Raw genomic sequence first — 57671 nt, 5'->3', positions numbered from 1 at the left:
ATAAACGTGAAATTTAGCACAAAAGCCGAAACTTTGCAGGCTCAACAGGCAGGTGCGCAATTATTTGTCTGCGCCGAAGCATCGCAACTGAGCAACCCAACTGCCCTCGCCCTCTTCGCCTCCCTTGAAGAAGGTCAAAATTTCGCCGACACCAAAATCCCGACGGACAACGGTTTGCAAGCCATTGCCGTCGCCCGCCTCGAAAAAACCGACCGCGCCGCATTGAACAAAGCCGCAGCCGAAGCCGCCAAATGGGCGCAAAATCAAGAAACGGTCAATGTGGACGTTTATGCCTTTGAAGAAGCGCAAGCAGTAGCCGTTGCCGAAGCGTTTGCGATTGCGTTCGGCAATGCCGCCTACCGTTTCGACCGCTACAAAAAAGAAGCCAAACCGGCCAAATTTGCAGAAGCCGTGTTCCACAGCGCACACGAAGCCGCCGTCAAAGAAGCCCTGCGCGTTGCCGAAGCGCAAGTTTACGGACAAAGCCTCTGCCGCGACTTGGGCAATGCCGCACCCAACGAATGCACGCCTGAATTCCTCGCGCGTACCGCCAAAGCCGAAGCCGAAAAACTGGGCGCACACGCCAAAATCATTGAAAAAGACTACATCAAAGAAAACATGGGTTCGTTCTGGTCTGTCGCCAAAGGCAGCGTCGAAGACCCATATTTGGTCGAACTGAGCTATTTCGGTGCGGCCGACAAAGAAGCCGCGCCCGTGGTATTGGTCGGCAAAGGCATTACCTTCGACACCGGCGGCATTTCCCTCAAACCCGGCCTGAACATGGACGAAATGAAGTTTGACATGTGCGGCGCGGCAACCGTTATCAGCACCTTCTGCGCCGCCGTCAAACTACAACTGCCGATCAACCTCATCGCTGTCGTCGCCACTTGTGAAAACATGCCTTCCGGCGCGGCCAACAAACCGGGCGACGTCGTAAAAAGCATGAAAGGCTTGACCATCGAAGTGTTGAACACCGATGCCGAAGGCCGTCTGATTTTGTGCGACGCATTGACTTACGCCGAACAATTCAAACCCAAAGCCGTTATCGACGTCGCCACCCTGACCGGCGCGTGCATTATCGCCTTGGGCCATGACGTCAGCGGCGTGATGGGCAACAATCAAGATTTGGTCGACAGCCTGCTGGCCGCTTCCCGCAACGTGGACGATAAAGCATGGCAGCTGCCGCTCTTTGAGACTTACAAAGACCAACTCAAATCCAACTTTGCCGACATTCCAAACATCGGCACGCCCGGCGCAGGCACGATTACCGCCGCAACATTCCTGTCTTACTTCACCGAAGACTATCCATGGGCACACCTCGACATCGCAGGTACCGCATGGAAATCCGGCGGTGAAAAAGGCGCGACCGGCCGCCCTGTTCCTTTATTGTTGAACTATCTGCGCAATGTGAAATAAATCTTGGGGGAAGCCTGCGGGGTTACACATTTCAACCCCGCAGGCCGTCTGAAAACGGAATCCGCATTATCTGACTCAACCTGACAAACGGAGAACCACCATGAAACCACTATTTGCCGCATTATCTGTCGCCCTTCTGCTCGGCACATCCATAAGCGCTCAAGCTGCCGAACAAACCACCCCCACCGACCGCAGCATCCAAGTGTACAAAAAAGCCGACTTAGCTGAATGGAACCGCGAAAATGCAGCCGGAGGCCAAGGCTCCTTGCTCGGCAGCTTTGCCTTCACGCGCCATCAAACCGCCGACCAAGACGCATTCAAAGAAATCGGCTGGCTCACATTACCGCCGGGTGCCTCCATCGGCCAACACAAACATACCGGCAATGAAGACGTTTACATCATCGTATCCGGCAAAGGCCTGTTTACCGATAGCGAAGGCAAACAAACCGAAGTCGGCGCCGGCGACATTACCATCGCCCGCCCCGGCCAGTCCCACGCACTCAAAAACATCGGCAAAAAGCCGTTGGTATTCTTGGATTTGATTGCAGAGACCGCTGGCGCTAAAGCCGCCGAAACCAAGTAATACTTTCAATGAAAGCAAACAATCTGCCATAACTTTCTGCCTTACCCAAACCAGGCAGCAGAGTGATTGTTCCGTTTTCATTTAAATCCACATACAAGCTAAAGGCCGTCTGAAAACCACGCTATGTTTTCAGACGGCCTTTTTTCTCAAAAATCTTATCATATATAATGAAATGTTATATAATAACAGCCTTTCGAAATATGATGAGAAACTAAAATGACACAAACCACACTCAAACCCATTGTTTTATCTATTCTTTTAATCAGCACCCCCATTCTCTCCCAAGCGCATGAAACCGAGCAGTCGGTTGACTTGGATGAGGTTACCGTCGTCGGTAAAAGCCGTCCACGCGCCACTTCGGGGCTGTTGCACACTTCGACCGCCTCCGACAAAATCATCTCCGGCGATACCTTGCGCCAAAAAGCCGTCAACTTAGGCGATGCTTTGGACGGCGTACTGGGCATTCATGCCTCGCAATACGGCGGCGGCGCGTCTGCTCCCGTTATTCGCGGCCAAACTGGCAGACGGATTAAAGTGTTGAACCATCACGGCGAAACCGGCGACATGGCGGACTTCTCGCCCGACCATGCCTTGATGGTGGACAGCGCCTTGTCGCAACAAGTCGAAATCCTGCGCGGCCCGGTTACGCTCTTATACAGCTCGGGCAATGTAGCCGGTTTGGTCGATGTTGCCGATGGCAAAATTCCCGAAAAAATGCCTGAAAACGGCGTATCGGGCGAAGCCGGATTGCGTTTGAGCAGCGGCAATTTGGAAAAACTGACATCCGCAGGCATCAATATCGGTTTGGGCAACAACTTCGTCCTGCATACCGAAGGCTTGTACCGAAAATCGGGCGATTACGCCGTACCGCGCTATCAAAAAGAAGAAGGCCGTCTGAAACGACTGCCCGACAGCCATGCCGATTCAAAAACAGGCAGCATCGGCCTGTCTTGGGTTGGGGATAAAGGGTTCCTCGGCGTGGCGTACAGCGACCGTCGCGACCGCTACGGCCTGCCTGCGCACAGCCATCTCTACGATGACTGCCACGCCGACATCATCTGGCAGAAAAGTTTGATTAACAAACGCTATTTGCAGCTTTATCCGCATCTGTTGACCGAAGAAGACGTCGATTACGACAATCCGGGCTTGAGCTGCGGCTTCCACGACGACGATAATGCACACACCCATACCCACAACGGCAAACCGTGGATAGACCTGCGCAACAAACGCTACGAGCTCCGCGCCGAATGGAAGCAGCCGCTCCCCGGTTTTGAAGCCCTACGCGTACATCTGAACCGCAACGACTACCACCACGACGAAAAAGCAGGCGATGCAGTAGAAAACTTCTTCAACAACAAAACACACAACGCCCGTATCGAGTTGCGCCACCAACCCATAGGCCGTCTGAAAGGCAGCTGGGGCGTGCAATATTTGGGACAAAAATCCAGCGCGCTTTCCGCCATTCCTGAAACTGTCCAACAACCGATGCTGATTGACAATAATGTGCGCCATTACAGCTTTTTCGGTGTAGAACAGGCAAACTGGGACAACTTCACGCTTGAAGGCGGCGTACGCGTGGAAAAACAAAAAGCCTCCATCCAGTACGACAAAGCATTGATTGATCGGGAAAACTACTACAACCAACCCCTACCCGACCTCGGCGCGCACCGCCAAACCGCCCGCTCGTTCGCACTTTCGGGCAACTGGTATTTCACACCACACCACAAACTCAGCCTGACCGCCTCCCATCAGGAACGCCTGCCGTCAACGCAAGAGCTGTACGCACACGGCAAGCACGTCGCCACCAACACCTTTGAAGTCGGCAACAAACACCTCAACAAAGAACGTTCCAACAACATCGAACTCGCGCTGGGCTACGAAGGCGACCGCTGGCAATACAATCTGGCACTCTACCGCAACCGCTTCGGCAACTACATTTACGCCCAAACCTTAAACGACGGACGCGGCCCCAAATCCATCGAAGACGACAGCGAAATGAAGCTCGTGCGCTACAACCAATCCGGCGCCGATTTCTACGGCGCGGAAGGCGAAATCTACTTCAAACCGACACCGCGCTACCGCATCGGCGTTTCCGGCGACTATGTACGAGGCCGTCTGAAAAACCTACCGTCCCTACCCGGCAGGGAAGATGCCTACGGCAACCGTCCTTTCATCGCGCAGGACGACCAAAACGCACCCCGCGTTCCGGCTGCTCGCCTCGGCGTCCACCTGAAAGCCGCGCTGACCGACCGCATCGATGCCAATTTGGACTACTACCGCGTGTTCGCCCAAAACAAACTCGCCCGCTACGAAACACGCACACCCGGACACCATATGCTCAACCTCGGCGCAAACTACCGCCGCAATACACGCTATGGCGAGTGGAATTGGTACGTCAAAGCCGACAACCTGCTCAACCAATCCGTTTACGCCCACAGCAGCTTCCTCTCTGATACGCCGCAAATGGGGCGCAGCTTTACCGGCGGCGTGAACGTGAAGTTTTAAAATCGGACAGGCAAACAAAAAAGGTTTTCAGACGGCCGTCTGAAAACCTTTTTCTTGTTTTAACCAATCATTTAAAACTGACTATTAATCTTTCAACACATCTTGCGCAGCCGCTTGAATCTTAGCCGCCGCCGCTTCGATTTGCTGCTGTTCGGTAGATTGGTTTGCCACTGTTTCAGCCGGAGCCGCTTGAGAAGCAGACGCAGCTTGAGAAGCTGCGGCTTTAGGCTCAGATTCAGTTTGCGGCGCAGTCAGCGGCAAACGTGCCAATACAGTGCTGACGCCGGTTACTTTATCGCCAATCGCCACTTGCGCCTGCGCATCGACAGGCAGATACATATCCACGCGCGAACCAAAGCGGATAAAGCCATAGCGTTCGCCACGGGACAGTTTCGCACCGGCTTGGGTGTAGCACAAAATACGGCGCGCCACCAAACCGGCCACTTGAACAAAAGTAATTTCACGACCAGAAGCCGTAATCGCCAACACCGCGTTACGTTCATTTTCCGTGCTGGCTTTGTCCAAATCCGCATTCACGAATTTGCCTTTGTTATAAACCACTTTCGTTACCGTACAATCGGCAGGCGATTTTTGCGAATGCACGTTGAACACGTTCATAAAAATACTGATTTTCAAAGCATCGACATCACGATACGGATCGCGTGCGCGCTCGACCACCACGATACGGCCGTCAACCGGGCTCAACACCGCTTCAGGATTTTGCGGAATTTCACGCGCAGGGTCGCGGAAAAACTGCAAAGCAAATACGGTAAACACCCAAAACGGCAAAGACCACCAGCCGCAACACATCGACACCAGCAGGCTCAAAGCCAAACCGCCGCCGATAATCGGCCAGCCCTCACGGGCGATAATCGGGTGGGGATACAAACGGTTCATCACTTATCCTTCATTTAATAATTTCAAAATTGTCGCCATTATATCTGAAACTCCAAACATTGAGGCCGTCTGAAATGTTCAGACGGCCGGTGTCCTTTGTAAAAAATACTCAACATAGATAAAGTTTCAGTTCGGCAACACAATGACGCAGCGTCCTCAACAAGCGGCTCACACGCTCCAACAACTCTCCGCAAATATCATTTTGACCAAACCACTGCCCTCGATTATCTCGACAAACCCAGTATGACCGCCAATACCAGCCAAATCCAATGCCGACGGCGCGATGTAGAAAACAAAGCGCGTTGAGACAGCAAACGCGTTTGGCTCAACTGATACGCCACATCTGCGAGCTTAATCAACTGATTGCCCTGTCGTGTTTTGCTTTCTTCCGCTTTACGCAGTTTCAAATTTTCCGCTTCAATCCGCAGCCGCACCAGCTTAGCTTCTAAAAGCAGCAGCTCGCGCTCTTCTTCATACTCCTGTTGCTTCATCGTCCGCATCCTTATCTATCTCACCGCGCAAATACGCAATGTCCGATCGAATATCCTGCAAGGTTTCAGCCACGCGACTGCCCTGCTCCCGATAGTCCGCCGATACTTTGCGGAACAATACAGCAATAATCAGCAGACTTACAAAGAAAATGCCGAAAAATACCCACAAAGCGGCCACATCCGACAGCACGCGGTTCAATCCGAACAGCAAACCGACCAAGCCCACCATCAACAATGCGCCGGACAACACCAGCCAAATCGCCAACCGGAACACATTCTCCGCCTGACGCGTCAAATCCAAGCCCAATACCTGCAAACGCAGCAGCAGCAAATCCGCGCCCTGATTCAACAAAGCCTTGCCATGTTCAAAACGCTGGCGAATTCCCATCTCGATTATCCTTTTTTCTTAGGAAACATAAGGCTAAGGCCGTCTGCACGGCGCAATGAAATCCATGATTTCATATACACACCTGTTCAGACGGCCTTAACATATTCGCATTAACGGCGGTTCAACAACACACCGACAACCAAACCGGCCAATGCGGCAAAACCCATTGCATAATATGGTTTTTCATGCACCACTTCATCAGCTTGTTTGGCACCGCGTTTCAAGCGTGCACCAGCATCTGACTCTAATTCGGAAAAAAGCTCTTTACCATCTTTAAATCGTTCGCTAATTTCTTCTTCGAAGCTGCTAAAACGCTCTTTGGCTTCTGCCAATTTTGCTTCCAATTTAGCGCGAATTTTACTACCTTCTTCCGAACCGGCTTCAACACCATTGCGGTACAGTTCGTCCACATCATCCATTACTTCTCGGATATCTTCCAACAAAGCATCACGACGTTTTTCAAAATTATGTTTTTTCATACTACTCTCCTATAGATTGATATGATTACAGATTGTTTATCTGTTAATAGTATTATAACCATTTATTTCCAAATAAACGTTAATTTAAATTAAATTAAGTTCCTATAACGAAAACAACCCAATGAAATTAAAAAAGGCCGTCTGAAAACTTCAGACGGCCTTTTCAATTCAGCTTAAAGACTTAAGTCTTATGCCAAACCTTTTGCTTTCAACACTTCCAGCATGGTAGTGCCCAACTCGGCAGGGCTGCGGGTGTAAGCGATACCGGCTTTTTCGAAAGCGGCGAATTTTTCTTCGGCAGTACCTTTACCGCCAGAAATAATCGCACCGGCGTGGCCCATACGTTTGCCTTTAGGAGCAGTAACACCAGCGATGTAACCTACAACAGGTTTGGTTACGTTGGATTGGATGTATTCGGCTGCTTCTTCTTCCGCAGTACCGCCGATTTCACCGATCATGATGATGGCGTCGGTATCTGGGTCTTCTTGGAAGAGTTTCAGTGCGTCGATTTGGTTCATACCAGGAATCGGGTCGCCGCCGATACCGATACAGGTTGATTGACCCAAACCCAGTTTGGTGGTTTGTGCCACAGCTTCGTAAGTCAATGTACCGGAACGGGAAATAATACCGATGCGGCCCGGAGTGTGGATGTGGCCCGGCATAATACCGATTTTGCACTCACCCGGAGTAATCACGCCAGGGCAGTTAGGGCCGACCAAGCGGGTACCGTTGCCGTTGGTTTCCAAGTAACGTTTGGCTTTGAGCATGTCCAAAGTAGGCACGCCTTCGGTAATCACAACGACCAAGCCTACGCCTGAATCAACTGCTTCAACGATAGAATCCAAAACAAACGGAGCTGGAACGTAAATTACAGATGCGTCAGCGCCGGTTTCTTTAACGGCTTCTTTCATGGTGTTGAATACAGGCAGGTCCAGATGGGTTTGACCGCCTTTGCCTGGGGTAACGCCGCCGACAACTTTAGTGCCGTAAGCCAGAGCTTGTTCGGAGTGGAAAGTACCGTTTTTACCGGTGAAACCTTGAACCAATACTTTGGTGTCTTTATTAATCAATACGCTCATTCTTTTCTCCTTAGGCGTTTACGGCTGCAACAATTTTTTCGGCTGCGTCATTCAGGCCGTCTGCAGAAGTCAGTTTCAGACCTGATTCGTTCAGGATTTTCGCGCCGAGTTCGGCATTGTTACCTTCCAAACGAACAACGACAGGAACGTTGACGTTGATTTCTTTAACGGCTGCCACGATGGCTTCCGCAATCATGTCGCAACGTACGATACCGCCGAAGATGTTGATCAATACGCCTTTAACGGATTTGTCTTCCAAAATCAGTTTGAACGCTTCAACCACGCGATCTTTGGTTGCGCCGCCGCCAACGTCCAAGAAGTTGGCAGGTTGGCCGCCTTTGAGTTTGATGATATCCATAGTGGCCATCGCCAAACCGGCACCGTTAACCATACAGCCGATGTTGCCTTCCAGGGCAACATAGTTCAGGTCGAATTCAGAAGCTTTCAGCTCACGTTCGTTTTCTTGAGATTTGTCGCGCAATTCAGCGATTTTTGGCAGGCGGTAGAGCGCGTTGCTGTCGATACCGATTTTGCCGTCCACGCAAGCCAGCGCGCCGTTTTCGCGAACTGCCAATGGGTTTACTTCAAACAGGGCGAAGTCGTTTTCGATAAACGCTTTGTACGCGCCGGTCATCAGTTTGACGAACTCGTTGATTTGTTTGTCTTTCAAGCCCAGTTGGAAGGCAACTTCGCGAGCTTGGCAAGGTTGCAGGCCGACCAGCGGATCAACGGTTACTTTGAAGATTTTTTCTGGAGTTTCGGCAGCAACTTTTTCAATTTCCACGCCGCCTTCGGTAGAAGCCATGAATGTAACGCGGCGGGTAGAACGGTCAACCACTGCGCCCAAGTACAGCTCGGTTTGAACCGGATACATGTCTTCGCAAACCAAAACGCTGTTGACAGGTTGGCCGTTGGCATCGGTTTGGTAAGTTACCAAGTTGGTGCCAATCAGGCTTTCAGCCACTTCTTTAGCTTCTTCGCGGCTTTTAACGACTTTTACGCCGCCCGCTTTACCGCGGCCGCCGGCATGTACTTGTGCTTTGACAACAGCGAATTTGCCGCCCAATTTGTCGTAAGCTGCAGCGGCTTCTTCGCCGTTGTGTGCCAAAATACCGCCTTGTACGGGCAAACCGTAGCTAGCCAGCAGTTCTTTAGCCTGATACTCGTGTAAATTCATGGATTTCTCCTTAAGGTGAGTGGGTTTTAGGAATCGCCCTGCGGCCAATCCCATATTTTCAGACGGCCCTACTATTTACTGAAGGGCAACCACATCCGCGCCAGCAGATACATGGTTGCACCGCCTCCTCCGAGAATAAAAAAGACAATGCCTTTTTTACGCGAATTCGGGCAGAGCAGATAAACGGCAAGGCTGAAACTGATAAACAACAATGCCACGCGCCAAACCAATTCTTTATCTTTGAAACGGTTGAGCGTATAAGTTTCGGTCATCATCACATACATCTGCCACAATGCGGCCATACACATGCTGATGATGCCCATCGGTATAAAGAAAATACCGACTATTTCTTTGTTCATAACGAATGTAAATGCTGTTTGTTTGTCTGATGGAATTATAAATCAGAAAACGAAGCTCTCGAAACATTCAATTTGTCGGAGGCCTTAAGGCCGTCTGAAAAGTTTCAGACGGCCTTAATGTCTATCAACCGTGCAAAGCGCGTTTGTCAGCCGCCAATGCAGCTTCGTGAACCACTTCGGACAAGGTTGGGTGGGCATGGATAATGCGGGCGATGTCTTCGCTGCTGGCGAAGAATTCGAGCGCAGTCACGCCTTCGGTAACCAATTCGCTGACAACCGGGCCGATCATGTGTACGCCCAAGATACGGTCGGTTTTGGCATCTGCCAACACTTTAACCGTACCTTTGGCTTTGCCCATTGCCAATGCGCGACCGTTTGCACCGAAACCTGAAGTACCTTTTTTGTACTCCACGCCTTCGGCTTTGAGCTGCTCTTCGGTTTTACCCACCCAAGCGATTTCAGGGTCGGTGTAAATAACAAACGGTACGTTGTTGAAGTCGATATGCGGTTTTTGACCGGCAATGCGCTCAGCAACGGCAACGCCTTCGTCGCTGGCTTTGTGTGCCAACATTGGGCCGCGGACCACGTCGCCGATTGCCCATACGTTAGGCAGGTTGGTACGGCATTCGCCATCTACTTTGATAAAGCCGCGCTCGTCTTTTTCCAAGCCTACGGCTTCCGCGTTCAGGCCTTTGGTGTTTGGAATACGGCCGATGGCAACGATCAGTTTGTCGAATACTTCGGTTTTGGCTTCGCCGGCAGCAGTTTCGTAAGCAACGGAAACGCCTTTGCCTTCGGATTTGATGTCGCCGATTTTCACGCCCAATTCAATGCTCAGGCCTTGCTCTTTAGTGAAGTATTTGAAGGCTTCTTTGGCGATTTGTTGGTCGGCGGCAGCCAAGAAGGTCGGCGCAGCTTCAAGAATGGTAACTTCTGCACCCACGCGGTTCCATACGGAACCCATTTCCAAACCAATCACGCCGGAACCGATCACGCCGAGTTTGGCAGGTACTTCGGTCAGGTTCAATGCACCTTCGTTGTCCAATACGTTCACATTGTCGATAGCGACTTGTGGCAGCGGACGCGGTACGGAACCGGTGGCTACGATGACGTGTTTGGCTTCGATAACGGTTTTCTCGCCTTTGTTATCGACTTCGATTTGGTAAGCATCGCCATTTTTACCGGCAAAGGAAGCAGTACCGAACAGGCTGGTTACTTTGTTTTTTTGGAACAGGAATTTCACGCCGCCGGTCAGTTTGGTCACGATGGCATCTTTGCGCTCAATCATTTTGGCCGCGTCGAATTTTACGTCGCCGACAGTGATACCGTGTTCAGCAAAATCATGTTGCGCCGCGTGGAAATATTCGCTGGATTGCAACAGGGCTTTGGAAGGAATACAGCCTACGTTTAAGCAAGTACCGCCCAATGCAGGGGCATTGCCTGCTTTGTTAACGCCTGCGTCGACGCAAGCGGTTTTGAAACCCAGTTGCGCGGCACGGATGGCGGCAACGTATCCACCCGGGCCTGCACCAATCACTACTACATCATATTGAGACATCGTGTCATCCTTTGCTTTTGGCAGTATCTCAAAATAAAAACGATACTTTTTGTTTCTTTTTTATTTTGAATGACTGCGTTTTGATGGTTTTAAGAAAAGGCCGTCTGAAAGTCCATATCTGTCGATTCATTCGAATCAAATGTTTCAGACGGCCTCAATCGTTCGTTGAGCCTATTGTAGCACGATACTACATTACGCTACATCTAAATAAAAATTCAGACGGCCTTTTCATTAATAAATAAAAGGCCGTCTGAAACGATTAAAGATCCAACAACAGGCGAGCTGGGTCTTCCAACGCGTCTTTAATGGCTACCAAGGTCAATACAGCTTCTCGGCCGTCAATAATACGGTGGTCGTAAGACAGAGCCAGATACATCATTGGACGGACAACAACTTGACCGTTTTCAACCACAGCGCGCTCTTTAGTAGCGTGCATACCCAAAATCGCAGATTGAGGCGGGTTGATGATCGGGGTAGACATCATAGAACCGAAAGTACCACCGTTGGTAATACTGAATGTACCGCCGGTCAGATCTTCGATAGCGATTTTGCCGTCTTTGGCTTTTTTCGCGTAATCAACAATTGCTTGTTCGATGTCGGCAATGCTCATTTGGTCGGCATCACGCAGGATTGGCACAACCAAACCGCGTGGGCTGCCAATTGCGATACCAATGTCGAAGTAGCCGTGGTAAACGATGTCTTTGCCGTCAACAGAAGCATTCACAACCGGGTATTTTTTCAGGGCGGCAACAGCGGCTTTAACGAAGAAGGACATAAAGCCCAGTTTTACGCCGTGTTCTTTCTCGAATTTATCTTTGTACTTCGCACGTAAGTCCATGATCGGTTTCATGTTGACTTCGTTGAATGTAGTCAGAATGGCGTTTTCTTGTTGAGAAGCCAGGAGGCGTTCTGCAACACGGGCACGCAGGCGGCTCATTGGTACGCGTTCTTCAGGACGTGCGCCGGCAGGCAGCGCAACAGCAGGAGCAGCGGCTGCGGCAGGTTTGGCAGCAGCATTTTGTACGTCTTCTTTCAATATGCGACCGTCACGGCCGGAACCTTGCAATGCGTTTACGTCAACACCGGTCTCGGCAGCCAGTTTTGCAGCGGCAGGCATCGCGGCGTTGTTTTGTGCAGCAGCAGGAGCGGCGGCTGGGGCAGCTTCGGTAGGAGCAGCGGCTGCAGGTGCTTCAGCAGCAGTAGCAGCTGTATCGATGCGTGCCAAAACTTGATCGGCAACAACGGTTTCACCGTCTTGCGCTACGATTTCAACCAATACGCCGGCTTGTGGAGAAGGTACTTCCAAAACCACTTTGTCAGTTTCGATATCGATCAGGATTTCGTCACGGGCAACTGCTTCACCAACTTTTTTCTTCCATTCCAAGAGCGTGCCTTCAGATACGCTTTCAGACAGCATAGGTACTTTTACATCAATAATCATTTTGTGTCTCCAATGGCCCTTTCAGACGGCCTGTTGTGTGTTTTTAATTCTGCATATGGGCACTCCGCCTGAGCAACCTCAGACGGAATGCTACTTGGTTTACAACACCAAAGCGTCTTCAACCAATTGTTTCAATTGAGCAATGTGTTTGCTTGAGTAGCCCACTGCAGGCGATGCACTGCTTGGACGACCGGCATAAGACAGTTTTTGCTCTTCGCTGATAACGTCTTCGATGCGGTGGCGGATTTGATAGAACGCGCCTTGGTTTTTCGGCTCTTCTTGCGCCCAAACCACAGATTTTGCGTTCGGATATTTCGCCAGTTCAGCTTTAACTTCGTCGTATGGGAACGGATACAGCTGCTCAACGCGGACGATAGCAACATCATCTTCCAGTTTACGCTCGGTACGGCCAGCTTCCAAGTCATAGTAAACCTGACCGGCACACAATACCACGCGTTTCACGCTGTCGTTGCTTGCGCGTTCGGCGGTATCACCGATAACCGGACGGAAAGTCGAACCTTCGGTGAAGTTTTCCAGCGGGCTCATTGCACCTTTGAAGCGCAACAGGCGTTTGGACATGAAAATCACCAACGGTTTGCGGTATGAACCCAAGACTTGACGTTGCAAGAGATGGAACATTTGCGACGCTTCAGACGGCATGATGACTTGCATATTGTTCTCAGAACACAGTTGCAACCAACGTTCTACGCGTGCAGAAGAGTGCTCGGGGCCTTGACCGTCGTAGCCGTGCGGCAGGATGGTGGTCAGACCGCACAAACGACCCCATTTGGTTTCGCCTGAAGACAGGAATTGGTCGATAGTCACTTGCGCGCCGTTGGCGAAGTCACCGAATTGAGCTTCCCAAATGGTCAGCTTATCAGGAGCGGAGCAGGCAAAGCCGTACTCGAACGCCATCACGGCTTCTTCGTTCAAAATGGAGTCGATGACCAGGAACTCGCCCATGCCTTCGCCCATATGACGCAGAGGAACATAAGTACCGTCGTCCCATTTTTCACGGTTTTGATCATGCAATACTGCATGACGGTGTGAGAATGTACCGCGGCCGGAGTCCTCACCGGAGATACGTACGCCATGACCTTTAGTCAGCAGGCTTGCGTATGCCAAGGTTTCGGCCATACCCCAGTCGATGGCTTGTTTGCCGGATGCCATGGCTTTACGCGCTTCAATCACACGTTTCGCAGTCGGATGCAGGGCAAAGCCTTCCGGTACGGCGGTAAACTTCTCGGTAAGACGCTCAATATCTGCGGCAGGCAAACCGGTTTCGATGTGTTCACGCCAATCTTTACCTTGGTATTTACTCCAATCGATTTGTGTGCGTTGGAAATTGCTCAAAGTTGTTTGCTCAACATGTTCGCCTTTGTCCAAAGCATCACGGTAGGCTTGGATGTAACCGTCAGCCTCAGCTTGGGTTACCACGCCTTCGGCAATCAGTTGCTCGGTGTACAAAGCACGCGCACCTGGGTGTTGCGATACTTTTTTGTACATCATCGGTTGGGTTAAGGTCGGATCATCGCCCTCGTTGTGGCCCCATTTACGGTAGCAGACAACGTCGACCACGATGTCTTTATGGAATTTTTTGCGGTAATCCAAGGCAGCTTGGATGGCAAAGCAAACGCGTTCAGGATCATCGCCGTTCACATGGATAACCGGAGCGGAAACCATTTTCGCGATATCGGTACAGTATACGGTAGAACGGGTATCGCGGGTATCGGAAGTGGTAAAGCCGATTTGGTTGTTGATCACGATGTGAACAGTACCGCCGGTGGTATAACCGCGTGTTTTAGACAGGTTGAATGTTGCTTGGTTAACACCCAAACCGATAAATGCAGAGTCACCGTGAATCAATACCGGCAAAACTTTATCGCGGCCGTTTTCGCCCAAACGTTTTTGTTTGGCGCGCGCAGAACCTTCCACTACTGGGTTAACAATTTCCAAGTGTGACGGGTTAAATGCCAAAGAAACGTGCATTGGGCCATGCGGAGTGGCGATGTCGGAGCTGAAGCCCATGTGGTATTTCACGTCGCCGCTAGGCAATTTGATTTCGGCACGGCCTTCAAATTCGGCAAACAGATCAGCCGGTTTTTTGCCCAAAATGTTAACCAAAACATTCAGACGGCCACGGTGTGCCATACCGATAATGACTTCTTCCACTCCGTCTTTACCGGCGTTTTGAATCAGGTAGTTCAAACCGGCAATCGCGCTTTCACCGCCTTCTACACCAAAGCGTTTTTGGCCGACATATTTGGTATGCAGATAGCGTTCCAGAGTTTCGGCAGCAGTCATTTCTTTCAAGATACGGCGTTTTTGTTCAACGTTGTAGCTTGGTGTAGACAGTACGCTTTCAAAATAATTGCGAACCCAGCGACGCTCTTCGGTATTTGGAATGTAGATGTACTCTACCGCGATATGACCGCAGTAGGTTTGTTTGAGGTTGCTGATGATTTGGGACAGAGGCAGTTTGCTCTGACCGGAAAAATCGCCCTCGCCCATATTGAACTGAAGCGCCATATCGGCATCTGACAGACCGTGGAATTTAGGATCGAGAGCTTCAATATTTTGAGGAGGAATACGTTTGAGCGGATCAAGTTGGGCTGCACCCACGCCTTGGATACGATAGGCAGAAATCAGTCGCAAAACACTGACTTGCTTTTTCATCATTGCCTCATCCACACCGCCTGCGACGGCTGCGGCAATTTTCTTTTTAGCCAAAGTGGCAAATGATTCACGAATCGGTGTATGGGCAACATCGACAGCGACTGCGCCCGGCTGTTTACTCAAATCGGTAAAGTACTGTTTCCATTTTTCATCGACAGATTCCGGATTATCCAGAAACTTTTCATACAACTCCTCGATGTATGGCGCATTAGAACCAAACAGATAAGAGAAATTGAGTTTTTCGTCCATCATGGCGTGAGCTCTTTTCTTTAAAATATAAACAAAGGGTAGAATCCCGTGTTCTCCGAACGGAATTCAGGCCGTCTGAAATGACACTTTATTCTACCCTATTTCAAATCAAATTACCTGCTATCAACTTAATTAATTACGACCAACCTCATTGAAAACGGCAATTCGATTTTTTCAAACGACTTTTCAACAATATATTAATGTATTGTCTATTAGCGTTTATCTACCGGAACGTAATCACGACGTTCTGCACCGGTATACAGTTGACGTGGGCGACCGATTTTCAGTGCCGGATCGCTAATCATTTCATGCCAATGAGAAATCCAACCTACACTGCGCGACAATGCGAAGATAACGGTAAACATTTCAGTTGGAATGCCCAATGCGGACAAGACGATACCGGAGTAGAAATCGACGTTTGGATACAGCTTGCGCTCAACAAAGAATGGGTCTTTCAGTGCAATTTGTTCCAATTCCATCGCCAGCTTGAATTTAGGACTGTCTTCCAAGCCCAATTCTTTCAAGACTTCATAACAGGTTTCGCGCATGATGTTGGCTCGTGGATCCATATTGCGGTATACGCGGTGACCGAAGCCCATCAGACGGTATTTGCGTTGTTTCACACCTTCCATGTATGCGGCAACATTAGATACATCGCCGATTTCGTCCAGCATCTTCAACACAGCTTCGTTTGCACCGCCGTGTGAAGCACCCCACAGACAGGCGATACCGGCAGCGATACAGGCAAATGGATTTGCACCAGAAGAGCCGGCCAAACGTACAGTCGAAGTAGAAGCGTTTTGCTCGTGGTCGGCATGCAAAATAAAGATGCGGTCGAGCGCGCGAGCCAATACTGGATTAGGTTTGTATTCTTCACATGGTGTTGCAAACATCATGTGCAAGAAGTTTTCAGCATAGGAAAGGTTATTTTTTGGATAATTGAACGGCAGACCGTTGGAATAACGGTAACACATTGCTGCAATTGTCGGGATTTTGGAGATTAAGCGGTAAATCGCAATTTTGCGGTGTTCAGGATTGGCAATATCCAAGCTGTCTTGATAGAAAGCAGACAAAGCGCCAACCACGCCAACCATCATCGCCATCGGATGCGCATCGCGACGGAAACCGCGGAAGAACCAAGTCAGCTGCTCATGTAGCATAGTATGGCGACCGACTGTGGCATCAAATTCTTTTTTCTGTTCAGGGGTAGGCAGTTCGCCGTAAATCAACAGGTAGCAAACTTCCAAGTAATCGGATTTTTCGGCCAACTGCTCGATAGGATAACCACGGTAATACAACAGACCTTCATCGCCATCAATATAAGTGATTTTGGATTCGCAACTTGCAGTGGACACGAATCCGGGGTCGAAGGAAAACAGACCTGTATTTTTTGTCAAAGCACGAATATCAACCACATCATGGCCGATACTTGCTTCCAATACTGGCAGTTCCAAGGTCTCTTGATTTGGGGTGGTGAGCTTGACTGATTTAGACATTCTTAAACTCCTTTGTAAGTTGGGGCTTTCGTTGCCGCCCAAGCGGCACGGTCCTTTTTTTCAGACGGCCTCCGTATGGAAAGAGCTTGTTCGGATTGGCATCGCAAACAAGCTCTATAACACGTCATGCCTGTCTGATTTTTTCAAGCATGGGAATCAGGTGTTTCTTGTCCGTCGCCGAATGTCCGTTAATCAAGGCAAGCAACTCTTGGTCTTGAAATTCGAGGATTTCGGAAAATTCGGACAACTCCTGATCACTCAGGTGCTCGAATTCTTTTTCCATGAACCTGCCGAAGATTAAGTCTAATTCCAATAATCCCCGGCGGGTTTGAAAACGGATTTTCCGTTTGGCAATATCGTCAAAAACCATCATTTCTTAAACGGCTCGTTTCAACATAATCTCTTTAATCTTACCGATGGCTCGGGTCGGATTCAAGTGTTTAGGACATACGTCTACGCAGTTCATAATGGTGTGGCAACGGAACAAACGGTATGGGTCGTTCAGATTATCCAAACGCTCGTTAGTAATGGTATCACGGCTATCCGCAATGAAACGGTAAGCATTCAGCAAACCGGACGGACCGACGAATTTATCAGGATTCCACCAGAATGACGGGCATGCAGTCGAGCAGCAGGCACACAAAATACATTCGTACAAACCGTCCAACTCTTTACGCTCTTCCTGAGTTTGCAAACGCTCTTTGTCCGCATCAATCGGATTGTCGTTGACAACATAAGGTTTGATGGAATGATATTGTTTGAAGAACTGGGTCATATCCACAATCAGGTCGCGGATAACAGGCAGACCCGGCAGAGGACGGATTTTGACCGGCTGTTTTAGGCTGCGCAAATCAGTCAAACATGCCAAGCCGTTTTTGCCGTTGATGTTCATACCGTCAGAACCGCAAATACCTTCGCGGCAAGAACGGCGGAAAGACAATGTATCGTCTTGTGCTTTCAGACGCACCAAAGCGTCCAAAAGTTTAACGTCGGTTGGTTCCAATTCCAACTCGTAACGTTGCATATAAGGTTTAGCATCAACGTCCGGGTTGTAACGGTAAATTTCAAAACTCATTTTTTCCATGAGAAGTGTTCCTTTTCTCATAAACTGCCCAATGATTTTGTATTATGGATTCAGGCAGTTCAATGTGGGTATGGTTAGGTTTCAGACGGCCTCCAAGATAAAGGCCGTCTGAAAACTCATCAATAAACGCGTTTGGCCGGTTTGATGTATTCCACGCTCAAAGGCTTGGTATGTACCGGTTTGTAAGACAAAGTATTGGTATCTGAATGATACAGGGTATGTTTCATCCAGTTTTCGTCATCGCGCTCAGGATGGTCGTCTGAAGCGTGCGCGCCGCGCGATTCTTTACGTGCTTCGGCAGACACCAAAGTCGCTTTCGCTACTTCAATCAGATTATCCAATTCCAAGGCTTCGATACGCGCGGTATTCCACACTTTGCTCTTATCTTTGATTTCAGTACGTTTCACACGCTCGGCAATCGCCATGATTTCTCGAACGCCTTTGCTCAGAATCTCATCGGTACGGAACACGCCGGCGTGCAGCTGAACAGAACGTTGCAACTCGCGACGCAAGGCATCAACGTTTTCACCGCCGGTTTGATTGTCCAAACGCTCGATACGTTGACGGGTCAATTCGCCGGCATTAGCAGGCAGAGGTTTCCAACCGCTTTGCTCTTTGATGAATTTAATCATGCTGTCGCCGGCAGCTTTACCAAATACCACCAAGTCCAACAAGGAGTTGGTACCCAAGCGGTTCGCACCGTGTACGGAAGCACAGGCGCACTCACCTGCGGCATACAGGCCTTTTACAGGTACTTCGTATTCGTCGCCTTGAGGAACGACAACTTCGCCATGATAATTGGTCGGAATACCGCCCATCATGTAGTGGGTAGTCGGCACGACAGGAATCGGGTCTTTAATCGGGTCGATACCGGCAAACTGAATGGAAATCTCGCGGATGCCCGGCAGTTTTTCCATAATTTTTTCTGCACCGATATGGTCGATTTTCAGCAATACATGGTCTTTGTTTTTACCGCAACCGCGACCTTCGTAGATTTCCATTGCCATTGCGCGAGAAACCACGTCACGGGAAGCCAAGTCTTTTACGGTTGGGGCATAACGTTCCATAAAGCGTTCGCCGTTGGCGTTCAACAAAATACCGCCCTCACCGCGCACACCTTCGGTAATCAACACGCCTGCACCGGCCACACCGGTCGGGTGGAATTGCCAGAATTCCATGTCTTCCAACGGAATACCTGCACGGGCACAAATACCCAAACCATCACCGGTATTCATATAGGCATTGGTAGAAGAAGCATAAATACGGCCGCCACCACCGGTAGCAAACATCACGGCTTTAGCGTGGAAAATATAAACTTCGCCGGTTTCCATTTCCATGGCGGTTACACCGACAACGTCGCCGTTTTCATCACGAATCAAATCTTGCGCCGTCCATTCCACAAAGAATTGTGTATTGGCACGGACGTTTTGTTGGTACAACGTATGCAACATCGCATGACCGGTACGGTCGGCAACCGCGCAAGCACGTTCTACCGCGCGTTTACCGTGTTCGGCAGTATGGCCGCCGAAAGGGCGTTGGTAAATTTTGCCGCTTTCTACGCGGTCAAAAGGCATACCCATATGTTCCAATTCAATCACTGCCTCAGGCGCGGCGCGACACATAAACTCAATCGCATCTTGGTCGCCCAGCCAGTCGGAACCTTTCACGGTATCGTACATATGCCAATCCCAACGGTCTTCCTGTACATTACCCAATGAAGCAGAAATACCGCCCTGAGCCGCCACGGTATGAGAACGGGTCGGGAACACTTTAGACAAAACAGCACAATTCAAACCAGATTTAGACAATTGGAGGGCTGCGCGTAAACCTGCACCACCACCGCCAACAATCACGGCATCAAACTTACGAACAGGAAAACTCATATTTACCCCCAAATTACTTTAACTGAATACACCAAGCAACCTACCAACCAAACGATGGTGGCAACTTGTAAAAACAAACGCACGCCGAAAGGCTTAATGTAGTCCATCCACAAATCACGGATACCTACCCATGCATGCAAAAATACGGCCAAAAAGCTCACTTGGGTAAACACTTTCACCCAAGTTTGATCAAAAAATGCCTGCCATGCCGAATATTCTTTAGGCAACGTGAACAAAACAACCAAAAGAACTACGGTGTACACCAACATGATGACCGCAGTTGCACGCTGCATTGCCCAATCGCGCAAACCGTAATGCGCACCTGTCAATTTACGATCTACCATAATAAAGCTCCCAAAACGACAGTCAAAACCAATGCAGAAGCAAATACGGCTTTAGCGGTATTGCGCGCGGTATTCAGCTCCAAGCCTTTATGCGCATCCAAAAACAGAAAGCGGATGCCGGCAAAGAAATGGTGCAGATACGCCCACAGCAGACCGATGAGGATCAACTTCACAAACGGATTAGAAATAACGGAACGATATGCTTCAAACGACGATTCGCGATCCAATGTTCCTGAGAAGAGGTATAAAAGAACAGGCAGCATCAAAAACAAGCCGACGCCGCTGATACGGTGAAGAATAGATACAATCCCCGGTATGGGCAATCGGATATTGGGAATTTCCAAAAATACCGGGCGTGATTTGGCGGACATGGTCAGTTCCTCTATGATTTATTATCAGCTCAAAACCTATAGCTCAAGACTACAATAAGCTACATAAACCATAATTTACCTGTTTTATCTCATTTTGAACAGTGTAATTTATGAGTACTCCAATGGTTTTTACCAAAATACCAATAAAATCAAATAATCATTTCTAAATTTTTTTTTGTATGATTGGTCTTTTTGTGACTTTCCTGCAATTAAGCCACCCTGCCCGCCGCAATACTGACGATAACATCATCATGACTTGAGAATCATATCAACTGCAAGATAAATTCTCATTCTTAAATGCCATTTTTACAAAGGCATATGCCTTTCTTAACTTATTACTATTGCAGCATTGGTATCACTATTACATAGTTATACATTCATAAGCATTTCATCCGCCCCCAAATAGACTAAAATACAACGCAAAACCAACCATGTTTCCATACCTTAAAAGGAAGCTCAATCATGGCACACTCCCCTCATCAAAACACCCCCGATCCGGAAGACTACATCCCCTCCTTTCGCCGTCGAAATTTAGACACATCCGGCTTCATGAAAAAACTCGGACGCTTTGCCGGTCGCTTGGGCAAACCTGTCGTCCGCCAGCTTTATGCGCTTTATTATCTTTGGGAATCCGAACATACACCCAAACGCGCCAAAATGATTATTGTCGGCGCACTGGTTTATTTCCTCAGTCCTATCGACAGCATTCCCGACCTTCTGATTCCCTTCGGCTTCAGTGATGACATTGCCGTCATTGCGTTGGTTTATTCCCAAATGAAAAACTACCTGACCGAAGACATCAAAGAAAAAGCCCGTCAAGCGGCTGACAAGCTGTTTGGCTCTTGATTAGATAGAGTTCAACAATACCGATATAAAATGCAAAAAGAAGGCCGTCTGAATATTCAGACGGCCTTCTCGATTGAGAATTTTTTATTTCAAAGGTTGCATACCCATAACTTCCATCAAGAAGTTGGTAAACGCAGGATTGCTTGGCTTGGTATCCATGTTTTTCCAACGTTGTTGCCAACCGCGCAAAGCACCTTGGATATACTGTTTGGATTGCTCGGTAGTAATCTCACCACGTTGGCTGTCAACGGCGGAACGCAGATAAACTTCATACATACTGTCATCGACAGAGTTGCGTCCCACTTGTTGGATACGGAAGCGGTTCAAATATTGGGCAGCCTGAACTTTGGTCAGACTACCTTGGCTCACTTGGGTACTCAAGCGACGTGCTTCATCATGAATCTTGGAAACATCTGCCCAATGCGAAGGAGCCAAATGATAACCGGCAGCTGAAACTTGTGAATCAGCCTTAGGTTTCTTGACGTTGGTTGGTCGAACTGGCACTTCTTTCAATGTTGGAACATAAATCGATTCACAACCGGCAAGTGCCGCCACAGCAAGGATAGGAAGAATGTATTTTTTCATAATGCGCATTATAAGCATGATTCGTTGAAGAAACCAACTTTTGAATAACGGTATTCAAAGATCATTAACTGAATTACAACAGATTTCATACGATATCTCAAGCCCATACGCAAAAAAGGCCGTCTGAAAACGGCCTTTTAACCACAATCCTATATTTATGCCAAATCGGCAAACAGAGGTGTAGAAAGATAGCGTTCGCCATATGATGGCAACAAGACAACGATCAGCTTGCCTTCGTTTTCAGGTTTTTTGGCCAGTTGCAATGCACTCCATACTGCCGCACCTGAGGAAATACCCACCAAAATGCCTTCTTTTTCGGCCATAGCGCGCGCAGTTTCAAACGCTGCCTCGTTAGGTACTTTGGAAATGCTGTCATAAACAGTCGTATTCAAAACGCTGGGGATAAAGCCTGCACCCAAACCTTGAATCGGATGTGGGCCTTTTTCGCCGCCACTCAATACCGGGGAGGCTTCAGGCTCGACAGCCACGATTTGAACTTCGGGTTTGTATTTTTTCAACACTTCGCCCACGCCGGTAATCGTACCGCCCGTACCCACACCGGCCACGAAAATATCCACTTTACCGTCTGTATCGCGCCAAATTTCTTCGGCAGTGGTTTTACGGTGAACTTCAGGATTGGCCTCGTTATCAAATTGGCGCGGCATGAAATAAGTGCCCGGATGCTCGTCCACCAAAGATTGGGCTTTGGCGATAGCGCCTGCCATGCCTTCGGCAGCAGGGGTCAAAATCAATTCTGCACCAAACGCACGCAGCAACATTTTGCGTTCTTTACTCATGCTTTCAGGCATAGTGATGGCCAATTTATAACCGCGGGCCGCGCACACCATGGCCAAACCGATACCGGTATTGCCGCTGGTTGCCTCGACGATAACGGTATCTTTATTGATTTTACCGGCTTGCTCGGCCGCTTCAATCATAGATTCGGCAATACGGTCTTTCACGCTGCTGCCCGGATTAAAGAATTCAAGTTTAACGGCGATTTGCGCTTTTAAACCTTCGGTCAGGCGGTTCAGTTTCACCAGAGGTGTGTTGCCGATCAGCTCGGTAATATTATTTGCAATTTTCATTTCCTGCTCCTGATTTAGATGTAATACAGCCTGCATATTAAACTCAGGCCGTCTGAAAAACCAATATCGAAAATTTCTTTCTTTATAACTTTTGGTTCAAGCGCGGTCAATATCCACTGCGCTCAAAAATCAATGCAACGGCAACCACAGCCTGCATCACGACGGCAACCGTCCAGCCTGCCCACATCTGCCGCATACTGAAAAGAGAGGCAGACTGCTTGCAAACAACCACTCTGTGCAGATAAAACACCAGCATCAGGACGCCCTGCAATGCAAACCAATAAATGGGTTTCAAAGCATAAATTTTCAGCAAGGCCGCCCATGCAAAAACCGAGCCTGCCAGCGGCAAGATGAAATAAACCGCGACAGCCAAGAAAACAAAAGCCAAAGTCATGACGACATTGGAAACGGCAAATAAGGTTAAACCGGTATATTCACCTGCCGACCAAAACTTTCCGTCTTCCGTTTTACCGCAATCGTCAATAAAGAAAAAAACACTGGCGGCGGTCAGGTAAAAATGAGGGATGAACAAAGGGCCTGTATGCGTAAAGCCCCACATTCCGGGCAACAGGCGCGCGCCCAGTGCCGAAATCCCCAGCCACAACAAAACCGCAGCCCAAAGCCATTGAAACCGCTGCGCACGAAAAATAAACGCCAACGATACCGCAGCATACGCAATGGCAAACCAAAAATCCAAAGAAACCATCATGAATACTGCAACTCGCCTTCGAAAACGGTTTCAGCAGGGCCGGTCATTTGCACATCGCCGCCTTCTTCCCAACTGATAAACAGTTCGCCCCCAGGCAGAGTAACACGCACAGGCGCACCCGCTTTCAGCAGGCCATTGCGCACGCCGGCCACCACGGCCGCACACGCTCCAGTGCCGCAAGCCTGAGTTTCCCCCACCCCGCGCTCAAACACGCGCAGACGGACGGACAACTCATCTTCAACCTGCATAAAACCGACATTGACCCGTTCAGGAAACTGCTCGTGCGATTCAATGGCACTGCCCCAATGCTCCACCGGTGCAGCCTCAACATCATCAACCAAAATTACCGCATGAGGATTACCCATATTCACGCAGCTTACCGGTACAGATTCCAAACCGACCAAGACAATATGTGTCAACGCATCTTCCGTTTCACCATACGCAGGCACAAACGGAATTTCAGACGACATGAAACGCGGTTTACCCATATTGACGGTAACCAAACCGTTATCCAGCAGCTTCGGCACAATAATCCCTTTGGCCGTTTCGACCAAAATTTCCGTTTTATCCGTCAACCCCTTATCCGCGACAAAACGCGCAAAACAACGCGCGCCATTGCCGCACTGCTCTACTTCCCGACCATCGGCATTGAAAATGCGGTACCGAAAATCGACCGCATCAGAAGAAGGCTTCTCCACTACCAAAAACTGATCAAAACCCACGCCGCGATAGCGGTCTGCCCATTGGGCAAGCGGCGCAGCCAATGGATCAAAGTCCTGTTCGATGGCATTGACCACCATAAAATCATTGCCCAAGCCGTGCATCTTCGTAAATTTCAAAGTTTTCATTATTCATTCACATTCTTATTAAATCATTATTCCGGCACATTCTACACCAGAATGATATATCCGTTTCTATCTTGTTTTTCAGACTGCATTGTGCCCTTTTACCAATACTAACACCAGCCACCCCGCAAAAATACTATACTTCCCACATTACAAACATTTCTTATTACAAGGATACACATTATGAAAAAAGCTCTCTTACCTGCCCTTTTGGCCGCTTTACTCAGCGCATGTACAGTCGGCACACCCGGCGTTTCCGTCGGCTTAGGCGTCGGCACCAGCATCGGCCGCCATGTCGGCTTGGGCACATCCATCAACATCCCAGTCGGCTTGGACAAAACCAAAACCACCAAAGGCACGGATTCAGACGGCATCCGTATCTCAGAAGAACAAATCGTGACCTATTTTGATGCACACGGCACACCCAGCAACAGCGCAGTCAAAGGCGGTTTCCATCGCCAACTGATCAGCAAACGCAACAACGAATATGTCGTGCAAGACTTTTACAGCGACAACAGCCAAAAACGCACGGACCCCTACGTCCTCAGCCGCAACCAACTGATGCAGTTCCGTGCCACGCCAAGTAACGGCTCGTTAACCACTTACGCTTACAACGGCACGGTGATGCAGCAACAAGTATTCCAAAACGGCAAATTGGTTAACGCCAAATACTAAAGGCCGTCTGAAACGGCTGGGGAGTATGTGAAACTTGATTACAAAATATTTTTAACATTCAAACATTTGAAATATTTTGCACCATTTTCTTGAAAATATGGATTGACACATTTTTTCCAGCCATTATAATACGCCCCATTCCCCGATAGCTCAGTCGGTAGAGCGACGGACTGTTAATCCGCAGGTCCCTGGTTCGAGCCCAGGTCGGGGAGCCAAATTTCAAAAGCCTGAACTGCTGTTCAGGCTTTTTTACATCAATAAGGAACGCTTGTTCTTTCCCAAAGAAAGCCCATGAGTCCTCATAATAAAAAAGGCCGTCTGAAACCCAAATCTGGCTTCAGACGGCCTTTTATTTATTTTTAAATCAACGGAAGAAATCGCCCATACCGGCAGGCAGGCCTTGGGTGAATGCACCCATGGTTTTGTTGGTGGTTTCTTCGGCTTTTTCAGAAGCGGCATTAATGGCGGCCAATACCAAATCTTCCAGCATTTCTTTGTCGTCAGCGGCTTCTTGAATCAAATCAGGGCTGATTTCAAGTTTGCGGACAACGTGGGAACACGTCATCACGACTTTCACCAAACCATTGCCTGCTTCACCTTCAACTTCGGTTTCAGCCAGCTTGGCTTGTGCCTTTTTCATGTTTTCCTGCATTTGTTGAGCCTGTTTCATCAGGCCGCCTAATCCGGCTTTTCCAAACATGTTTTACTCCTATGGGTTTGAATAAATGGGTTTCACTCATGCCGTCTGAAAACGCTATTGCCTTTCAGACGGCCTTGTATATCAGTATGTTAAGAATGTCCTGCCAACTCTAAAGAATCCGGCAGCCATTGCGCCTCAAAGGTTTGCAAGATTTTCTGCGCCGTCGTATCCGCTTCCAGCAAATCTTGCGCCTGCTGCCGCCCTTCCTCTTGAATACGTTTGCGGCGCATCACCGGCGTTTCCCAGCCTTTATCATCTTGCCAAGGCTCGGTTTGCAGCCTTAAATTGCCAAGATGATAGGCCTCGCTCAACGTCTGGCAGATTTTATCCAAGCGCTCTTTATTAGCAGTGGCTTTGGCCTCATCCGTCAACGACAGCATGATTAATCCTGCTTCCGCATCATAACCCGTCCATGCCGCATTTTGCGCCAACATCTGCGCCGCGCCTAATTTACGGGCGAAGCGTTCGATAATGCTGTGCCAATTCTCTGTTTTAAACTCAGGCAAAGGAACGAACTGAAGCTCTTCTCCATCCCCCTCCTCTTCTTCAGGCTCAGCAGACACAACCGGCTGCGGTACTTCCATCACATCAGTATGGTGTGAATCTTCATATGTATATGCTTCATCAAAATACGGAGGCGGAATTTCCACATCCATATGCGGATATTCTTCCAACTCAGAGGCCGTCTGAACTTTTGCAACAGGCAATGGTGCCTCCGCTTCTTGTATCTGCGCCGTTTGTGTTTGAAGCGGCTCAGCCGATACTTGGCTCGGCATTTCCTCCCAAGGCGGTACATCCGCCTGTTGTTGAGCAGTCTGAATAGTTTCTTCAGACGGCCTTTCAACGGGATCCTGTTTGGTCGGAACAGCTTCTTTCTCAACCGCCGGTGCTACTATCGGCTCAGATTTCGGCAGCTGAAAAGGCTTTTTTTCGGCCTCAGCTTTCTGATGATCGGAATGCAAATCCGTGTGTTCAATCTGACTTTGCGTATCACAACCCGAAGCGGCCAACGGCGCAAATGCAAGCATGCGCAAAAGCGTCATGACAAAACCGGCATACTCATCCGGAGCCAGCGGCAAATCCTGTTTGCCATGAATAGCACATTGATAATAAAGCTGAATCTGCTCACCACTCAAAGCCTGACTTAATCGCAGCAAAGTTTCACGTTCAGGGTCGTCATTTGCCAAGGCAGAAGGAATGGTTTGAATCAAAGCCAAACGTTGCAACAGCATGGCCAATTCTGCCAATGCGCTGTCAAAACCAATCGCTCTGGCGGACATTTCCTGAGCTTTTTCCAGCAAGGCCTCACCGTTTTGATTGATGATTCCTTCAAGCAATTCAAACAAATATTGTTTATCGACCGCTCCGATCATCTGGCGGACATCTTGTTCGGCCACTTTACCCGAACCCATGGCAATCGCCTGATCCAAAAGGCTCAACGCATCGCGCATCGAGCCGGCGGCGGCACGTCCTAAAAGCTGCAAAGCCTGCGGCTGATAAGGAACGTTTTCACGATCCAAGACATGCGCCAAATGCTCGGCAACCTGTTGCGTTGTCATGTTGCGCAACACAAACTGCAGACAACGGCTCAATACGGTAATGGGGACTTTGTGCGGATCGGTGGTTGCCAAAATGAATTTAACGTGTTCAGGCGGTTCTTCCAAAGTCTTCAGCATGGCATTGAATGCGCTTTTGGAAAGCATATGCACTTCGTCGATGATATAGACTTTGTATTTACCCGCAGTTGGCGCGTATTGTGCGTTTTCCAACACTTCGCGGATATTGTCGATACCGGTATTCGATGCCGCGTCGATTTCCAATAAATCCACATAACGGCCGCTGTCGATTTGCGTACAGCTTTCACACTGACCGCATGGCTCGCCATGCACGGCATTTTCGCAGTTCAAGCTCTTGGCCAAAATCCTGGCAATCGTGGTCTTACCCACACCGCGAGTCCCTGTCAGCAGATAGGCATGGTGCAGACGGCCTTCGTCCAGCGCGTTGCGCAGGGCTTTGACGACGTGTTCCTGACCGACCAAATCGGCAAAGGTTTTCGGACGCCATTTTCGTGCAAGAACTTGATAAGCCATGTTGTTTCTCTACGGGAAATAAATCGGAAGGCCGTCTGAAAAGAATTATCCGCTCTTCAGACGGCCTCAGAAAATGGCATATATTCTAGCATTTTTTTGATTTTTATTAAGGATTTTCTATCAAGCTGGCAGCGACAGCATGTCATCGCAATGTTAGAATGCCACACAAATGATAAACAATTTGAAGCTAAAATCATTATGCCTGAAATCATACTACGCAACCAATCAGCCACTATGCAAGTCAATACAATGGGCGGATATATTGACTCCCTGATTCTAAAAGGACGGGAAGTCTTGTTTCCGAAAACCAGCGTCCACGTGGGCGATGATACAAAATTACGCGGCGGCATGCACGTCTGCTTACCCCAATTCGGACCGGACAGCAAAAATCATCTAGCTCAACATGGTTTCGGCAGAACTTCAGACTGGGAAATCCGCCATCAAAATGAATCGGATATCGGCTTGAAATTAATCAGCACAGAAAAAGGCTATGAACACGTCGAATGGTTGCTTGATTACAGTCTGCCTAACGAAAATGAAGCCATCGCCATCCTAACTGTCTGCAATTACGGCGAATCGCCCGTCCGCACGTCTCCGGGATTCCACCCCTACTTTACCGCCGCAGGTACACAATTTGATTTCAACGGCGCGCCATACGATGCCGACTATATCTCCCATACCGAATTTGTTTCCTCCGACCAGGATGCACACGTTGCATTTAACGGCTTGAAACTGGATATCCGCACCCACAATCTGCCTGTGTATGCCCTCTGGAGCGATAGAAACGGCCAATATACTTGTGCAGAACCAACCGCAGAAGGCAATGCGTTTTTATCCCCTGCAAAAGGCGGACAGTTTGTTTCAGGGCACAGCAAAAAACGTTACGCCATGAAAATCAAACTGATGGCTTAAAATGTTCTGTAAAAGCCCCAAATACTTAAAAACCACCCAAATGGGTGGTTTTCTTATGGCTTACAGGCCATTGTTATTGATTGCATTCGCAATATCGCGTACCGCTGTTACATACATGCGGCTGTGGTTGTATTGCCATACAGTGTAGAAGTTATTCAGGCCCAAATAGTATTCAAATACGCCCGGGCTGGTTTCCAAAGCATACAATACAGCCTTTTCATTATCCGCAACAGCAGCTTGAGGCACGACACCCAAAGCTTTGAAATCTGCGACAGTGCGCGTCAAGGCAGTTTTCTCATCGATAATCGCCTGCAAGTGCGGAGTAATCGTCAGACTTACCGGCACAACCATCTTACCGCCGGTCTGCCAGCCATGCTGTTTCATATAATTGGCGACAGAAGCCGCCACATCGCCGACATTATTCCAAATATCGCGATGACCATCACCATCATAGTCCACCGCCCATTTACGGTAGCTTGAAGGCATAAATTGCGGCATACCCATCGCACCGGCATAGCTGCCTTTGAAGTCAAAGATATTTTCTTTTTCTTCTTTTGCCATCTGCAAAAGTTCGCTCAACTCGTTTTGGAAGAACTCGGCACGGCGTGGATAATCAAAGGCCAATGTACTCAAGGCATCGGCAACGCGGAAGCTACCCGTATTTTTGCCGTAATTGGTTTCGATACCGAGAATCGCCACAATCAATTCGGCAGGTACGCCGTATTTGCGTGCCACATCATCGATTACGGCACGGTTTGCCGCATAGAATTGTCTGCCGCCGTTAAATTTGGCTGCACCAGAGTTACCGGTGCGGAATTCATACCAAGGACGCGAAGTGCTTGGGCGGTACATAATGGTAATAATGTTGCCTTTATACACCACGCCATTAAAGAAATTGCGCAACTCTTCCGCACTGAAACGGCGGTTTTTTACTTCATATTGGATAAACTGCTGAACATTGACGTTCTCATTAAAACCGCTGCTGGCAACAGATTCAGCCGCTGCATCAAATACAGGGCGTTTTGCAGAAGAAACAGGCTCAACAGGTTTCGCTGTATCGACAGCAGGCTTTTGCGGGGTACTACATGAAGCTAGAGCCAAAGCAGCCAGACCCATCCCAAAGATTTTGATTTTATTCATAAATAATCTCTTTATTAAATACTATGATAAATCCGAATACGAAAGAATATTCGTCCAACACATCATCTCTCTATGCCAACTGCCATCTTTTTAATCAGCCAAAAAATATAGAAACTCGGTACCTATTTGCTTCGACTCAAGCACATAGACAAGGCCGTCTGAAATCCAAGGAAACCCTTGATTTTCAGACGGCCTTGAATGAATCAATTACTCAGCGGCTGCAACAACAGCAACGGTAATTTTAGCAACAGCGTCAGTGTGCAGAGCCACTTCAACTTCGTATTCGCCAACAGCTTTCAATGGGCCGTTAGGCAGACGTACGTTTGCTTTAGCAGCTTGGATACCGGCAGCAACAATTGCTTCAGCGATGTCAGCATTGGTAACAGAGCCGAACAGACGACCATCAACACCGGCTTTTTGAGCAACAGTAATGGTTTGGCCTTCCAGTTTTTCTTGACGTGCTTTAGCATCAGCCAAGATTTCAGCTTGTTTGGCTTCCAATTCAGCGCGGCGTGCTTCGAATTCTTTCATGTTGGCTTCGGTTGCACGTTTTGCTTTACCGGCAGGGATCAGGAAGTTGCGTGCGTAACCGTTTTTAACGGTTACGATGTCACCCAAGTTACCCAGACCGCCGATTTTTTCTAACAGAATAATTTGCATGATTTAAACTCCAAAATTATTTGTGTTGATCGGTGTAAGGCAACAGAGCCAGGAAACGGGCACGTTTCACAGCAGTAGCCAACTGACGTTGGTAGTGTGCTTTAGTACCAGTAATGCGGGCAGGGATGATTTTGCCGTTTTCAGAGATGAAGTCTTTCAACAAATCAACTTGTTTGTAATCAACTTCTTGGATTTTTTCAGCCGTAAAGCGGCAGAATTTTCTACGTTTGAATGATTGACGAGCCATTGTCGTTTAACCTTTATATTCTTTAATGTTCTGTATGCGTAGTACCGGCTTGGGGAAGCGTTGGCTGCGTTGCGCCAAAAAACCTTCCGACTCGATGACGGCATCTTGCCGATACTGCCATTCCTCAGCCTGCTTACCTAAAATCCGCGCGGGAATTTCAAATTTGACCAGACATTTCTGTCCGTTTTCTTCCTGCCAAGATTCATGTTGTAACACAACATCTAAAACAGGAATTCCTGCCGGCGTGTATCTCAAAGGCTGAACCTGTAAGATACGGGCGGTAAGCTTAATCAGATTGTTCAATCTTATTCGGCTGCTGCAACTTCTTCAGCTGCACCGTTCAGCAAATTTTTTGCTTTTTCGCCGCCCAACATTGGAGAAGCTTCAGTTACAGCGTGTTTTGTTTTGATGGTCAGGTGACGCAGTACGGCATCATTGAAGCGGAAAGCAGTTTCCAGCTCTTCAACCACTTCAGGAGTAGTTTCGATATTCATCAAAACATAATGTGCTTTGTGGATTTTGTTGATTGGGTAAGCCAATTGACGACGGCCCCAGTCTTCCAAACGGTGGATTTTACCGCTGGCTTCAGTAATCATGGTTTTGTAACGCTCAACCATAGCAGGCACTTGCTCGCTTTGATCAGGATGAACGATAAACACGATCTCGTAATGACGCATGTTATCTCCTTATGGATGATTAAAAACAGCCTTTCACCATGCGAAGTAAAAGGCAAGGCAAAGAGGCTGAATTTTATCCGCATTTCTTAAAAAATACAAGTCCGGATTCAAAATCCACTTTCTTTTCAATTAAAAAACAACAATAGGCCTTATGGTTATTTCCTAGCAAACCACTCAACTATCTGCCAAAAATCTGCTAAAATCTGCCCCATCCTAATAAATACAGCATCAGAAGGCACACAATCATGGCTCTTTTGCAGATTTCAGAACCCGGCATGTCCGCCGCCCCCCATCAACACCGCCTCGCCGTAGGCATTGATTTAGGCACAACCAACAGCTTGGTTGCCACAGTCCGCAGCGGCAGCGCAGTCTGCCTGCCTGATTCAGACGGCCGCGCCACCCTGCCTTCGGTTGTCCGTTATTTGGATGGCGAAGTTGAAGTCGGCAAAAACGCCCTTTCTGCCCAAAAAACCGATCCGCTAAATACAGTCAGCTCCGCCAAACGCCTGATCGGCCGCACCCTTACCGACCTCGCACAAGAGGCGCAATACCTGCCCTATCGATTTACACCCAATGAGCGCGTGGTCGAGTTAAACACCCGTCAAGGTGCAAAAACGCCTATCGAAGTATCGGCTGAAATCCTCAAAGCCCTTAAATCGCGTGCCGAAGAAACATTAGGCGGCGATTTGGTCGGTGCCGTCATTACCGTACCTGCCTATTTCGACGATGCCCAACGTCAAGCCACCAAAGATGCCGCACGCTTGGCAGGCTTGAATGTATTGCGCCTCCTCAACGAGCCGACCGCCGCCGCAATCGCCTACGGACTGGACAACGCTTCAGAAGGCACGTTTGTCGTTTACGACCTGGGCGGTGGTACATTCGACGTATCAGTATTGCAACTGACCAAAGGATTGTTTGAAGTTAAAGCCACCGGCGGCAACAGCGCATTGGGCGGCGATGACTTCGACCATCGTTTGTTCTGCTACCTGCTCGAACAAAACGACCTTTCCAAACTCAACGAACAAGACAGCCAACTTCTGCTTTCCCTTGTCCGTACCGCCAAAGAAAAACTGACCACTCAAACCGAAGCCGTCATCGAAACCACACTTTCAGACGGCCATAAAGTTCATACCGTCATTACCCGCCAAGAGTTTCACAATCTGACCCAAAATCTGGTACAAAAAACCATCGAGCCCGTCAAACAGGCTTTGAAAGACGCAGGCGTAACCAAGGCAGATGTCAAAGGCGTGATTATGGTTGGCGGCTCTACCCGCATGTTGCACGTTCAACAAGCAGTTGCCACATTCTTTGGCCAAACCCCGCTGAACAACCTCAATCCTGACGAAGTGGTTGCACTCGGTGCCGCCATACAAGCAAACGTCCTTGCCGGCAACAAAACCGACGGCGAATGGCTACTGCTTGACGTTACACCTTTATCGCTTGGTCTGGAAACCTACGGCGGTCTTGCCGAGAAAATCATTCCTCGCAACTCTACCATTCCTACCGCGCGTGCGCAGGACTTTACCACTTTCAAAGACGGTCAAACTGCCATGACGATACACGTCGTTCAAGGCGAGCGCGAACTCGTTTCCGACTGCCGCAGCCTTGCCAAATTTACCCTGCGCGGTATTCCGCCCATGGCAGCAGGCGCAGCGCGTATCCGCGTGACCTTCCAAGTTGATGCCGACGGTTTGCTGTCCGTTTCCGCACAAGAACAAAGCACCGGCGTACAGGCGCAAATCGAAGTCAAACCTTCCTATGGCTTGGACGACGGCACCATCACCCAAATGCTCAAAGACAGCATGAGCAACGCCGCCGAAGACATGGCCGCACGCGCACGCGCCGAAGCTGTAGTCGAAGCCGAAAGCCTGACCGACGCCGTCAACGCCGCCCTTGAATTGGATAGCGACTTATTGGAAGCCGAAGAATTGCAACAGATTCAACAAGACATTGCTGCTTTGCAAGGCCGTCTGAAAGACGGCAAAGCCGAAGACATCCGCGCCGCCGTCGCCAAACTCAGCCACAGCACCGACAACTTCGCCGCCAAGCGCATGAACCGAAACATCCAACGTGCGCTGACAGGCCAAAGCATTGATAATATTTGATGGCAAATGGTTTCAGACGGCCTTTGATAAAAAGGCCGTCTGAAAAGATATCCTCTTACAAACATAAAAATAAAGAACAACAATGGAAAAAGCAGGCATTGTCTACCTGATGAAAACCGTCATCAAAGGTGTATATAAAATTGGTATTACTGACGAAAATAATTTTGAAATTAGAATGCGCCATTTGGAAAACAACGGCTACGCAAACGTTGCTGGGTTAGAGCGCATTCTAGCCATTAAAACCGACAACTATAAAGAAAAAGAAACCTTACTTCATGAAATTTTCGGCAAAAGCCAAATAGGAGAAACTGAGCTTTTTGCAATTGATGAAAATCTTGTGAAAAGGCTTTTTCTCTCATTAAGAGGCGAAATTGTATTTCCTAAAAATGAAATAGCAGAGTTGGGTTTTGAAAAAACTGTCAAAGAACATCATCAAGAAAAAATTTTTGAAGTAAACAGAAGTGCATTTATCTCCTTTATCAAGGAAAAGCATCAACAAAATCCTTCAATATTAAGAAATCTCCTCTCTTCAGAAAATGCATATAAACCCAAAAATTCTAAAGTCCGTCTATATAAAGACGAATACTTTGGGAAAAGTGGATCAAAGCTAACCACTGAAATTGAAGAGGGTCTTCACATTTATACTACCTACTCAAAAAAAGATTTGAAGATAGCTTACGAAGATTACTCAAAATTATTTGAATCACAATGAGACTCTGGCACCAAACCCTTATCCCCCTACTCCCCCGCGCCCAGCTTTTGGGGCAACACCGCGAATGCGCTGCCTTGCGCGGGGCCGGCTGGGGCAGGCCGCATGCGACGGTTAATTACGTTTTCACTCATTCGCCCTACAAACTCTATCTGTATCACGCGTTGATTATGGAAGAGATGGAAAGGCGCGGTTACAAACCGGATGCTTTATGGAAAGACCCGCTATATCGCGGCAAAGCCGCTGCCCCATACCATTCGCACGCGATTGAAGCATCCACTTCGCCGATTTATGCCGAACATGATGATGCCTATCTGGATGAGTGTTTGGAAAATTTAAGAAGTAAAGGCATCATGTTATAAACCCATTTTTCAGACAGTCTGAATATTGAATATCCAAGGCCGTCTGAAACCGCTTTAACCACAACCACTCTTAAACAACTGAGACAATAAAAATGCCAAAAATTACCGTACTCCCACACGCGACATTATGCCCTGAAGGCGCGGTTATCGAAGATGCACCGGAAGGCCAAACCGTCCTTGACGTACTGCTTGACCACGACATCGAAGTCGATCACGCCTGCGAAAAATCCTGCGCCTGCACCACCTGCCACGTGATTATCCGCAAAGGTTTTGACAGCTTGGAAGAACCGACCGAATTGGAAGAAGACCTGCTCGACCAAGCATGGGGCTTGGAAGCCGATTCACGTTTGAGCTGTCAGGCCGTCGTTGCGGATGAAGATTTGGTGGTGGAAATCCCCAAATACACCATCAACCACGCTCGCGAAGATCATTAAAGCGAGATTTAATGAAAAAGGCCGTCTGAAACCACAAATTCATGGTTTTCAGACGGCCTTTTGGTTATGCAGCAAATTATTTGATATGAGGGAAAATAAAACGCATACGCGAAATCTGCATAGCAGCCACTTTCTGCGTAGCGGAGTAATTTTCAATTTTTTCTTGCATTCTGATTTGATGCATATTGCCGTTATAATGGGGAGCCGCGTTCTGAGATTTGTTTACGGTCGGCAGTTCAGCCTCTGCCTTCAACACTTCCTCTGCCTCTATGGCCGAAAGTGCAGCCTCATCTCTTACCAAACCGAAACGCTCGATAATGGCATTGGTTTCATCTATATAATGAGATTTGTCCACGCCATTTTCCAACACCGCATCTTCAAGCACGACCGACAAATGCTTGCCGCACTTTTCGATACGCTCTGCGATCCGCGAATAAACCATCCAACGTTTCAACCTCAATGCGCCTACATCGTCATTAGGTGAAGCGGCATCCAGTTTAATTAAGCCATAGTGCTTGCCGTAATACAGACGGAACACCAGCTGCTTCAAACCTTCTGTTTCGTCCAGCATCCGATAAAATTCGCGAACCAACAACAGCAAACGGTCAAATGCGCCTACTTTAGACAGATACTCCGGATCATCGGAAGCAAGCGCGTAAATCAGTTTGGACAATTTGGCGTTGAGTGCGTTATTCATCTTTTTTTCCTTTTATTTTTAAGCGATGGATTTTCTTAAGAGCCATTCCAAAAAATTTGGTTGCATAACAAAGTGTAAATTTTGTATGAAAACCAAATCATACAAAGCGGAATAGAAAGTATAAAACGGCAGATTGCCGTGAATTTTAAGTGTCTTGCCGTATTTTAACGCAACTATGCTATTTTGTTAAAAAATAGCGCCATCATTTATCTGCCAATCTTCCGTAAAACAATCTGGCAGTCCGACTTCTTCTTGATTAAAATAATTACTAATAGCCCAAACCCAATAAAGGAACACATCATGAAATGGACAGATACCCAACGCATCGCCGAAGAACTCTACGACTTACACGGCGACAGCATCGATCCGAAAACCGTACGCTTTACCCAACTGCGTGATTTGATTATGGCTTTGCCTGAATTTGACGATGATCCGGCGCGTTGCGGCGAGCGTATTCTCGAAGCCGTGCAACAAGCGTGGATAGATGAAGCAGAATAATCTTTCCCCACTTCCCTATCAAACAAGACCTCAGACAGTTTTTCAGACGGCCTGAGGTCTTTATTAAATTTATTCATACAATTTCGGAAAATTTCGAAATTGACTCATACCAACCTCAAATTTATTATGCAACCTGACAACAAATAAAAGATATGCAGAAGGTGCATAACCATGAATCACGCTCGAGAAATCGCCGCTTTAAACAACAGCCTTTCTGATTTAAAAGGCGACATCAATGTTTCATTCGAATTTTTCCCGCCGAAAAACGAACAAATGGAAACCATGCTGTGGGATTCCATCCATCGCCTGCAAACCCTGCATCCGAAATTCGTTTCCGTAACCTACGGTGCAAACTCCGGCGAACGCGACCGCACACACAGTATCGTTAAACGCATCAAACAAGAAACCGGCCTTGACGCAGCCCCACACCTGACCGGTATCGACGCCAGCCCTGACGAGTTGCGCAAAATCGCCAAAGATTATTGGGACAGCGGCATCCGCCGCATCGTTGCTCTGCGTGGCGACGAGCCGCCCGGCTACGAGAAAAAACCTTTCTATGCGGAAGACTTGGTCAAACTGTTGCGCTCCGTTGCCGACTTTGATATTTCCGTAGCAGCCTATCCTGAAGTGCACCCGGAAGCCAAATCCGCACAAGCCGACTTAATCAATCTGAAACGCAAAATCGATGCGGGCGCAAACCACGTTATCACCCAGTTCTTCTTCGACGTGGAAAGCTATCTGCGCTTCCGCGACCGTTGCGTAATGATGGGCATTGACGTTGAAATCGTTCCCGGCATCCTGCCTGTAACCAATTTCAAACAATTGACCAAAATGGCCCAAGTGACCAACGTCAAAATCCCAAGCTGGCTGTCTAAAATGTACGAAGGTTTGGATGACGACCAAGGCACGCGCAACCTTGTTGCCGCCAGCATCGCCATCGACATGGTCAAAGTCCTCTCTCGCGAAGGTGTCAAAGACTTCCACTTCTACACCCTCAACCGTAGCGAACTGACTTACGCCATCTGCCATATTTTGGGTGTACGCCCCCGTTAATAAAACAGACGGCCTCCCCATTCTGATTTACAATATCGAACATTCAGGCCATACCGGCCTGATTAAAAATTCCAACTAGGAGAGTTAACATGACAACATTGCATTTTTCAGGCTTCCCGCGCGTCGGTGCCTTCCGCGAATTGAAATTCGCACAAGAAAAATACTGGCGCAAAGAAATCAGCGAGCAAGAATTGCTGGCTGTTGCTAAAGACTTGCGCGATAAAAACTGGAAACACCAAGCTGCTGCCAACGCCGATTTCGTTGCTGCAGGCGATTTCACTTTCTACGACCACATCCTCGACCTGCAAGTTGCTACCGGTGCCATCCCTGCCCGTTTCGGCTTCGACAGCCAAAACCTGTCTTTGGAACAATTCTTCCAACTGGCCCGTGGTAACAAAGACCAATTCGCTATCGAAATGACCAAATGGTTCGACACCAACTACCACTACTTGGTGCCTGAATTCCACGCCGATACCGAATTCAAAGCCAACGCCAAACACTACGTTCAACAGCTGCAAGAAGCTCAAGCTTTGGGTCTGAAAGCCAAACCGACCGTTGTGGGTCCGTTGACTTTCCTGTGGGTTGGTAAAGAAAAAGGCGCTGTTGAATTCGACCGTCTAAGCCTGTTGCCTAAACTGTTGCCTGTTTACGTTGAAATCCTGACTGCTTTGGTTGAAGCCGGTGCCGAGTGGATTCAAATCGACGAGCCTGCTTTAACTGTTGACCTGCCTAAAGAATGGGTAGAAGCATACAAAGACGTTTACGCTACTTTGAGCAAAGTAAGCGCCAAAATCCTGTTGAGCACTTACTTCGGTTCTGTTGCCGAACACGCCGCATTGCTGAAATCCCTGCCTGTTGACGGCCTGCACATCGACTTGGTACGCGCTCCTGAACAGCTGGACGCATTTGCCGACTACGACAAAGTTCTGTCTGCCGGCGTTATCGACGGCCGCAACATTTGGCGCGCCAACTTGAACAAAGTTTTGGAAACTGTCGAGCCTCTGCAAGCCAAACTGGGCGACCGTTTGTGGATCTCCAGCTCTTGCTCTCTGCTGCACACTCCATTTGACTTGTCAGTTGAAGAAAAACTGAAAGCCAACAAACCTGACCTGTACTCTTGGTTGGCATTCACCCTGCAAAAAACCCAAGAATTGCGCGTTCTGAAAGCCGCATTAAACGAAGGTCGTGATTCTGTTGCCGAAGAACTGGCTGCCAGCCAAGCTGCCGCCGACTCCCGTGCCAACAGCAGCGAAATCCACCGTGCAGACGTTGCCAAACGCTTGGCCGATTTGCCTGCCAACGCAGACCAACGCAAATCTCCATTTGCCGACCGTATCAAAGCGCAACAAGCATGGTTGAACCTGCCTCTGCTGCCGACTACCAACATCGGTTCTTTCCCACAAACTACCGAAATCCGCCAAGCACGTGCAGCCTTCAAAAAAGGCGAGCTGTCTGCCGCCGATTACGAAGCTGCGATGAAAAAAGAAATCGCCTTGGTGGTTGAAGAGCAAGAAAAACTGGACTTGGACGTACTGGTACACGGCGAAGCCGAGCGTAACGACATGGTTGAATACTTCGGCGAACTGTTGAGCGGTTTTGCATTCACCCAATACGGCTGGGTACAAAGCTACGGCTCACGCTGTGTTAAACCACCTATCATCTTCGGTGACGTAAGCCGTCCTGAAGCCATGACCGTGGCTTGGTCTACTTACGCTCAAAGCCTGACCAAACGTCCGATGAAAGGTATGTTGACCGGCCCTGTAACCATTCTGCAATGGTCTTTCGTCCGCAACGATATTCCTCGCTCTACCGTGTGCAAACAAATCGCACTGGCTCTGAACGACGAAGTATTGGATCTGGAAAAAGCTGGCATCAAAGTCATCCAAATTGACGAACCTGCCATCCGCGAAGGTCTGCCTTTGAAACGTGCCGATTGGGATGCCTACCTGAACTGGGCCGGTGAATCTTTCCGCCTGTCCTCTACCGGTTGCGAAGACAGCACCCAAATCCACACTCATATGTGCTACTCTGAGTTCAACGACATCCTGCCAGCCATCGCCGCTATGGACGCTGACGTCATCACCATCGAAACTTCACGTTCCGACATGGAGCTCTTGACTGCATTCGGCGAATTCAAATACCCGAACGACATCGGCCCAGGTGTTTACGACATCCACAGCCCACGCGTACCGACTGAAGCTGAAGTTGAGCATCTGTTGCGCAAAGCCATCGAGGTTGTACCGGTTGAACGTCTGTGGGTTAATCCAGACTGCGGCCTGAAAACACGTGGCTGGAAAGAAACTCTGGAACAACTCCAAGTGATGATGAATGTAACCCACAAACTGCGTGCCGAACTGGCTAAATAATGTGAGTTAGATGAAAAGGCCGTCTGAAAATTTTCAGACGGCCTTTTTTTATTTATCGATATTTAGACCATAAAGATTATAGCTTCAACAGCTTACAAAATCCCTGTCGTTGTATGATGCTCTTCCACTCCTGATGTATACACATTCTTAGTATGGTGATACACAGCATCTTTAGTTGTTGCGACAATATAGTTGGCTTCTGACAAGATATCGCTCAAGGCAACTTTACTGCCGGTCGTATTCACCTTTGTCAGTGCTGCACCATTATGGCTATTGCCTTCTGAATACGTTTTGATGTTATTTTCAAAGCGCAGCCATGAATCATACAGTTCATCTTTGATGTCCGTCATGATTTTATTGTTGGCTACATTTAAAGATGCCTTGCCCTTAGGGTTGGTACTGTATACGTCTACCAAAACATCATCCAGGGCACCACCAAGTTTCAATGTGTTATTGGTGATGTTGTACTCTTTGGCATTACTTTTCAAATAAGCAAATTCGACATAGCCGTCAGATTTTTCACGCACGAAAATTTTGTTGTTGTGAATGGTCACCGCACCATGCATAGCGACATTACCATGGTGTTCTTCCACATAAACCGGTACTGCGCCTTTCATAATCTTGCCGATATTGGCATCATTGCCGCTAATGGTAATAGTACCGCTGCCAATGCCGTTTTTAGATAAAACGCGGTCGTAGGTATCGTTGATGACGGCAATCAGATATTTGGTGGATTCGCCGCTTATCTTGTTATTTGCCATATTGAGCGTGTAATCCATTTTGCTTTCATGGTTACGGAACTCAATCGCGTAAGTCTGAATATTGTTTTGATAAACCGTCAGATTTTTAATGACATTATTGCTGATATCGAAATAGCCTTTGTTAGCCGAGTGCAAATCTTTGTATTGGGTATTGGTTTGCACCTGGATACCTGAATACATGTGATAGTACTTGCCCAAGTCATCATCAACATTCAAACGGAAGCTCGGGTCTTGGATAATGGTATTGCCGGTAATTTTGACTTTATCCATAGAAAACTGGCGGTTGTAAGCAGCAATACCATACAGCCGGTCACCTGTTAACACATTGTCTTCAATGACAATGCCTGTACCATCATGCACATCCAAGCCTTTGCGGTAGTTGTGGTTGGTCGTGTTTTTACGGTATGTGACACCGTAATTGTAGCTGCCCGCAACCACAGCCATACCGTAGCCGGTACCGCCGTCCGCTTCGTGGCCGTTCCAATCCAAACGGTTGCCCTCGCCGATAAAGTTTTGTTGGAAACCGATCAGCGCACCGGCAACGCGGTTGTGGTGCAGATACGAATCAACAATACGGTTGTTTTCACCCAAAGGCAGCGCTTCATATTTTTCATCAATTTCGCCGCTTTGTACGCGCTCTTTAAAGGTCAGCTTTTGACCTTTTTCCTTTTCCAAAGAAGCGGTCGACGTGAACATCACACCAGCACGATTGGCACCGGAAACCTCTACTTTACTGATTAAAGTATTGTCCGCATCGTTCACCAAAATGCCGTTTACCTTGCCAAAATAGCTTAAGCCTTTGCGGTAAAAATCAGGGTTGGTATATTGAACCGACAAGTTGGCAATGGTTTTATTGTTTTGTCCATCGATCAAGATACCGGCAAATTGGCGAATGTCATCATGGTTGGTGTTCGGATTGAACACGCCTGTCTGCGCCTTATCAAACGTTACTTTGGTTTTACCCATCCCCGAACCAAACAAACCGCGTGCGCCGGAAACGGTTTTATCCATCACAATCTGGTTAGAAATATAGTAGGTACCATCCAAGAAGACCATGGCTTTTTCTTTATGAGCAGCTTCTAAAGCCGCTTTAAATGCCTGAAGGCTGTCTTTTTTACCCTGCGCATCGGCACCAAAATCATTCACACGAACATAATTACCATACTCTTTAGATTGATACACGCGGTATTTTCCAGAGACACCTGCCCTGTTTTCGGTATGATCGTCAATTTTGTTTTCTTTGACTGAACTGAGGTGGCTATCGTGACTCATGGCTGTTTTTTTGCCGGAAGAAACGCTCACGACTTTGTTATGGCCGTCTGAATCGTTCAAAATCTTTTTATGCACAATTTCGACTGTTTTTTTTCCTTCGGCAATTCTGTCTTCTGCCTCTTTTTCTTTGCGGGCAGCGTCTTGTTTGGCTTTACGCTCTGCAATCGCTTTTTCGACTGCTGCTTTATGCGCTTCTTTTGCATGCTCGACGGCGTTTGCTTTGGCTGTGGCGGCTTCGGCTATTTTTTTTGCTTTAGCCTCTTCGTATTTTTTTTGCTTTTCAGCCAAAATTTTTTCCATCGATTGATTAACCGGTTTGTTTACCGGCTCTTTTGAAACAACCTGTTTGTCCGTTACTTTAGACGCAATGGTATTTTTACCAGAAACGCTACTTGCAGAAGCAACACTGGCCCGTACGACACGCATTTTTGTTACAACGCCGTCTGAAGATGATGAGGTACTGTTCAATCTTGCCGCCTCAGCCACATGAACCGCATCTCTCGTTACAGTATTTTTACCGCTTAATTGCTTGGGTTCAGGAAAAACAGACGGACTTCCCCCAAAATTTTGGGTGTGTATCCATTCTTTTAGAGGAGAAGATGATTCGGAAGTGGTTTCAGGAGTTGAGGAGCCTTGACGGATATGGGTACGGCCAAGAGGGGCAAGTTTATGTGACATAATCAGCGTATTTCCTTGTATCAAATATCGTCCTTTTCCACCGCACAAGCGTGCAACAAAAAAGTTCGATGAATAAAGAGGTAAGACGGATTCTGTCGTAACAGCAATTGCCTGTATAAAGCTAGCCACTTTGAGAAACTCGGCAGCGTTTCCCCTTCTGCCGATTTTCTGATTGAAAACGGTAATGGTGTTTGGACAGAACCCTTGGATGGCTTTTATAGGCAATCTGTCCGCGTACCATGTGTCCGGTTATTTTTGACGGAAAATGTATCAGAGTCCCTTTTTAATTAATTAGTTCATCCAAAGTTAAGTTATTTTTGATTTTTATAGCAAAATAAAAATGGTTTTATCTTGCATTGTTTTTCTTTTTGGCGTGACAGAGTTAATACCGCGAAGCCAAAAAGGAGGGGAATTCTAACACAATATGTTTTTAGCATTTCCCATTTAACTAAATTTACAAAATAAATATCTATAAATGTTTTTAACTTCATCGAAAAATCAATAAAATTCGATATTTTCAATGTGTATTTTTACAACATAATTGCGCATTATATACCGATTATCTTAAAATGCTACCGTTTGTTTGTAAAATTTAGCATTTTATTATTTGTCTTCCCTCTCTAAAATCCAATAAAAAAGGCCGTCTGAAAAAATATTTCAGACGGCCTTTTTTATTGAATGCGTTCTATTTAACAAACTTCGACCAACCAGCCATGTTTGTCTTCTGCCAAACCGTATTGGATGTCGGTAATCGCCTTACGGATTGCATAACCGCGCTCTTGGCTCTTCACTTCGATTTCTTCGCCATCAATCACGAAAGAAGTTACCGGAGAAATAACCGCAGCCGTACCGGTCAGAATCGCCTCTGCGCCATTTTCCACAGCTGCTTTCAGCTCATCGACAGTAAAGTTGCGCTCGGTAACGGTGTAGCCCAAATCTTTGGCAACTGTCAGTACGGAATCACGGGTAACGCCGTGCAGGAATTCGTCTGTCAACGGTTTGGTAATGATTTCATCACCGTTAATCAGGATAAAGTTAGACGCGCCGGTTTCCTGAACGTCGCCATTCGGACAGAACAACACTTGGTTTGCACCATATTCGGCTTTGGCTTTCAATACCCAAGGCATGGCGGAAGCGTAGTTGCCGCCGCATTTCACACGACCCATATGTGGGGCGCAACGGATGTGTTCGGTTTCCACCAAGATTTTAACGGGCGAACCGGCTTTGAAATAGTCGCCGACAGGAGAAGCCAGAATGTACAGCAAAGCAGTTTCGGAAGGAGAACCGGCTTTACCGATCACAGGGTCGGTACCGATCAAAGTCGGACGCAGGTACAAAGCGGCAGGCGCATCAGGGATTTCCTCGGCGGAACGTTTGACCAATTCGATCAAAGCATTCAAATAAGCCTCTGTCTCAGGACGCGGCAGGTGCAGAATATCTGCGCTTTGCTGCATACGCGCGATGTTAGCGGTCGGGCGGAACATCACGATTTTGCCGTTTGCCTGACGGAATGCCTTCAAACCTTCAAAACATTCGCTGCCGTAATGCAAAGCATGTGCGCCGGGGGCGAGTGTCAGGTCTTTGGAAGATTGCCATTCTACCGGTTGCCATTTACCTTCACGATAAGCGATAACGGGCATTTCAGCGTGAAAAACGCTGCCGAATACGGCTGGAACTGGTCTGCTCATGATGATTGCCTTTCTTATTCTGATGTGCAAAATAAATTAATTAATTAAAGACTGAACAATACGCCTTTCAATATAGGTTTGACAAGTACCCGTCAGCATAAAGACACCGTCACCCTGCCGTCTGAAACATGCCGTCCTATCCGAAATCCGGCAAATCGTTTAAACTGATACCATTTTTCAGACGGCCTGCCCCAACCGCAGCCAATCCGGAGTAACCCATGAAACTCATCTCTACCATCATCAAAATCCTGATTCTTCTTGTTTTCCTCCTGCTGGCCATCACCAATACCCACACCGTATCCTTCTTCTACCTGCCTGGCCAAAACATCAATCTGCCGCTGATTGTCGTGCTTTTCGGTGCATTTATTATCGGCATCGTGTTCGGTATGTTTGCCCTCTTCGGCCGTCTGCTGTCCCTGCGCAGCGAAAACAACCGCCTGCGCGCCGAAGTGAAAAAACATGCCCACCTTTCCGAAAAAGACCTGACTCCGGTCAAAACCGAAACACCGGCAACGACTTCCGAAGCCACTCCCAAAGCGTAACGCCACCAATCAATAAAGGAATACCATGGACAACGAATTGTGGGTTATCTTACTGCCCATCGTCCTCCTCCCCGTTTTCTTCGCTATGGGCTGGTTTGCCGCGCGCGTCGATATGAAGACCGTCCTGAAACAGGCCAAAAGCATACCGGCAGGGTTTTACAAAAGCCTTGACGCCCTCGTTGACCACAACAGCGGCCGCGCCGCGCGCGAATTGGCGGAAGTGATCGATCAACAGCCGCAGTCATACGACTTAAACCTGACTTTGGGCAAGCTCTACCGCCAACGCGGCGAAAACGACAAAGCCATCAATATGCACCGCGCCCTGCTCGATTCGCCCGACACCGTCAACGAAAAACGCGCGCGCGTGCTTTTTGAATTGGCGCAAAACTACCAAAGCGCAGGCTTGGTGGACCGTGCCGAACAAATCTTCCTCGGTTTGCAGGAAGGCGATATGGCACGCGAAGCCCGCCAACACCTTTTGAGCATTTACCAACAGGATCGTGATTGGGAAAAAGCCATCGAGATGGCACAGCTCTTGAGCCATGACGAACAAACCTACCAGTTTGAAATTGCCCAGTTCTATTGCGAAATTGCCCAAGCCGCGCTGTTCAAATCCAACTTCGATGCCGCCCGCTACAACATCGGCAAAGCACTCGAAGCCAACAAAAAATGTACACGCGCCAACATCATCCTCGGCGACATCGAATACCGTCAGGGCAATTTCCCTGCCGCAGTGGAAGCGTATTCCGCCATCGAGCAGCAAAACCACGCCTATTTGAGCATGGTTGGCGAGAAACTCTATGAAGCCTATGCCGCGCAAGGCAAGCAGGAAGAAGGCCTCAACCGCCTGATCGGCTATATGCAAACCTTCCCCGATCTTGACCTAATCAACGTCATCTACGAGAAGGCCCTGCTGCTCAAAGGCGAAACCGAAGCGGCGCAAATCGCTGTCGAACTCGTCCGCCAAAAACCCGACCTCAACGGCGTGTACCGCCTGCTTGGTTTGAAACTCAGCAATATGAATCCGGAGTGGAAAGCCGATGCCGATATGATTCGTTCGATTATCGGCCGCCAGCTGCAAAAAAGCGTCATGTACCGCTGCCGCAACTGCCACTTCAAATCCCAAGTCTTCTTCTGGCACTGCCCTGCCTGCAATAAATGGCAAACCTTTACGCCGAATAAAATCGAGATTTGATCAAGCGTTAAGCATTAAAAAAAGGCCGTCTGAAATCTTTTCAGACGGCCTTTTTATTACGAAACAAAATATCAAAGCGGTTCAAAACATGGCTGTACACACCAGCAATATCTGTCAACAACGCTGCCCTGCCCATGCCAACGCCGCTACAATCTGAGCCTCAATATCGGCATTAAACTCGCCTGCACGGTACGCATCGCGCAATTCTGTGCGACGGGTTTCATCTGCCGCAATTTGGTTTAACACCACTTGCGGAAACTCGTTAAACACAGGCCCTTCCTCTTCATGACCCATCAAAAACAGCGCAGGAATTTTTTGATTGGCGCGGACGATTTCCTGTTGGCGCGGATTCTCAAAACGGCTGCTGTCGCCAAAATCGTTTCGGGCAATATAGTTGACGCGGATATTGGGATTCAACTCCGTCATTTTTTGAATAAACGGCACAAACACGCGGCAATCAGGGCAATATGGCGCAGCGGCAAGCAGCCAGTTTTGCAGACGGCTGATCTTTTTGACCGCCGCTACCGTTTGCGCCGACAGCTCGGTTGCCTGATAGAGTTGCTGCTGTTTCAATTTGTCTTCTTCAGTATCAAAATCCAAATATTCTGCATAATTGGCCATGCTTTACTCCTGTTCTGTTGTATCGGTTTTCCCTGCCACACCGGTCAAAAGCGGAACAAGCAGATTGACGACGAGGTTTTCAAATAGCGGCTCATCAAGAGGCGATTCGTCCGAATGGCCAAACACCAGCTTCACTTCGGTATATTCTTTCTGCCCTTTGCTCATTTTGTTGCCGTTAAAAACCTCATGGGCTTTTCTCAAGGCAGCATCCCAATCCTCTTTCTTGTTGTACTCCTCCGCAGCGGCAAGGCTGGTTTTGGCAAAAAACGGCAAGGGGGTATTTTGTCCGATTCGGAAATATACCAACCATTCTTTCAAAAGTGCCCTCGCCACCTCTTGCCCGATGGCGGCATAGGTTTCGGTCTGTCCCAGGCTGACAATATAGGTTTGTCGGCTTTCAACGGATTTAGGGGCGATGGCGCAAAAAATCAAATGCTCCAATAAACGGGCAATGCGGTTGGGTGCATTGTCTTTTTGATTTAGGAACACAATGCGGCCGCACTCATAAAGATTGCCGATGGTGCCTTGTAAAACCAAATCGTCAAAGTGTTCTTCATAAGGTTCAGACGGCCTTTTGTTACTGCGTATCAGCTCGGCATCCACGTTTTTCGCAGATATTTGATACTGCTTCTGCCACAAGCCACCCAACTCGCCTACCGGCATCAGGCTTTCTGCATTCAGCCGAATGGCCGTATCTTCAAAGTCTTCCCCTTTGCGCCGCGCATCCAAATAGGCATCGGCAATCCGACCTTCATGTTGCGGCTCAAACGGTTCGGCAGATTCCCATGCGCCGTCCAGATACGGCTGATCCCAGCTTAAATTTTTCTTCAGCCAAACTTTGACAGGATTACGCCAAAAACTGATGAGCTCGCCTTGATGAATGGTCTTGTCTGGCTCTTCCTGACTTAAAGCCTCAAGGAAAAACGGCTGCGCTTCCGCTTGCGGTTGGTTCAACGCATCGGCGTAATCTTGGCGCGTACTGAAGAGGCCCTCTGAAAGCGCGTCCTTTTGGAAATAACGGCGTGAAAACGCCTGCAACGGATGATGTTTCACCCATTTCTCCGACAACTCGCGCCCGCTTTTCCCTGTCATGGCGGCAATGGTATCCAGTAGTTCGCTGATTAACGAAGACGACGCAAACTCGGCATCATTGCGTATATCGCGGCCGATATAAGACAAATACAGCATTTCACGTGCGCTGATTAAGGCTTCAAGGAAAAGATAACGGTCGTCGTCGCGGCGGGCGCGGTCGCCTTTTTTCGGATGCTTGGCAATCAGGTCGAACACTGCCGCTTTGGTATTGCGCGGAAAATCGCCGTCATTCAAACCCAACAGGCAAACCATTTTAAACGGCAGGCTGCGCATCGGCACCATACTGCAAAAAGTGATGCCACCGCTCAAAAATCCGGCTTGGCTTTCGCTGTCCAAAAAGCGGCGGATATGGCGGATAATGGTTTTACACGGCAACAATCCGTCAAATTCGGCCAACTGCGCCTCTTCCTGCCATTTCGCCAAAGATTGCTCAAACTGTTGCTTGGCGTATTGGTCGTCCGTATCCGGAGCAAACAGTTTTTCCAACAAATCGCGACAACGCTGCACCCAGCTTTCCACATTGGCAGGCTCTTGCCATTGCGCCGCCATATCGGCCAAAGTACGGACAAATTCGGCAAAACCGCTGAACACGTCCAACTGGTTGACGTTGCTATGCCACGCGCTCACGCCCTGCCACATGCCGTTGCCGCCTTCGGGCAGCATCCAGCCCAAGGCCAAACGCTCTACCGCCTGTTGCCAAGTAAAGAGGTTGTCTTTGCCCTCGCGCATGGTTTGGTCCAAACCCCAATGCACATTTAATCCGGCAACAGTCTCATGCAGCAGTGGCACATCTTCCTCGCTCAAACCGAAGCGTTGCAGCACCAACCGGCTTTCCAGCAAAGGCAAAACCTTGTCTACTTCAAACCGGCTCTCCAGCAAGTCCAAAGTTTGCGCCAAAGCATACAGCAACGGCTGACGGCGGCTGAGTTTCACATCCGAAATCGAATACGGCAAAGCCTGGCTGCCTGCCTGCTCCTGTCCGAAAACAGCTTCGATAAACGGACTGTACGGCTCAATGTTCGGCGTCAACACGGCAATATCGTGCGGCTGCCAGTCGGGATTTTTTTGCAGCACCAGCGACAGCTCTTCTTTCAAAATCTGCAATTCGCGCAAAGGGCTGTGTGCCGCAACGATTTTGACCGAGCCGTCGTTCAGCAGCTTGTCCGGCTCGACACACACTGGATTGCCGTCCGCATCGTGAACCTGAAACAAAGTCGGCTGCGCGCCTGCTTCGCCTTCTTCCTGTTGATACAAGCGTTCAGACGGCATGATTAAGTTTTGAATATCGTTTTGCAGGCAATGCAACAAGGTATCGTCTTTTCCCTCTTCATAAACCTGAATATCCTGCTCAGTTTCCACTTCCAACAGAAAATCAAAGAAATCGCGCCCCTGCTTGCCCAAAGAAGCCAACAGCGGATGCCCTGCCTGCGACAAATCCGCCTCATCGCCCCTTTTCAAAATCTGCGCCTCGTCGATGACCTCGCCCCAATATTGGCTACTCGGATTGAGCGCAAACACAAACACATCGCAATGCTTGGAAATTTGGTGCAGCAGTTGCAGATACATCGGTGCCATTGTCGAAATGCCGAATACAAACAACCTTTGCGGCAAAACCGATTTATCCAACTGTGCCAACAGCTTTTCCCACAAGGCCACGCGGTGCGGCGCAGATTGGCTGCCATCGTCCAAATAACGCCACAGCCGCGCCTGCCAATCCTCATCATCGCCCAAACCCAGCAGCTTACCAGCCTGCCACGCATCAATCCAATCCGGGCGGTACACCAAATATTGGTCGAAAATATCGGCCATTTGTCCAGCAAGCTGATAATCTGCCGATGCCGAGCTGTGCAAATAACTTTCCAGCTTCAGGCGTACGTTTTCGTATTCCGGGGCCGTCTGAAACACTTCGCTGCGGAACAAATCCAGCAAACGCCAGCGCATGACTTCAGGCGAAAACGGACTGAGCGGCGGCACATCGGGAACCAATTTGCGCATCAGCTGCCACGCCAAACCGGCAGGCAGGCTGAACTTCAAATTCGCCGCCACGCCGAGTTTGCGCGCAAAAAACACATTCAGATACCGCCGCATCCCCTGGCTCTGCACCACCACTTCTTCCTGCGCCAATACAGAATCCAAGGGCAAGGCCTGATGAATATGCGCGCACATTTCGGCAAGCGCTTCCAAACGGTCGGACTGATAAAGATAGAACATAGCAGACAATCTAAAAAACAATTGCCCACATTATAATGCCATTAGGACAAATGCTTCAGCAGAAGCGGCAAACAAAAACACAGGCCGTCTGAAACACATCGCTTCAGACGGCCTAAAACAAACCCATCGGCAGCCAATTATTAATTATTTATCGACCCCTGTACAAACCGGCTTCTCCTATCCTATAATTTCCCACATTCGGAATGTAGCGCAGCCCGGTAGCGCACTTCGTTCGGGACGAAGGGGTCGGAGGTTCGAATCCTCTCATTCCGACCAAATACAAAACCTGCTTGAGTCCAAGCAGGTTTTTTACATTCGGCAAGCCTATACTTCCGGCGGCGGGAAAGGCGCGCCTTCAGGATGTTTGTAGCGGTTGTACATAAACAAATATTGTTCCGGAAAACGGCGTATCCAATATTCGGTATTTTCATTGATCACGCGCGCATCGTTCTCCTTATCGCCGTTCAACTCGCCGCGCAAAGGCTCTATATGCAAGACAAAGCCTTTACCGTCGGGCAAACGCTCGCCGCAGAAAAACAAAGCCTTCACGCCTTTGACTTGCGCCAGCTTGCCTGCCAACGTCATGGTGTAGGCAGGTTTGCCGAAAAAGTCCACCCACACGCCGTCGCCCCCTTCTTCCGGAGACGGCACATGGTCTGGCAACACAATGGTCGCTTCGCCACCGCGCAGCGCTTTGATGATTTGTTTGACGCCCTGAATGCTGGTCGGTGCAGTCTTGCCTTTACCGCGCACGCGCCCTGCCTGCATCACCACATCAAATGCCTTGATTTTCGGCGGCTTGTACATCGCCGTCAGCGGAAACGGCAGCTGCTGGCTGATGTAGCGGCCGGCCAAATCATAGCTGCCGATGTGCGGCGTGATAAACAGCAAACCTTCACCCGCGCTCAAGGCCGTCTGAACATGTTCCCAACCGTTGACGCTGACAAACAGGTTTTCAATTTCCTCAGGCCGTCTGAAAAACGCCACCGGCAATTCCAAGCCGCCTTTTGCCGTTTCACGGAAAACTTTTTTTACCGCCTCGTCCGTCGGGTTCAAACCGGCAAGTGTCATGTTTTCGAAAACACGCCGGCGATCTTTCGACAGCACGCGGAAACCCAAACTGCCGAGCAGGTTGCCTAATTTGTGCAACCAAGCCAAAGGCAGCGCGGCCAAAAATTTAAAAACAAAGGTAACAAGCGTTTGCATAAGGTTTTACCAAAATGAAGTGGATAGATTGTAAACGAAACAGGCCGTCTGAACAAAACAGACGTCGGGCAAATATATTGCGGCACACCTGCTTTTCTGCTACTATCCGCGCTGCATTAAGAGTTGGGAATTCCATGCCAACCTGCTTTTCAGAAAGAAAGGTAAGGTGGACGGTTGAAAAACCGATGTGGCTCGCCAGAGCAATCCAAACCCGCTTAATGCGGGAATTTTTTTGCCTGTAAGAAACGCGCAACAGGATTCCGAAACAGCAGACAAGTGCGAATGTTTCTCACTTGTATAGAGAAAAAGCGGAGTTTTTGTTATGATTTCCGCTGTCCGAAATAAAAGGCCGTCTGAAAACACAGCAGCCTGTTTTTAATGAAAGAATAGCAATGAGCGAATATCTGTTTACTTCCGAATCGGTATCCGAAGGCCATCCGGATAAAGTTGCCGACCAAGTATCCGATGCGATTTTGGATGCCATCTTGGCGCAAGACCCCAAAGCGCGTGTCGCTGCAGAAACCTTGGTCAACACAGGCTTGTGCGTATTGGCAGGCGAAATCACTACCACCGCCCAAGTGGACTACATCAAAGTCGCACGCGAAACCATCAAACGCATCGGCTACAACTCCTCCGAGCTGGGCTTTGACGCCAACGGCTGCGCAGTCGGCGTGTACTACGACCAGCAATCCCCCGACATCGCCCAAGGCGTGAACGAAGGCGAAGGCATAGACCTGAACCAAGGCGCGGGCGACCAAGGTTTGATGTTCGGCTATGCCTGCGACGAAACCCCTACCCTGATGCCGTTTGCCATCTATTACAGCCACCGCCTGATGCAACGCCAAAGCGAATTGCGCAAAGACGGCCGCCTGCCTTGGCTGCGCCCTGATGCCAAAGCACAACTGACCGTGGTTTACGACAGCGAAACCGGCAAAGTAAAACGCATCGACACCGTCGTCCTGTCTACCCAGCACGATCCGTCTATCGGTTACGAAGAGCTGAAAAACGCCGTGATCGAACACATCATCAAACCGGTTCTGCCGTCTGAACTGCTGACCGACGAAACCAAATACCTGATCAACCCGACCGGCCGCTTCGTTATCGGCGGCCCGCAAGGCGACTGCGGTTTGACCGGCCGTAAAATCATCGTCGATACCTACGGCGGCGCAGCTCCGCACGGTGGCGGCGCATTCTCCGGCAAAGACCCGTCCAAAGTGGACCGTTCCGCTGCCTACGCCTGCCGTTATGTTGCAAAAAACATCGTCGCCGCCGGTTTGGCGACTCAATGTCAGATTCAGGTTTCCTATGCTATCGGCGTTGCCGAACCGACTTCGATTTCCATCGATACTTTCGGCACCGGCAAAATCAGCGAAGAAAAACTGATCGCTCTGGTTCGCGAACATTTCGACCTGCGCCCTAAAGGCATCGTCCAAATGCTCGACCTGCTGCGCCCGATTTACAGCAAATCCGCCGCCTACGGCCACTTCGGTCGCGAAGAGCCTGAATTTACTTGGGAGCGCACCGACAAAGCAGCCGCATTGAAAGCAGCCGCAGGCGTGTAAACTTCCGCATTTTAGGCCGTCTGAAAAGCAAAACGTTTTCAGACGGCCTTTTTCCTTATACAATAGCCACTTGAATTTCTATATACATTCTGAATAAAGGATACGGATTATGTTCGGCAAACAACTTTTTGAAGAAGTCAGCTCCAAAATCAGCGAAACCATCGCCAACAGCCCTGCCAAAGACATGGAAAAAAACGTTAAAGCCATGCTCGGCAGCGCATTCAACCGCATGGATTTGGTGACCCGCGAAGAATTCGACATCCAACAACAGGTTTTGATCAAAACCCGTACCAAACTGGCTGAATTGGAAGCCCGTTTGGCCAAACTCGAAGCCGCTCAAGAGCCTGAAGAAGCTGCTTTAAAAGCTGCTGAAGCCGCTGCTGAAGAAGCTGTTGCCGAAATCAAACAACAAACCGAAGCTGCCGAATAAGGCCGTCTGAAACATGTCGCTTGCTTTGGTTTACAGCCGCGCCTTAAGCGGCATGAATGCGCCGTTGGTCGAAGTGGAAGCCCACCTTGCCAACGGCTTGCCACATTTCAATATCGTTGGTTTGCCTGATACTGAAGTCAAAGAAAGCCGCGACCGTGTGCGTGCCGCCATTATCCAAAGCGGCTTCGACTTTCCCGCCAAGAAAATTACCGTCAACCTCGCACCGGCCGACCTCCCAAAAGAATCCGGCCGTTTCGATTTGCCGATTGCCTTGGGCATTCTTGCCGCATCGGGACAAATCAATCCTGAAAAGCTCGCGCAATATGAGTTTGCCGGAGAATTGGCGCTGTCCGGCTTACTGCGTCCTGTACGCGGCGCGCTGGCTATGGCATGGCAGGGAATGCAGGCAGGCCGTTCGTTCGTCTTGCCGCAAGAAAATGCCGAACAGGCTGCCGTTATGCGCGGTATCGCGGTTTATGGTGCGCGTTCTTTAGGCGAAGTGGCCGCACATTTAAACGGTATCGAACCGCTGACACAAACCGAATGCAAACTGCCACAAAGGCCGTCTGAACAAAGTAAAATTCCTGATTTAGCCGATGTCAAAGGCCAACATACCGCCCGCCTCGCTTTGGAAATCGCAGCGGCAGGCGGACACAGCCTGCTGATGATGGGCCCTCCGGGTACGGGCAAATCCATGCTTTCGCAACGTTTGCCCGGCATCCTTCCGCCTTTGACCGAAGACGAATTAGTCGAAGTATGGGCATTGCGTTCGCTCCTGCCCAACCATCAACAGCAACTCGACAGCAACCGTCCTTTCCGCAGTCCTCATCACAGTGCCAGCTCGGCAGCCATGGTAGGCGGTGGTTCAGACCCACGTCCGGGCGAAATCTCATTGGCGCATCACGGTGTGTTGTTTTTAGACGAATTACCCGAGTTTGACCGTAAAGTATTAGAAGTATTGCGCGAACCTTTGGAAAACGGCGAAATCCATATTTCCCGCGCCGCACGCCAAGCAGTTTATCCGGCCAAGTTCCAACTTGTCGCCGCCATGAACCCCTGCCCTTGTGGCTATCTTGGCCATCCGTCCAAACCTTGCCGTTGCACGCCTGAAAGCGTTGCCCGCTACCGCAACAAAATTTCAGGGCCATTGCTCGACCGTATTGATTTAACCATCGAAGTACCCAGCCTTTCCGCTGCCGAGTTAATGCAACAAGAAGCAGGCGAATCCAGTGCCACCGTATTGGAACGAGTTACCGCCGCGCGCAAAATCCAATACGGCCGACAAGGCAAAGTTAATGCCGAATTGAGTGTCAGCGAGCTCGATGGTAAAGCCCGCATCCAAAAAGAAGCGCAAGAAGCTTTGGGAACCATGCTCGAAAAACTGTCCCTTTCCGCCCGAAGTTTCCACCGTATCATGCGCGTCGCCCGTACGCTGGCCGATTTGGCAGGCGACGAAGAAGTCAGCAAAACCCATGTGATGAAAGCCATCGGCTTCCGTCGCGCCCTTTAACTTGTCAGACGGCCTGAATCTTTATGTTTAAGTAAAACTAGAGTAAACAAAGCATCAGGATTTTGCCGTCTATAACGGTTATTGATAAAATATCGAATCCAAACTCAGACAGTCTCACTTCAGGCCGTCTGAACACATTATTACAAGGTAAGTCATGAAAAAATCTACACAATATGGTAAAGGCTTGTCCGGTTTCTTTTTCGGCCTAATACTGGCAACAGGTATTATTGCCGGTATTTTGTTCTTCTTGAACCAAGGCAACCAAAACGTTTTCAAAGAGCTGACTCAGCCTAAACAAAGCGAAGAACCTGAAATCCTGAAACCTCAGGACAAAGCAGAGAAACGCCCAGCTACCGACACTTCATCTACCCAAGCAGATGAAGAAAAAGCCAAAGCAGAAAAAGAAGCGGCAGAGAAAGAAGCAAAATATAAAGAAGAGGCTGAAAAAGCTGCCAAAGAAGCTGAAGAAAAAGCTCAAGCGGAAAAAGAAGCTCAGGAAAAAGCCAAACAAGCAGAACGTGAAGCTAAAGAAAAAGCAGAGAAAGCCGCTGCTGATAAAGCCGAACGCGAAGCTAAAGAAAAAGCTGAAAAAGCCGCCGCCGAACAAGCCGAACGTGAAGCCAAAGAAAGAGCAGACAAAACTGCTGCCGATAAAGCCGAACGCGAAGCCAAAGAAAAAGCTGCAAAAGCTGAAGCAGAAAAAGAAGCTACTAAGAAAAAACTAGCCGAGAAAAAAGCCGAATTAGAGAAAAAACGCGAAGAAAAAGCCAAAGCGGAAAAAGAAGCTGCCGATAAAGCTGCTAAAGACAAAAAAGCAGCCGACCAACTGACTGCCAAACAAAAAGAGCGTGCCGAGCGCAAACTGGCCGAGAAAAAAGCAGCTGAAGCCAAAAAGCAAAACAAGCCGACACCTGAGCAAATCCTCAACAGCGGCAGCGTCGAAAAAGCACGTAAAGCAGCAAATGCCTCTGCAGCAAAAGAAAGCAGCAACGCTGCAAGTAAACAGTCAGCAGAAAAAGCCGAAACAGCTGCCAACAGCGGTAAAAAAGCCTTCCTGCAACTTGGTTCATATGCAGACCGCTCCAGCGCGGACTCACAACGTGCAAAACTGGCTATTTTAGGTGTTTCTTCCAGAGTGGTTGAATCGCAAAACGGCGACAAAACCATTTACCGAGTTCAAAGTAACACCATGCCGCAGGAAGCCGCTGTAAAACTGCAAAAAAACCTGCAAGGCCATAATATCAACAGCTTGATTCGTTCTACCAAATAATGGAATCACTGATGAAGCAGCGTATAAAACAAACCATTGCCGCACTCAGCCTGAGCCTGCTCATCCTGAGTGCGCAAGCTGCTACCGAGGGCGTAGACTATACTGTTCTTAGTCATCCTATCTCGCAGCAACAAGCGGGAAAAATTGAAGTGCTTGAGTTTTTCGGCTACTTCTGCGTTCATTGTTACCATCTCGATCCTGTTTTGTTGCAACACAGTAAAACCTTCGCTAAAGATGTTTCCTTACGGACAGAGCACGTCGTTTGGATGCCTGAAATGTTAGGCTTGGCCAAAGTAGCCGCTGCCGTCAATCTTTCAGGTTTAAAATATCAGGCCAATCCAGTCATCTTCAAAGCTGTTTACGAACAGAAGATTAACTTGGCTGATGCAAATGTATTCCGATCATGGGTTGGCAAACAGACGGGTTTTGACAGTCAAAAACTGCTTCAAGCCTACAATAGCCCTGCTGCCGCGTCGGCTGCTGCAAAAATGCAGCAATTGACGGAAACTTATCGAATTGAAAACACACCAACTGTCATCGTCGGTGGTCAATACAAAGTCAATTTCAACGGTAGCGACTGGAAAGCCGGTATGAAAACCATAGACGAGCTCATTGTCAAAGTCCGCCGCGAACAATCCTCAAAACCACTTTAACTATTCAACAAAAGAAAGACGGCCTCAAGGCCGTCTGAAAACTTATGGACATTCTGATTTTATTTAAAGCACTTATTCTCGGTATTATCGAAGGTTTAACCGAGTTCCTCCCTATTTCAAGTACCGGTCACTTGATTGTATTTGGCGACTTAATGAATTTCCAAAGCAACGGAAAAGTATTCGAAATTGCCATCCAGCTCGGTGCCGTATTAGCCGTCGTATTCGAATATCGCCAACGATTTACCCATATCATAAAAGGACTAGGCAAAGAGCGAACAGCCAATCGCTTTGTGCTGAATTTATTTATCGCGTTCATCCCCGCTGCGATTGTTGGCCTCTTATTCAGTAAACAAATTAAATTGCATCTTTTCAACCCGATTACCGTTGCTACCATGCTGGTATTAGGTGGCTTCTTCATTTTATGGGTTGAAAAACGCCAAACAACAGCCAAACCTAAAGTCAACCATGTCGATGATATGCGCCCAATTGACGCATTTGTTGTAGGATGCGCCCAAATTTGTGCCCTTATCCCTGGGACATCACGTTCAGGCAGTACCATCATGGGCGGTATGCTGTGGGGATTAGAACGTAAAACGGCTACCGAATTTTCATTCTTCCTTGCTGTACCAATGATGATTGCGGCCACAAGTTACGACATCTTAAAAAACTACAAACTTTTTACCTTGCAAGATGTCGGACAAATTGCCATCGGTTTTATCGCAGCATTTATCGCCGGTTTATTGGCAGTAAAAGCTTTGCTGAAATTTGTTTCCAGTAAAAACTATGTTCCTTTTGCCTACTACCGCATCGTATTCGGTGGTCTGATTCTCCTTACTTGGATGCTAGGTATAGTCAGCTGGAGCGAATAACCCATCCTCCCCCACCAAAGGACGTTTCCCCTACGTCCTTTTTTTCTTTCTTATATCCCTTCCCCTCCGATGGTCACCCCATAAAAGGCCGACACTCCGCATCATTACCCCTAAATATCTCCTCGCCGTCCGTACAGCTTCCCTTACCCTTCATCTTCCCGCACACCACCGCCGTCAACGACTCGTTCAAACGTAATACCCTAGGCTCCGCCTCCCTGTCCAGAGCCACCGCCTTCA

The 57671-nt window shown here is 48.6% G+C and carries 54 protein-coding genes, 2 tRNA genes and 1 riboswitch; of the genes, 23 read left to right on the top strand and 33 right to left on the bottom strand.

From position 1 onward, the window contains the following. Positions 1-6: 6 nt before the first annotated feature. The 3 genes from HMPREF2865_RS02795 (at position 7) to znuD (ending at position 4504) form a co-directional block, all read left to right on the top strand. Complete coding sequence (locus tag HMPREF2865_RS02795) at positions 7-1416, top strand: leucyl aminopeptidase (RefSeq protein WP_070645462.1); 1410 nt, start codon at positions 7-9, stop codon at positions 1414-1416. Positions 1417-1516: 100 nt separating this feature from the next. Beyond that, a complete protein-coding gene (locus HMPREF2865_RS02790) occupies positions 1517-1999 on the top strand; it encodes a cupin domain-containing protein (protein WP_070645460.1) in 483 nt (160 codons plus the stop codon). A gap of 216 nt (positions 2000-2215) precedes the next feature. After that, entirely contained in the window at positions 2216-4504 is a 2289-nt protein-coding gene (znuD, locus tag HMPREF2865_RS02785) for a TonB-dependent zinc receptor ZnuD (protein WP_070645458.1), read from the top strand. Positions 4505-4588: 84 nt separating this feature from the next. On the opposite strand, the gene HMPREF2865_RS02780 is transcribed toward znuD, so the two are convergent. The 16 genes from HMPREF2865_RS02780 to sdhC form a co-directional block, all read right to left on the bottom strand. Beyond that, positions 4589-5401, bottom strand: coding sequence for a phosphatidylserine decarboxylase (locus HMPREF2865_RS02780; protein ID WP_070645456.1), 813 nt, complete (start codon positions 5399-5401; stop codon positions 4589-4591). 224 nt (positions 5402-5625) lie between these two features. Then, on the bottom strand, positions 5626-5892 hold the full coding sequence (locus HMPREF2865_RS02775; protein WP_070645454.1) for a hypothetical protein: 267 nt from the start codon (positions 5890-5892) through the stop codon (positions 5626-5628). Next, positions 5873-6280: a phage holin family protein gene (locus HMPREF2865_RS02770; protein ID WP_049329791.1), complete on the bottom strand. Its 408-nt coding sequence runs from the start codon at positions 6278-6280 to the stop codon at positions 5873-5875. The genes HMPREF2865_RS02775 and HMPREF2865_RS02770 overlap by 20 nt, the downstream gene beginning before the upstream one ends. A gap of 110 nt (positions 6281-6390) precedes the next feature. Then, a complete protein-coding gene (locus tag HMPREF2865_RS02765) occupies positions 6391-6759 on the bottom strand; it encodes an ElaB/YgaM/YqjD family protein (RefSeq protein WP_070608049.1) in 369 nt (122 codons plus the stop codon). A 188-nt stretch (positions 6760-6947) separates the two neighbouring features. Next, the gene (gene sucD, locus HMPREF2865_RS02760; protein ID WP_002244992.1) at positions 6948-7838 is read right to left on the bottom strand and encodes a succinate--CoA ligase subunit alpha; all 891 of its coding nucleotides are present in this window, start codon (positions 7836-7838) and stop codon (positions 6948-6950) included. A gap of 10 nt (positions 7839-7848) precedes the next feature. After that, the gene (gene sucC, locus HMPREF2865_RS02755; protein WP_004519273.1) at positions 7849-9069 is read right to left on the bottom strand and encodes an ADP-forming succinate--CoA ligase subunit beta; all 1221 of its coding nucleotides are present in this window, start codon (positions 9067-9069) and stop codon (positions 7849-7851) included. Between the two features lie 17 nt (positions 9070-9086). Next, positions 9087-9374, bottom strand: coding sequence for a hypothetical protein (locus HMPREF2865_RS02750; protein ID WP_004519272.1), 288 nt, complete (start codon positions 9372-9374; stop codon positions 9087-9089). Positions 9375-9498: 124 nt separating this feature from the next. Continuing rightward, entirely contained in the window at positions 9499-10932 is a 1434-nt protein-coding gene (gene lpdA / locus HMPREF2865_RS02745; protein ID WP_070645452.1) for a dihydrolipoyl dehydrogenase, read from the bottom strand. A 259-nt stretch (positions 10933-11191) separates the two neighbouring features. Beyond that, positions 11192-12373: a 2-oxoglutarate dehydrogenase complex dihydrolipoyllysine-residue succinyltransferase gene (gene odhB / locus HMPREF2865_RS02740; RefSeq protein WP_070645450.1), complete on the bottom strand. Its 1182-nt coding sequence runs from the start codon at positions 12371-12373 to the stop codon at positions 11192-11194. Between the two features lie 99 nt (positions 12374-12472). Then, positions 12473-15301 carry a 2-oxoglutarate dehydrogenase E1 component gene (locus HMPREF2865_RS02735; RefSeq protein ID WP_070645448.1) on the bottom strand — a complete coding sequence of 943 codons (2829 nt, stop codon included), beginning with the start codon at positions 15299-15301 and terminating at the stop codon, positions 12473-12475. Between the two features lie 209 nt (positions 15302-15510). Further along, a complete protein-coding gene (gltA, locus tag HMPREF2865_RS02730; RefSeq protein ID WP_070645446.1) occupies positions 15511-16794 on the bottom strand; it encodes a citrate synthase in 1284 nt (427 codons plus the stop codon). Between the two features lie 124 nt (positions 16795-16918). Beyond that, positions 16919-17167 carry an FAD assembly factor SdhE gene (locus HMPREF2865_RS02725; RefSeq protein ID WP_003678830.1) on the bottom strand — a complete coding sequence of 83 codons (249 nt, stop codon included), beginning with the start codon at positions 17165-17167 and terminating at the stop codon, positions 16919-16921. Positions 17168-17170: 3 nt separating this feature from the next. Further along, positions 17171-17878 carry a succinate dehydrogenase iron-sulfur subunit gene (locus tag HMPREF2865_RS02720; protein WP_003678833.1) on the bottom strand — a complete coding sequence of 236 codons (708 nt, stop codon included), beginning with the start codon at positions 17876-17878 and terminating at the stop codon, positions 17171-17173. Between the two features lie 119 nt (positions 17879-17997). Further along, positions 17998-19761 carry a succinate dehydrogenase flavoprotein subunit gene (gene sdhA / locus HMPREF2865_RS02715; protein ID WP_003745594.1) on the bottom strand — a complete coding sequence of 588 codons (1764 nt, stop codon included), beginning with the start codon at positions 19759-19761 and terminating at the stop codon, positions 17998-18000. Positions 19762-19763: 2 nt separating this feature from the next. Then, positions 19764-20105: a succinate dehydrogenase, hydrophobic membrane anchor protein gene (sdhD, locus tag HMPREF2865_RS02710; protein WP_003745591.1), complete on the bottom strand. Its 342-nt coding sequence runs from the start codon at positions 20103-20105 to the stop codon at positions 19764-19766. After that, complete coding sequence (gene sdhC, locus HMPREF2865_RS02705) at positions 20099-20476, bottom strand: succinate dehydrogenase, cytochrome b556 subunit (protein ID WP_049349064.1); 378 nt, start codon at positions 20474-20476, stop codon at positions 20099-20101. The genes sdhD and sdhC overlap by 7 nt, the downstream gene beginning before the upstream one ends. Positions 20477-20938: 462 nt before the next feature. On the opposite strand from sdhC, the gene HMPREF2865_RS02700 reads away from it, so the two are divergent. Further along, positions 20939-21322: a YkvA family protein gene (locus HMPREF2865_RS02700; RefSeq protein WP_049349066.1), complete on the top strand. Its 384-nt coding sequence runs from the start codon at positions 20939-20941 to the stop codon at positions 21320-21322. An 84-nt stretch (positions 21323-21406) separates the two neighbouring features. On the opposite strand, the gene HMPREF2865_RS02695 is transcribed toward HMPREF2865_RS02700, so the two are convergent. From HMPREF2865_RS02695 to dapF, 4 genes are all read right to left on the bottom strand, one after another. Next, positions 21407-21916 carry a membrane lipoprotein lipid attachment site-containing protein gene (locus HMPREF2865_RS02695; protein WP_070645444.1) on the bottom strand — a complete coding sequence of 170 codons (510 nt, stop codon included), beginning with the start codon at positions 21914-21916 and terminating at the stop codon, positions 21407-21409. 146 nt (positions 21917-22062) lie between these two features. Beyond that, positions 22063-22995 carry a cysteine synthase A gene (cysK, locus tag HMPREF2865_RS02690; protein WP_094192812.1) on the bottom strand — a complete coding sequence of 311 codons (933 nt, stop codon included), beginning with the start codon at positions 22993-22995 and terminating at the stop codon, positions 22063-22065. A 106-nt stretch (positions 22996-23101) separates the two neighbouring features. Beyond that, positions 23102-23704 carry a hypothetical protein gene (locus HMPREF2865_RS02685; protein ID WP_070645442.1) on the bottom strand — a complete coding sequence of 201 codons (603 nt, stop codon included), beginning with the start codon at positions 23702-23704 and terminating at the stop codon, positions 23102-23104. Then, positions 23701-24552: a diaminopimelate epimerase gene (gene dapF, locus HMPREF2865_RS02680; RefSeq protein ID WP_070645441.1), complete on the bottom strand. Its 852-nt coding sequence runs from the start codon at positions 24550-24552 to the stop codon at positions 23701-23703. Before dapF ends, HMPREF2865_RS02685 begins: the two co-directional genes overlap by 4 nt. A gap of 180 nt (positions 24553-24732) precedes the next feature. On the opposite strand from dapF, the gene HMPREF2865_RS02675 reads away from it, so the two are divergent. Further along, complete coding sequence (locus HMPREF2865_RS02675; protein ID WP_070645440.1) at positions 24733-25224, top strand: NemA protein; 492 nt, start codon at positions 24733-24735, stop codon at positions 25222-25224. 139 nt (positions 25225-25363) lie between these two features. After that, positions 25364-25439 (top strand) — tRNA-Asn (locus tag HMPREF2865_RS02670). Positions 25440-25588: 149 nt separating this feature from the next. On the opposite strand, the gene HMPREF2865_RS02665 is transcribed toward HMPREF2865_RS02670, so the two are convergent. After that, entirely contained in the window at positions 25589-25924 is a 336-nt protein-coding gene (locus HMPREF2865_RS02665; RefSeq protein WP_003678854.1) for a YbaB/EbfC family nucleoid-associated protein, read from the bottom strand. A gap of 89 nt (positions 25925-26013) precedes the next feature. After that, entirely contained in the window at positions 26014-28014 is a 2001-nt protein-coding gene (dnaX, locus tag HMPREF2865_RS02660; RefSeq protein ID WP_070645439.1) for a DNA polymerase III subunit gamma/tau, read from the bottom strand. A 198-nt stretch (positions 28015-28212) separates the two neighbouring features. Here dnaX and HMPREF2865_RS02655 point away from each other — a divergent pair, with 198 nt between their 5' ends. Continuing rightward, positions 28213-28926 (top strand): aldose epimerase family protein, encoded by a 714-nt coding sequence (locus HMPREF2865_RS02655; protein WP_070461503.1) that lies wholly within the window; start codon positions 28213-28215, stop codon positions 28924-28926. A gap of 60 nt (positions 28927-28986) precedes the next feature. Here HMPREF2865_RS02655 and mltB read toward each other — a convergent pair whose 3' ends face one another. The 5 genes from mltB to rpsF form a co-directional block, all read right to left on the bottom strand. Next, positions 28987-30066 carry a lytic murein transglycosylase B gene (gene mltB, locus HMPREF2865_RS02650; protein ID WP_070461317.1) on the bottom strand — a complete coding sequence of 360 codons (1080 nt, stop codon included), beginning with the start codon at positions 30064-30066 and terminating at the stop codon, positions 28987-28989. A 207-nt stretch (positions 30067-30273) separates the two neighbouring features. Next, positions 30274-30726, bottom strand: a complete 453-nt coding sequence (rplI, locus tag HMPREF2865_RS02645) for a 50S ribosomal protein L9 (protein WP_003678862.1) — start codon at positions 30724-30726, stop codon at positions 30274-30276. 16 nt (positions 30727-30742) lie between these two features. Next, positions 30743-30973 carry a 30S ribosomal protein S18 gene (gene rpsR / locus HMPREF2865_RS02640; protein WP_003678863.1) on the bottom strand — a complete coding sequence of 77 codons (231 nt, stop codon included), beginning with the start codon at positions 30971-30973 and terminating at the stop codon, positions 30743-30745. 6 nt (positions 30974-30979) lie between these two features. Continuing rightward, on the bottom strand, positions 30980-31282 hold the full coding sequence (gene priB, locus HMPREF2865_RS02635) for a primosomal replication protein N (RefSeq protein WP_191620531.1): 303 nt from the start codon (positions 31280-31282) through the stop codon (positions 30980-30982). Then, positions 31279-31650, bottom strand: a complete 372-nt coding sequence (rpsF, locus tag HMPREF2865_RS02630) for a 30S ribosomal protein S6 (protein WP_003686150.1) — start codon at positions 31648-31650, stop codon at positions 31279-31281. Before rpsF ends, priB begins: the two co-directional genes overlap by 4 nt. Before the next feature lie 245 nt (positions 31651-31895). On the opposite strand from rpsF, the gene hscA reads away from it, so the two are divergent. The 4 genes from hscA (at position 31896) to fdx (ending at position 35260) form a co-directional block, all read left to right on the top strand. Next, positions 31896-33755 (top strand): Fe-S protein assembly chaperone HscA, encoded by a 1860-nt coding sequence (hscA, locus tag HMPREF2865_RS02625; RefSeq protein ID WP_070645438.1) that lies wholly within the window; start codon positions 31896-31898, stop codon positions 33753-33755. Positions 33756-33837: 82 nt separating this feature from the next. Continuing rightward, entirely contained in the window at positions 33838-34467 is a 630-nt protein-coding gene (locus HMPREF2865_RS02620; RefSeq protein WP_070645436.1) for a GIY-YIG nuclease family protein, read from the top strand. Beyond that, positions 34464-34826, top strand: coding sequence for a TIGR02328 family protein (locus tag HMPREF2865_RS02615; RefSeq protein ID WP_070645434.1), 363 nt, complete (start codon positions 34464-34466; stop codon positions 34824-34826). Before HMPREF2865_RS02620 ends, HMPREF2865_RS02615 begins: the two co-directional genes overlap by 4 nt. 92 nt (positions 34827-34918) lie before the next feature. Then, positions 34919-35260 carry an ISC system 2Fe-2S type ferredoxin gene (fdx, locus tag HMPREF2865_RS02610; RefSeq protein WP_003686005.1) on the top strand — a complete coding sequence of 114 codons (342 nt, stop codon included), beginning with the start codon at positions 34919-34921 and terminating at the stop codon, positions 35258-35260. A gap of 76 nt (positions 35261-35336) precedes the next feature. Here the strand turns inward: fdx and HMPREF2865_RS02605 are convergent, their stop codons facing one another. Then, positions 35337-35957, bottom strand: coding sequence for a hypothetical protein (locus tag HMPREF2865_RS02605; protein WP_070645432.1), 621 nt, complete (start codon positions 35955-35957; stop codon positions 35337-35339). 300 nt (positions 35958-36257) lie between these two features. Here HMPREF2865_RS02605 and iscX point away from each other — a divergent pair, with 300 nt between their 5' ends. The 3 genes from iscX to metE all read left to right on the top strand — a co-directional run bounded on the left by iscX (position 36258) and on the right by metE (position 39874). Further along, positions 36258-36455, top strand: coding sequence for a Fe-S cluster assembly protein IscX (gene iscX, locus HMPREF2865_RS02600; RefSeq protein WP_003682097.1), 198 nt, complete (start codon positions 36258-36260; stop codon positions 36453-36455). Between the two features lie 171 nt (positions 36456-36626). Beyond that, on the top strand, positions 36627-37508 hold the full coding sequence (gene metF, locus HMPREF2865_RS02595; RefSeq protein WP_070645429.1) for a methylenetetrahydrofolate reductase: 882 nt from the start codon (positions 36627-36629) through the stop codon (positions 37506-37508). Positions 37509-37597: 89 nt separating this feature from the next. Next, entirely contained in the window at positions 37598-39874 is a 2277-nt protein-coding gene (gene metE / locus HMPREF2865_RS02590) for a 5-methyltetrahydropteroyltriglutamate--homocysteine S-methyltransferase (RefSeq protein ID WP_070645427.1), read from the top strand. A 92-nt stretch (positions 39875-39966) separates the two neighbouring features. Here the strand turns inward: metE and HMPREF2865_RS02585 are convergent, their stop codons facing one another. Both HMPREF2865_RS02585 and ilvE read right to left on the bottom strand, forming a co-directional pair. After that, complete coding sequence (locus HMPREF2865_RS02585) at positions 39967-42585, bottom strand: right-handed parallel beta-helix repeat-containing protein (RefSeq protein ID WP_349267461.1); 2619 nt, start codon at positions 42583-42585, stop codon at positions 39967-39969. Positions 42586-43274: 689 nt separating this feature from the next. Continuing rightward, a complete protein-coding gene (gene ilvE / locus HMPREF2865_RS02575; RefSeq protein ID WP_070645425.1) occupies positions 43275-44273 on the bottom strand; it encodes a branched-chain-amino-acid transaminase in 999 nt (332 codons plus the stop codon). Positions 44274-44491: 218 nt separating this feature from the next. Here ilvE and HMPREF2865_RS02570 point away from each other — a divergent pair, with 218 nt between their 5' ends. Together HMPREF2865_RS02570 and lapB are read left to right on the top strand one after the other, a co-directional pair. Next, the gene (locus HMPREF2865_RS02570) at positions 44492-44815 is read left to right on the top strand and encodes a LapA family protein (RefSeq protein WP_049328701.1); all 324 of its coding nucleotides are present in this window, start codon (positions 44492-44494) and stop codon (positions 44813-44815) included. A 25-nt stretch (positions 44816-44840) separates the two neighbouring features. Then, the gene (gene lapB / locus HMPREF2865_RS02565) at positions 44841-46010 is read left to right on the top strand and encodes a lipopolysaccharide assembly protein LapB (protein ID WP_070645423.1); all 1170 of its coding nucleotides are present in this window, start codon (positions 44841-44843) and stop codon (positions 46008-46010) included. A gap of 114 nt (positions 46011-46124) precedes the next feature. Here lapB and HMPREF2865_RS02560 read toward each other — a convergent pair whose 3' ends face one another. Next, the gene (locus tag HMPREF2865_RS02560; protein ID WP_070645421.1) at positions 46125-46631 is read right to left on the bottom strand and encodes a thioredoxin family protein; all 507 of its coding nucleotides are present in this window, start codon (positions 46629-46631) and stop codon (positions 46125-46127) included. Positions 46632-46634: 3 nt separating this feature from the next. Then, complete coding sequence (recC, locus tag HMPREF2865_RS02555; RefSeq protein ID WP_070645419.1) at positions 46635-49934, bottom strand: exodeoxyribonuclease V subunit gamma; 3300 nt, start codon at positions 49932-49934, stop codon at positions 46635-46637. A gap of 199 nt (positions 49935-50133) precedes the next feature. Here recC and HMPREF2865_RS02550 point away from each other — a divergent pair. Continuing rightward, positions 50134-50210: transfer RNA gene (locus HMPREF2865_RS02550), tRNA-Pro, on the top strand. Positions 50211-50258: 48 nt separating this feature from the next. On the opposite strand, the gene HMPREF2865_RS02545 is transcribed toward HMPREF2865_RS02550, so the two are convergent. After that, positions 50259-51140 (bottom strand): lysophospholipid acyltransferase family protein, encoded by an 882-nt coding sequence (locus HMPREF2865_RS02545; RefSeq protein ID WP_070645418.1) that lies wholly within the window; start codon positions 51138-51140, stop codon positions 50259-50261. A gap of 108 nt (positions 51141-51248) precedes the next feature. After that, a riboswitch (SAM-I-IV-variant riboswitch) is annotated at positions 51249-51359 on the top strand. A 173-nt stretch (positions 51360-51532) separates the two neighbouring features. On the opposite strand from HMPREF2865_RS02545, the gene metK reads away from it, so the two are divergent. The 6 genes from metK to HMPREF2865_RS02515 all read left to right on the top strand — a co-directional run bounded on the left by metK (position 51533) and on the right by HMPREF2865_RS02515 (position 57434). Next, entirely contained in the window at positions 51533-52702 is a 1170-nt protein-coding gene (gene metK / locus HMPREF2865_RS02540; RefSeq protein ID WP_049351011.1) for a methionine adenosyltransferase, read from the top strand. A 109-nt stretch (positions 52703-52811) separates the two neighbouring features. Further along, complete coding sequence (locus HMPREF2865_RS02535) at positions 52812-53132, top strand: accessory factor UbiK family protein (RefSeq protein WP_003684455.1); 321 nt, start codon at positions 52812-52814, stop codon at positions 53130-53132. A 13-nt stretch (positions 53133-53145) separates the two neighbouring features. After that, positions 53146-54642: a YifB family Mg chelatase-like AAA ATPase gene (locus HMPREF2865_RS02530; protein ID WP_070645415.1), complete on the top strand. Its 1497-nt coding sequence runs from the start codon at positions 53146-53148 to the stop codon at positions 54640-54642. 154 nt (positions 54643-54796) lie between these two features. Next, a complete protein-coding gene (locus HMPREF2865_RS02525; RefSeq protein ID WP_070645413.1) occupies positions 54797-55912 on the top strand; it encodes an SPOR domain-containing protein in 1116 nt (371 codons plus the stop codon). A gap of 11 nt (positions 55913-55923) precedes the next feature. Beyond that, positions 55924-56565: a thiol:disulfide interchange protein DsbA/DsbL gene (locus tag HMPREF2865_RS02520; RefSeq protein ID WP_070645554.1), complete on the top strand. Its 642-nt coding sequence runs from the start codon at positions 55924-55926 to the stop codon at positions 56563-56565. Positions 56566-56609: 44 nt separating this feature from the next. Beyond that, positions 56610-57434: an undecaprenyl-diphosphate phosphatase gene (locus HMPREF2865_RS02515; protein WP_070645412.1), complete on the top strand. Its 825-nt coding sequence runs from the start codon at positions 56610-56612 to the stop codon at positions 57432-57434. The last annotated feature ends 237 nt before the right edge of the window (positions 57435-57671 follow it).

This window comes from Neisseria sp. HMSC073G10 (genome assembly GCF_001812605.1).
Taxonomy (GTDB): Bacteria; Pseudomonadota; Gammaproteobacteria; order Burkholderiales; family Neisseriaceae; genus Neisseria; species Neisseria subflava_A.
The sequence above is the reverse complement of the archived record's forward strand: the minus strand, read 5'-3'. Positions and strand labels throughout refer to the sequence as shown.

Excerpts from the sequence above, each read along its gene's own strand:
- sucC (WP_004519273.1), bottom strand. The coding sequence starts at position 9,069 with ATGGGATTGGCCGCAGGGCGATTCCTAAAACCCACTCACCTTAAGGAG.
- HMPREF2865_RS02700 (WP_049349066.1), top strand. The coding sequence starts at position 20,939 with ATGGCACACTCCCCTCATCAAAACACCCCCGATCCGGAAGACTACATC.
- mltB (WP_070461317.1), bottom strand. The coding sequence starts at position 30,066 with ATGAATAAAATCAAAATCTTTGGGATGGGTCTGGCTGCTTTGGCTCTA.
- dapF (WP_070645441.1), bottom strand. The coding sequence starts at position 24,552 with ATGAAAACTTTGAAATTTACGAAGATGCACGGCTTGGGCAATGATTTT.
- fdx (WP_003686005.1), top strand. The coding sequence starts at position 34,919 with ATGCCAAAAATTACCGTACTCCCACACGCGACATTATGCCCTGAAGGC.
- HMPREF2865_RS02780 (WP_070645456.1), bottom strand. The coding sequence starts at position 5,401 with ATGAACCGTTTGTATCCCCACCCGATTATCGCCCGTGAGGGCTGGCCG.
- metK (WP_049351011.1), top strand. The coding sequence starts at position 51,533 with ATGAGCGAATATCTGTTTACTTCCGAATCGGTATCCGAAGGCCATCCG.
- dnaX (WP_070645439.1), bottom strand. The coding sequence starts at position 28,014 with ATGGCTTATCAAGTTCTTGCACGAAAATGGCGTCCGAAAACCTTTGCC.
- HMPREF2865_RS02535 (WP_003684455.1), top strand. The coding sequence starts at position 52,812 with ATGTTCGGCAAACAACTTTTTGAAGAAGTCAGCTCCAAAATCAGCGAA.
- HMPREF2865_RS02665 (WP_003678854.1), bottom strand. The coding sequence starts at position 25,924 with ATGTTTGGAAAAGCCGGATTAGGCGGCCTGATGAAACAGGCTCAACAA.
- sucD (WP_002244992.1), bottom strand. The coding sequence starts at position 7,838 with ATGAGCGTATTGATTAATAAAGACACCAAAGTATTGGTTCAAGGTTTC.
- HMPREF2865_RS02620 (WP_070645436.1), top strand. The coding sequence starts at position 33,838 with ATGGAAAAAGCAGGCATTGTCTACCTGATGAAAACCGTCATCAAAGGT.
- HMPREF2865_RS02765 (WP_070608049.1), bottom strand. The coding sequence starts at position 6,759 with ATGAAAAAACATAATTTTGAAAAACGTCGTGATGCTTTGTTGGAAGAT.
- rpsF (WP_003686150.1), bottom strand. The coding sequence starts at position 31,650 with ATGCGTCATTACGAGATCGTGTTTATCGTTCATCCTGATCAAAGCGAG.
- lpdA (WP_070645452.1), bottom strand. The coding sequence starts at position 10,932 with ATGTCTCAATATGATGTAGTAGTGATTGGTGCAGGCCCGGGTGGATAC.
- HMPREF2865_RS02675 (WP_070645440.1), top strand. The coding sequence starts at position 24,733 with ATGAAAAAAGCTCTCTTACCTGCCCTTTTGGCCGCTTTACTCAGCGCA.
- rplI (WP_003678862.1), bottom strand. The coding sequence starts at position 30,726 with ATGCAAATTATTCTGTTAGAAAAAATCGGCGGTCTGGGTAACTTGGGT.
- HMPREF2865_RS02790 (WP_070645460.1), top strand. The coding sequence starts at position 1,517 with ATGAAACCACTATTTGCCGCATTATCTGTCGCCCTTCTGCTCGGCACA.
- HMPREF2865_RS02525 (WP_070645413.1), top strand. The coding sequence starts at position 54,797 with ATGAAAAAATCTACACAATATGGTAAAGGCTTGTCCGGTTTCTTTTTC.
- HMPREF2865_RS02515 (WP_070645412.1), top strand. The coding sequence starts at position 56,610 with ATGGACATTCTGATTTTATTTAAAGCACTTATTCTCGGTATTATCGAA.
- HMPREF2865_RS02770 (WP_049329791.1), bottom strand. The coding sequence starts at position 6,280 with ATGGGAATTCGCCAGCGTTTTGAACATGGCAAGGCTTTGTTGAATCAG.
- metE (WP_070645427.1), top strand. The coding sequence starts at position 37,598 with ATGACAACATTGCATTTTTCAGGCTTCCCGCGCGTCGGTGCCTTCCGC.
- HMPREF2865_RS02560 (WP_070645421.1), bottom strand. The coding sequence starts at position 46,631 with ATGGCCAATTATGCAGAATATTTGGATTTTGATACTGAAGAAGACAAA.
- HMPREF2865_RS02725 (WP_003678830.1), bottom strand. The coding sequence starts at position 17,167 with ATGATGGTTTTTGACGATATTGCCAAACGGAAAATCCGTTTTCAAACC.
- sdhC (WP_049349064.1), bottom strand. The coding sequence starts at position 20,476 with ATGTCCGCCAAATCACGCCCGGTATTTTTGGAAATTCCCAATATCCGA.
- HMPREF2865_RS02655 (WP_070461503.1), top strand. The coding sequence starts at position 28,213 with ATGCCTGAAATCATACTACGCAACCAATCAGCCACTATGCAAGTCAAT.
- metF (WP_070645429.1), top strand. The coding sequence starts at position 36,627 with ATGAATCACGCTCGAGAAATCGCCGCTTTAAACAACAGCCTTTCTGAT.
- gltA (WP_070645446.1), bottom strand. The coding sequence starts at position 16,794 with ATGTCTAAATCAGTCAAGCTCACCACCCCAAATCAAGAGACCTTGGAA.
- HMPREF2865_RS02585 (WP_349267461.1), bottom strand. The coding sequence starts at position 42,585 with ATGTCACATAAACTTGCCCCTCTTGGCCGTACCCATATCCGTCAAGGC.
- odhB (WP_070645450.1), bottom strand. The coding sequence starts at position 12,373 with ATGATTATTGATGTAAAAGTACCTATGCTGTCTGAAAGCGTATCTGAA.
- HMPREF2865_RS02775 (WP_070645454.1), bottom strand. The coding sequence starts at position 5,892 with ATGAAGCAACAGGAGTATGAAGAAGAGCGCGAGCTGCTGCTTTTAGAA.
- HMPREF2865_RS02735 (WP_070645448.1), bottom strand. The coding sequence starts at position 15,301 with ATGATGGACGAAAAACTCAATTTCTCTTATCTGTTTGGTTCTAATGCG.
- sdhA (WP_003745594.1), bottom strand. The coding sequence starts at position 19,761 with ATGAGTTTTCCTGTTCGTAAGTTTGATGCCGTGATTGTTGGCGGTGGT.
- HMPREF2865_RS02695 (WP_070645444.1), bottom strand. The coding sequence starts at position 21,916 with ATGCGCATTATGAAAAAATACATTCTTCCTATCCTTGCTGTGGCGGCA.
- HMPREF2865_RS02545 (WP_070645418.1), bottom strand. The coding sequence starts at position 51,140 with ATGCAAACGCTTGTTACCTTTGTTTTTAAATTTTTGGCCGCGCTGCCT.
- HMPREF2865_RS02530 (WP_070645415.1), top strand. The coding sequence starts at position 53,146 with ATGTCGCTTGCTTTGGTTTACAGCCGCGCCTTAAGCGGCATGAATGCG.
- ilvE (WP_070645425.1), bottom strand. The coding sequence starts at position 44,273 with ATGAGCAGACCAGTTCCAGCCGTATTCGGCAGCGTTTTTCACGCTGAA.
- HMPREF2865_RS02615 (WP_070645434.1), top strand. The coding sequence starts at position 34,464 with ATGAGACTCTGGCACCAAACCCTTATCCCCCTACTCCCCCGCGCCCAG.
- lapB (WP_070645423.1), top strand. The coding sequence starts at position 44,841 with ATGGACAACGAATTGTGGGTTATCTTACTGCCCATCGTCCTCCTCCCC.
- cysK (WP_094192812.1), bottom strand. The coding sequence starts at position 22,995 with ATGAAAATTGCAAATAATATTACCGAGCTGATCGGCAACACACCTCTG.
- HMPREF2865_RS02570 (WP_049328701.1), top strand. The coding sequence starts at position 44,492 with ATGAAACTCATCTCTACCATCATCAAAATCCTGATTCTTCTTGTTTTC.
- HMPREF2865_RS02750 (WP_004519272.1), bottom strand. The coding sequence starts at position 9,374 with ATGAACAAAGAAATAGTCGGTATTTTCTTTATACCGATGGGCATCATC.
- iscX (WP_003682097.1), top strand. The coding sequence starts at position 36,258 with ATGAAATGGACAGATACCCAACGCATCGCCGAAGAACTCTACGACTTA.
- sdhD (WP_003745591.1), bottom strand. The coding sequence starts at position 20,105 with ATGGTAGATCGTAAATTGACAGGTGCGCATTACGGTTTGCGCGATTGG.
- HMPREF2865_RS02605 (WP_070645432.1), bottom strand. The coding sequence starts at position 35,957 with ATGAATAACGCACTCAACGCCAAATTGTCCAAACTGATTTACGCGCTT.
- rpsR (WP_003678863.1), bottom strand. The coding sequence starts at position 30,973 with ATGGCTCGTCAATCATTCAAACGTAGAAAATTCTGCCGCTTTACGGCT.
- recC (WP_070645419.1), bottom strand. The coding sequence starts at position 49,934 with ATGTTCTATCTTTATCAGTCCGACCGTTTGGAAGCGCTTGCCGAAATG.
- znuD (WP_070645458.1), top strand. The coding sequence starts at position 2,216 with ATGACACAAACCACACTCAAACCCATTGTTTTATCTATTCTTTTAATC.
- HMPREF2865_RS02720 (WP_003678833.1), bottom strand. The coding sequence starts at position 17,878 with ATGGAAAAAATGAGTTTTGAAATTTACCGTTACAACCCGGACGTTGAT.
- HMPREF2865_RS02685 (WP_070645442.1), bottom strand. The coding sequence starts at position 23,704 with ATGATGGTTTCTTTGGATTTTTGGTTTGCCATTGCGTATGCTGCGGTA.
- hscA (WP_070645438.1), top strand. The coding sequence starts at position 31,896 with ATGGCTCTTTTGCAGATTTCAGAACCCGGCATGTCCGCCGCCCCCCAT.
- HMPREF2865_RS02520 (WP_070645554.1), top strand. The coding sequence starts at position 55,924 with ATGAAGCAGCGTATAAAACAAACCATTGCCGCACTCAGCCTGAGCCTG.